This window comes from Falsochrobactrum ovis (genome assembly GCF_003259955.1).
GTDB classification, from domain to species: Bacteria; Pseudomonadota; Alphaproteobacteria; order Rhizobiales; family Rhizobiaceae; genus Brucella; species Brucella ovis_A.
On record NZ_QLMK01000017.1, the window covers coordinates 1 to 42,013 of the forward strand.

Below are 42,013 nucleotides of genomic sequence, written 5' to 3' on the forward strand. Positions count from 1 at the left end.
TCAGTCCAGGCCATCTGATCCTCCGTAGTCTTGGTAAACCACAGAGAATCATAAACCCATGAAATCGCTCAACTTAATTTTCGGTTAGACTCTCAGGCACGCACCGAGATCAAAGCATGGAAGGATGATTATAACATGTAGATCAGATTGTGCTGACGCCGGTCGCGGGCAAAGTGGAAATCGACGTTCAGGGCGATCTCGCTGGAATCCTTACGATTTCTGTACAAACGCAAAACCCCGCCTCGAGGGCGGGGTCTTCGCAAGTAAAGATGGTTGCGGGGGCCTGCAACTACCGATACCGACAATCGCTTGAAGTAGAGATATAGCAGCATTTCTTAAGGACGGCACATGATCTCTTCTGGCAGCTCATCGCGGTTCATAGAGGGTGATGACCCTATACAAAAAGGCGGGAAGCGGACAGCCACGACGAGATTCCGCATACAGGTGAACGTCAGTTAGCCCACAGATCGGTAACAAGCCTGGTTGAAATCAGGCCTCCGGCGACAACTCGCGCGCGTCGCTGCTCTTGTGAAAATTCACTCATCCGACCTTGCATAACGTTACTCTCGAGTGTAGTTATGTTATAACATATCGCCGCAAACTGCATGCTCTCGACATAACATCAAGGGGTCAATGATGAACTGTCACCGCCTTTTGCAACCCCGCTCGCTCCTTCTTGCTGCTTCCGTATCCCTTCCCGCGACAGGTTTTGCGCAGTCGGCCAACGAAACCACCACCATGCTTGATCCGATCGTGATCACCGCAACTTCTGGCGAGCGATTCCTGAAGGACGCACCGGCAAGTGTGACGGTGGTGACCGGCGAGGAACTGCGCGAACGGCCGGTCCGCGATCTCGCCAGCGCCATCGAGAGCACACCCGGGGTGCAGCTCACCGGCATCGGACTCGGACGACGCGGCATTTCCATTCGCGGCATGCAGCCGGACCATAGCCTGGTGCTGGTCGATGGCATGCGGGTTAGCAATTCGGCATCGGCCGTCGCCCATTCCGACTACGAACTGGGTTGGGTTCCGGCGGAAGCCATTGAGCGGATCGAGGTGGTGCGTGGTCCTATGTCCTCGCTCTATGGTTCGGAGGCGCTGGGCGGGGTGGTCAACATCATCACGCGCCGCGCAACCGACGAATGGCGCGGCTCGTTTTCGACTTTCGGAGCGCTCACCGAGCACGGTCTCGGCGGCAACGGCTACAATTTTTCCGGTTATGCCGGTGGTACCATCATTCCTGGCGTGCTTGGCCTGAATGTCTGGGGTGCCTTCAAGGGACGCACCGAACTGGCATCGCCTAGCAATGAGCGCGTCTCGTCCCTTGGCGACGAGAAGGCGTTCATGGGCAATGCGACATTGACCTGGACGCCGGACGAGCGCCAGCGCATCGACCTGTCCTACGGTGCCGGTTTCGAGGAGCGCTGGAGCGGCAATCAGGGCTCGGGCGCCTTCCCGACCTACTACCGCTCGGAGAACGACATCTGGCGGCAGCGCGTCTCGCTTTCGCATGAAGGTAATTGGGATTGGGGCAGCAGCCGCGTGCGCCTCTACAGTTCGATCCTGGACCGCGAGAACCGGCGGAGCGACGGTGCCCCGGCGTCGGGACCGCACAAGTTCATCGACACGGTGGGCGATGGACAGGTCAGCTTCTCACCCTTCGAGGGACACAAGTTCACGATCGGCGGCGAGGTACGGCAGGAGCGGTTGAAGGATCCGACTGTCAACGGCGCGGGAAGCGCGGAGCAGATGCACTACGCCACCTTCATCCAGGATGAGATTGCCTTCGGCGATCGCTGGGAGCTGGTGGTCGGCAGCCGGTTCGACCATCATGTGGATTTCGGATGGCATGCGAGCCCGCGAGCCTATCTGCTGCATCATTTCAACGATGCTCTGACATTCAAGGCAGGCGTCGGCACGGGCTTCAAGGCGCCGACGCTCAAGCAACTCTCGCCTGATTACCGGGCCGTAGGCGGTGGCGGCGCTTTCGACATCGTCGGCAATCCGGATCTCAAGCCCGAAACGAACCTCTCCTTCGAAGCCGGTCTCGAGTACAGCCAGGACATCTGGTCGGCTCGCGCCATGATCTTCCAGAACGATCTCGAGAACCTCATTCAGGCAAGCTGCGTGGTCAATTGCGGTGGCCGTCCTGGTACTGGGCCGCGGCCGGAATGGACCTATCGGAACATCAACAAGGCGCGCATTCGCGGTGTCGAAATCGGCGGCGGCGTCGAACTGCCGTGGAACCTGCGGCTCGATGCGAACTACACTTTCCTTGATCCAGTCGACAGAATGACGGGGGAACGGCTGCCGGACCGCTCGCGCCATGCGGCCAACGCGACACTCGCCTGGACACCGCTGGAAAATCTCACCACCTCGCTCCGCGTAAACTATGTCGGCTCGCAGGATTATGTCGAGTCGATCCGTGGCGTCGATGTGAGAGGGAAACGGCCTGCCTATACAATGGTCTCGGTCTATGGCGATTACGCCTTCAACGAACATACAACGCTTCAGTTCGGGGTCGAGAACATCACCGATGTGCGGCTTGCAGATGAGAACGGGGAGTATGCTTTCGCTGATGAGGGGCTGCACTATTTCCTCGGCTTGACGGCGAAGTTCTAGGCATGCGTGTGGTCGCCTTTTTCCTTATCGCTCTTGCGCTCCTGGCACAGCCCGCCTTTGCGCAGAGCCCCAAGCTCGATGACCGGCCACTTGTCAGAGTCCTGACGAGCAGTTTCGTGCTGCCGGAGAAGTTCCGCACGCTGGAGCCGATCGCGGCCGAGGCCGGTGTGCGGCTCGACTCCGTCCATGTCGAGACCTCCGCCTCGTCGCCCGACGAATGGCTCGCGGACGCCGATCTCGTGATCCTCGACGTGCCGCGTCCCGGCGACCGCGCCCGGGTGGGAACGGCTCTGGGCGACCGGCTTGCGTCCTCCGGGGTCGCCAGCATCACGATCGGCGGCGGCCCGCCCGCCTCGACCGCCGTCGAGTCCGCCGATGCCAGGACGCTTGCGGCCTATTATGCCGCCGGCGGGGTCCGGAATTTCCGCAACTTCTTCACGGGCGTGCGGACATGGAAGCAGGGCGGCGATCTGTCCGCCCTACCCCCGGTCGAGCGCTCGCCCGAGACCGGCTTCTGGCACCCCGACGCCCCGCACGTTTTCGAAACGATCGATGCCTATCTCGCATGGGGCGAGGACCGCTGGCGCAACGCAGCGGGCCGGGTGGGTTTCGTCACCGGCTCCGGCGCGATCGGCGATATGCAGACCACACTTCTGGAGGCGCTCGTAGAGCGTGCCGAAGCGGCCGGGCTGATACCCGTGATATTCTGGTTCGACAGCAGGGACGCGGAGGGCCTGTCGAAGATCGCGCGGCCCGCACGGCTCGACGTGCTCGTCAATCTCACCCACATGATGAACGGCGAAGCGCGCAGCGCCGAGTTCCTCGATCTCGACATTCCCGTTATCCAGACTGTCGGCTTTCGTGAGGGCGGAGTGAAGGAATGGGCGGCGGCAACGTCCGGCATTCCGGCTCGTACGACCGCCGTCTTTCTCGCGGTACCGGAAGGCTGGGGCATGATCGACCCGACGGTGCTGACGGCGGTTGAGGACGGCGCCGAGGTTCCGCTGTCCGGGCAGATCAATGCACTCGTCGGAAAGCTCACGAAGTTGGTTGCGCTTCGTCGTAAGCCCGCCTCTGACAAGCATCTTGCCATGCTATTCTGGAACTATCCGGCCGGCGAGAAGAACCTTGGTGCTTCCAACCTCAACGTGCCGGCGAGCATAGAGAACATCACGCGGGCGCTCGACGGGGCCGGATACGACGTGCCGCCCCTGTCCGAGCACGAGATGATCGACGCCGCGCAGGCAATGCTCGGCGGTCTCTACCGCTCCGTGCCGCTCGATGACCTTCTCGAGCGCAACCTCGCCGAAGCCTTCCCGGTCGCCAACTATGAGCGTTGGGTGAACGCGCTGCCGCCGGCAAAGCGCCATGCCTTCTCCCATGGCGGCGAGCCAGGCAAGCACTGGGCCGTGCGGGAGGTAGATGGCATGCCGAGCTTCATCATTCCGCGCCTGAAGCGCGGCAAGCTCATCATCATGCCGCAAATGCCGCGCGGCGAAATCCTTGGCGCCCATTATCATGACACATACGCCCCGCCCGACCATCTCTACCTGGCCGCCTATCTCTATCTGCGCGAACAAGCGGGGGCCGACGCCATCATTCATCTCGGAACGCACGGCACGCAGGAATGGCTGCCGGGCAAGGACCGAGGGCTGGCGGCCGACGACGATCCGTTCCTGGCGGTCAGCGACATTCCGGTCTTCTATCCCTATATCCAGGACAATGTGGGCGAGGCCTTGCAGGCAAGGCGGCGCGGCCGCGCCGTCACCGTCAGCCATCAGACACCGCCCTTCGCGCCCTCGGGTCTTTATGACGGGCTGCGCGACATCCACCATCTCGTCCACGAATACGTCCAGCTCGACGAGGGCCCGGTGCGCGAGAAGACCGAGAAGGAGATCGCGGATGCTGCCGTCGCCGCCAATATGAATGCCGATCTCGGTTGGAGCGAGGAAGCCGCCCGGGCCGATTTCGATGCCTTTCTCTCCGTCCTTCACGATCACCTGCACGAGCTAGCCCGGACGGCGATGCCGCTCGGCCTGCACGATTTCGGGAACTCTTCCGACCCGGACCACCGGCTTGCGACCGTGATGCAGCAGCTCGGCCAGACCTTCTACGAAGAAGTCGGCAGCGGCGGCGATGAACTGTTCGTCGACGACTTCGGCAAGCTGAAGGAGACACCACCCTTCGTCACCCTCCGGAAGTATCTGCATGAGGGAGCGGATCGATCCGCGCTCGGCAAACCGTTGCAGGAACTGCTGGAACGCGCCGATGCGCTGGACGCCAACCTTTCCGCGCCGGGCGAGATCAAGGCGCTGCTCGCCGGGCTCGAAGGCCGTTTCGTCGCGCCGGGGTCGGGCGGCGACCCGATCCGCAATCCGGACGTGAAGAGCGGAAAGAACTTGTATGCCTTCGAGGCCGACCGGATCCCGACAAAGGCCGCTTTCGAGGCTGGCGGCGAAGCCTTCGAACAGCTCCTTGCCGCGTTCCGCGAGGACAATGCCGGCGCCGTCCCGCAGAAGATCGCTTTCAGCCTGTGGTCGTCCGAAGCGATCCGCCACCTCGGCGTCACCGAGGCGCAGGTGCTGCACGCGCTGGGGCTACGGCCGGTCTGGGATGAAGGCGGACGCGTGCGTGAACTTGAGATCGTCCCGGCGAAAGACCTCGGCCGGCCGCGCATCGATGCCGTCGTGCAGGTGACGAGCGTCTATCGCGACCAGTTCGACAGCTTCATGCGGCTTCTGGCCGACGCCATCGAGCGCATCACCGCGCTGGATGAGGAGAACAATCCGATCGCCGCCAACAGCGCCCGCATCGCCGCCATACTGGAAGAAAGGGGGCTTTCGCGAAAGGAGGCTCGGGAACAGGCCAGCTTGCGCATTTTCTCGAATGAGCCTGGTAACTACGGCACGGGCCTTCCGCACATGGCGCTCGCTTCCACCACCTGGGACGACGACTCAGCACTGGCGGAACGCTTCCTGGAGAGCACGCAGTTCGCCTATGGCGCGCACACGTGGGGCACCGTTTCGCAGGCCGGCAATCTCTTCTCGGAGCAGTTGAAAGGCTCACAGGCGGCGATCATGTCACGTTCGTCCAACCTGCACGGCGTGCTATCCACCGACCATCCGTTCGAGTTCCTCGGCGGTCTGTCGCTGGCGATCCGCCATCTCGACGGTAAGGCGCCGTCCCTCTACATCTCGGACCTGCGCAACGCGGCCACGACGAAAACTACCTCACTGGCGCGCTTCCTCTCCGACGAAATGCGCGTGCGCTATCTCAATCCGCACTGGATCGAAGGCATGAAGGCGGAAGGCTATGGCGGCACGCTGGAAATGCTTAATGCCGTCAACAACCTCTTCGGCTGGCAGGCCGTCGATCCTTCGACCGTTCGGGCCGATCAGTGGCAGGCCATGTTCGACACCTATGTGGTGGATGCACACGACCTCGACATCAATGCTTTCTTCGAGGCGCACAATCCGACCGCGCAGGCCCAACTCATGGAGCGCATGGTCGAAGCGATCCGCAAGGGTTATTGGGATGCTGCGGAGGAAACCCGCCGGCAATTGGTCGAACGCTGGCAGGAGCTCGCCTCGCAGCACGAGGTGCATGTCGGCAAGGATGCTACGCAAGCCTTTGTAGAGGAGATGGCAGTGGGCTTCGGTCTAGCTGCAGCCGTCACCACAGAAGCCGATGCCCAAGCACCGATCGACGCACCCGAGGATGCAAGTACTGCTTCCACCGCCACCGCGCAATCCGTTCAGGGACAGGTGCTCGAAGAGGTGCAGTCTCCCAGCGAGCCACAGGACGACTGGCGGCCGTGGGTCGCCCTCTCCCTCATGCTCGGCCTTATCCTGCTCGGCGCCGGCATTCAGTGGCGCGCGAATGCCCGCCACAGCAACCCTTGACCATTCCATCGGATTTCCATGAACAGTCTCGAATTCAGCCTCTATGAGGCCTCCCGCCTTTTCCTTTTTCCCATCCTGCTGCTGATCGGCCTGGCGCTTACCTATGCTTTCGTCGCGCTCGGCATGTTTCTGGCCGAGGCCGTGCAGCGCTGGCGCGGCAGCCGTCGCACCGCGCTCACGGAGGGCCTTCATTCAGATGATATCGAACTTTCGATCATGAAGCGGCTGGAATGGCTGCGGATCGTCTCTCGAACCGCGCCGATGCTGGGGCTGGTCGCGACCATGATCCCGATGGGTCCAGCACTTCTGGGCCTGAGCCGCGGCGACGCGAAATCAGTCGGCGAAAACCTTGCCGTCGCCTTCTCCGCCGTGATCCTCGCGCTCGTCGCCGCCAGCATCACCTTCTTCGTGCTGACCATCCGCCGTCGCTGGCTGCTCGAGGAACTGCGCGCGGTCGAGCGTGCGAGGGAGACCGGCTGATGCGCTTCCTAGATCACGACGACGCCGACGATCCGATCCTCTCGGTGGTCAACCTGATCGACCTGTTCCTGGTCGTGATCGGCGTATTGATGATCGTCATCGTCACCAATCCGCTCAATCCGTTCTCGTCGCAAAAAGTTACCGTGGTAGAAAACCCCGGTGAGCAGGACATGCGCATCACCATCAAGGACGGCCAGGAACTGACGCGTTACGAATCAAGCGGAAAGATCGGCGAGGGCGAAGGCGTGCGTGCCGGCATCACCTACCGGCTCAACGACGGCCGCATGATCTATGTGCCAGAGGCTGCCGACGCCACTTCCAACTGAACATGGCGCGGGATGCAAGCCCGTGCTGATTCATATAAGTGGTACGGCCTCATGCCGGCTTGTCCGCATCAGGGCCTGATCACGATCCGGCCTTCGAGCTTTGCCATCTCGAAGTCGCTGATCAGCACGTCGACGCGCACGGTCCATGCGCCTGGCAGCGGTAGGGTAATGCCGTCTACCCGCCATGTGCCGTCTCCATGCTTCTCGGCCTTCCGTCGGAACGGTTCGATGCCGGCGTCCGGATTGGAGAAGACGAAGGTGACTTCCTTCGCGTCGAGGGGTCCGAACTCACCTGTCATGATCATGGCAGACACGCTGACCGGACCAGCGCGGCCGGGCGTCACGGCCAGATCCGCCATCACCTGAGCGGTATGAATATGCGTCGCCGCTGGCGCGGCTGCGGCAGCGGCCAGTGCGCGGGGCGGTGGTGTGAAGCGCCATGCTGCCGCTACGCCGAAGATCAGAAGAACGACGAGCGTTTCCGTCGCGATGGAGCGTACAAGACGACGTGTCGCGGAAGTATCGCCGGCTTCGGTCTGGGCGGTCAGGAACCAGCGATTGGCGGCGGCGAGCAGAAACAGGCCGACGAGCAGCGCCAGTTTCACAAGGAAGACCTGCCCGTAAGCGGTATCGAGCAGCGCCGCCGGCTGCTGGAGCTGAACCACGGCCAGAACGATGCCAGCCAGGATGAGCGCGGCGACGATGAGCGGAATCGCGCGCGAGAAGCGTCGTAGCGCCTCGAGTGCGCCGGGCCGAGTGTGGCGCAAGGCCAGCCCCAGTGGGGCGAGCGCGCCGATCCAAATCGCGATGGCAACGACATGCAGGAACACCGCCGGTCGCATCAGCCATTGCGGCGAGGCAGCGCTCGCATGGCCCGATAGCGCAAGGGCGATGCCGGCCAGTAGCCATGCGGCAAGAGCGGCCAATTTCGCGGCAAACCCGTTCAGGGCGAGCGCGCCGCCCGCCAACAAGAAGGCAATGAGGGCAGTGACGATAGTAGGGCCGTAACTTGTCCCGAAGCCCGTCATCCAGATGACCGGCTCTGCCAGGCGGCCGGCCTGAGCGCCGAGCGCGTCCAGTCCCTGGAAGCCGAGCGAGACGATAGCGCCCATAGCGCCGACAGCGAGAGCGATGATGATGACGCGATCTGCGGCATCGGCATCGGGCATCAGAATGCGCCGGGCGAAGACGCCGCCAATCCCGATGAAGAGGCCGACATAGAGCGCGACCTTGCTGGTCCCCAGCCAGCCCCGCACCGTCCAGTCGATTTCTTCCTCGACGACCGGCGCCTGCGCACTCGCTTCGCCGATCGAGAAGACGACAGAGCCTCCGACCGGATGACCGTCAGCCGATACGGCGCGCCAAGTCAGCACATGCGTGCCGCGGCCGAGGTTTGGCGGGGCTTCTATCTCGACGCTGTTGCCCTTGACCGCGAAGCGATCGAGTTGGACGGCCGAGCCATCCGGCTGCACCAGCTGCAACGAGAGCGGCGAGACCGGCTCGCTGAAGGTCAGCGAATAGGACTGCGGCGCTGCCTCCACCACTGCGCCGTCCGCCGGTTGGCTCGCGTTCAGCGACGCATGCGCCCATGCCGCGCCCGCGTGGATTAGTGTCGCGAGAATCGCGAGCGCCAGCAGTCTGATACAGCGATGCAGGCGAAGCGGGAATGCAGGCGTCATGTCGTTCCTCCAATGCCCGACGGCAGCGCACCGCAACGATGCGCCGCCGTCGGTCGATCAATGGCCGCCGGTCTTTTCGAGCAGCTTGAGGCCGGGCGCAGGCATTTCGAGATCGTCGACCGACTGGCCTTCGGCCGGAATCTCGATCCAGCGTTCCGCAGCCCCATCAGGGCATTCCTGTACGACCAGGAAGTGAAGTGTACTGCCGACTTCAAGGTCCGCGCCGAGCGAGCCGCGCACAACGAACTCGTCATACTCATCGTCGAGCAGCTTGCCGCCGCTCCACACGACCTCGGTGACGCCCTCGGTCATCTCCGTGCCGTGGTTGTTGTAGGGCTTCTCGTACTTCCCGATCACCTTCGCCAGCGTCCAGCCCGGCTTCGGCATCGGCTTCACGGCGTAGTAGCCTTGCGGCAGCTTCACCCGCACGACATTGGTCGACTTGCCCTCGCAGCCATGGGGCACGCGCAGCACGGCCTTGTAGGTCGAGCCGACCGGGGCCTCGTTCTTCTCCAATGTGACGTGGGCGAATGCTGTGCTGGCGGTGAGGCCGACAGCGGCGGCGGCAAGCATGAGTTTCTTCAACATGGGCTCTCTCCTTGGTGTGCCGGCATCCCCCGCCGGCAGGGTTTGACGGATCTGGCGTCGTGCTCGATCCGGATTGGGATTCACGGTCGCGGCAGGCGCGGCCGTTGTCGTTGTGCGCGCTCAAACGCGCGCGATGCCGGGCAAAATGTGGTGGATCAGGATCGCGGCATGGCCAAACAGCCAGGCGAACACGAGCGCGTCCTTCACGTCGATGCCGTCACGATACAGGTCGAGCAATGCCGCCGCAGCTTCCGGCGAGGCGGCCGAGGCCCCGATGAGGAAGACAAAGCCGGCCAACGCGCCGGCGAAGAATGTCCGGGCCAGCACGTTCAGGGGATGGCCGCCCCTCATGATACGCCCCCGGCGAGCAGCTTCTTCAGCTTGGCGAGGCGCATATCGGCGTGTTCATCGTAGCTGATGGTGCTTGTAAACTCTCCGTCCGCATCCATCAGGTAGATCGAGGCGGTGTGGTCCATCGTGTAGTCGCCGTCCCCGGTTGGCACCTTGCGCCAGTAGGCGCGATAGGATGCGGCAACAGTCCCGATCTCCTCCTCGCTTCCCGTCAGGCCGACGATCCGGGGGATCGAAGGACTGAAGATACAGGGCCAGCGCCTCGGGATCGTCGCGTGTAGGATCGATCGAGATGAACAGCACTTTGAGCTTGTCGGCATCCGGGCCGAGCGCCTTCAGCGCTTCCGACATCTCCCACAGCGTCGTCGGGCAGACCTCCGGGCAATGGGTGAAGCCGAAGAAGAGCGCGAACGGTTCTCCCTTCAGGTCCGAGTCCGAAAGTTTCGTGCCTGACTGCGTGGTGAGCGTGAACGGCCCGCCGATCTTGACGGAAGCCACGGACACAAAGTCCCTGCCGCCCGCTGCGAAGGCGTAGACGACGATGGCCACGAGGAGCGCGACGGCAGCCAGCGTCGCGGAGATGGCCAGCCTGCGCCGCCACACGCTTGCCTCAGCCGCCATGACCGTCATGCCCCGACTTGCCGCCCATCGCCTCGACGGCGAATTCGACGTCGACAGTGCCGGCCTTCTCGAAGGTTAGAGACCCCTTGAAGGTCTCGCCTTCCTTCACGTCCTGCTTCAGGTCCAGGAACATGATGTGGAAACCGCCGGGCTTCAGTTCGGCCTCGCCCCCGGCTGGAATCTCCAGACCATTTGCCAGCGGCCGCATGGTCATGACGCCCTTGTCGTCGACGGCCATCTCATGGATCTCGACCCTGCCGGCGATCTCGCCGGTTGCGGACACGAGCCGATCGGCCTGCGAACCGGCATTCTTGATAGCAAGATAGCCGGCTGCGACCTTTGCGCCGGCCGGCGTGGCGCGCGACCAGGGATGGACGACTTCGATGTCGCCGGCTTTGAACTCGTGCGCCCAAAGCGGCTGGCACAGGGCGAACAGCAGCATCAGCATGAAGCCGGCGATGCCCAGCCGTTCCTCGAACGAACGAAAGCGGGAAAGCGGATAGGTGTTGAAAGCGACGCGCGCGGCATCGCGAATGGAATTGCGCATAATTGCATGCTCCACGGTCGCCCGGCGCGGCAAGCGCGCAGGCGGAATCTGACGGGAATCGGCGTACGCGAGAGCGCGACGCCGGTCGGATCAGGTCGTCAGAGGGGGAGCGCGAGAACTGCCCGGATCATGGTCCGGGCTCTGGATGTGAAACGTCTTGTGAACGTGGAACCGGACATCGGTCGAAGACAGCGGCTTCAGCAGGCCGACGCCCTGGGCCGGCTCCGCCGCATGCAAAGGCGACGCCAGATTACAGCCGAAGGTGCAGCAGTCCGGCAGCTTCGAATGGTCGTCGCGGGGCACGTCGCCGTCATGGTCGACGCTGGTGATGCAGAGCGGATTGCCGAACGCATCCAGCATCGGTGTCACCGGCATCGCGCCGGCAGCCCACGCCGTCAGGAAGGATTGCAGGACGAGCACGGCCGCCGCGACAAACGCGACCGCCGATCCTCGTCTGTGCCTTACCTGATGCAAGAGCCACCTCCAGTACTTTTGATAACATGCTTGTGATCTTGAAGGAACATGATCGGCGTGCGGCAAAGCGTGGCGCTTCGCGAACGCACGCCGTTTCCGTAAATCGCAACGAAATGGGATGGTCTCGCGAGGGCTCATCTTGGCAATTGGATCGCAGTTCGATGCAATTCAGGGTGATGACAGCGTGACAGCAGTGATGTGCCGATGCTGCCGCCTTTATTGATCTGCGCACTGGATTGTCAGGCCTTTCCGAGAAGCGGCACAGCCGGAACGATGACGACAGGATGGCCCCTTGTAGGCTTGCCTCAGGCCGCGTGTCGTTCCCAGATTGGGAATGGGTCCGCGAGATCACGCCATCGCGAAGGCATGAAGTCGCGTTCGGGAACAAGGCAGGCGTCGAGCTCGACCCGAATTTGCAGCTCGTCCATTGGATCACAGCCGATGAAGACGATCTCCTGTCGCCGGTCACCCCAGATCGGATCGAGATAGGGCTTCATCGCCGCGCGCCATTCGGGATGGTCGGGCCATTGATGCTTCGGCACCGATGCCCACCACAGTCCGCGCTTTCCGGTACGGACAAGCGTGCCAGCCTGACTGATTTCGCCAACATAATGCGGGCGTGTGGCGAGCCAGAAGAAACCCTTCGTCCGCACGACGCCCGGCCACGACCTGTTGATGAATGCCTTAAGCTTCATCGGGTCGAACGGCCGCCGCTCGCGGTAGACGAAGGATCGAATGCCGTATTCCTCGGTCTCGGGAACATGGTCCTTGAAGCCGTTCAGTTCCTTGAACCAGAGCGGATGCTGCTCGGCCTTCTCGAAGTCGAAGCGACCAGTGTCGAGCACCTTATCGAGAGGAACCTTGCCGAAATCCGTCTCGATCAACTCGGCGTCCGGATTGAGGGCGCGCACGATCTTGCGCGCAAGATCGAGGTCGTGGGCGGGTGTATCGGAGACCTTGTTGAGCACGATTACGTCGGCGAACTCGATCTGCTCGACTAGCAGGTCGACCAGCGCACGGTCGTCCCCGTCGCCTGCGGTCTCGCCGCGATCGCGCAAGAAATCCTGCGAGGAATAGTCTCTCAAGAGGTTCGCCGCATCGACCACAGTGACCATGGTGTCGAGACGCGAGACATCGGACAGGCTCTCGCCGTTCTCGTCGCGGAAGTCGAAGGTGGTCGCGACCGGCAGCGGTTCGGCGATGCCTGTTCCCTCTATCAGCAGGTAATCGAAGCGACCTTCTTCCGACAGTTTCCGCACCTCCTTGAGGAGATCGTCGCGTAGCGTGCAGCAGATGCAGCCGTTGGTCATCTCGACCAGTTGCTCCTCGGTGCGCGACAGGTTGGCCCCGCCGTCGCGCACGAGCGCGGCATCGATGTTGACCTCGCTCATGTCGTTGACGATTACCGCAACGCGTCGGCCTTCGCGATTGTTGAGGATGTAATTGAGGAGCGTGGTCTTGCCGGCGCCGAGAAAGCCCGAAAGAACGGTGACGGGCAGGCGGTTCGAGGGCCTGGCTGTGTCAGGCATGGAGACCTCTTGATTTGATGAAAGATGGACAGAGAGCGCCCGGACGATGAAGCCGGGCGCGTGCGAAGAGAAGCGCTGCGGTCAGTGCGCGATCATCTCTTCGACGATCTCTTTGGCGCTCAGAGCCGACGGATAGTAGGTCGGCCAGTTCGTGACTTCTTTGAGCAGAGCCGCGCGATCATCGCCGAAGTACAGGTGGAAGTGATCAGCCTTCGCTGGTGCGATCTTGTGGTCGCTGAACTGGATGTAGTCTGGCGCGTCGGCATCTCCCTCAACCTTCTTGAAGATGAAGCGTACGCCGCGGTTGCCCTTCTCATAGGTCAGCGTCTCGCGGCCGTCGCTCGCATACCGGGCTTTCAACGGCCTTCCGTCCTTGAAGAACGTCACCGTGTCGCCTTCGATCGTGATCCGCTCGACGTCGGTTTTATAACCGATCTCGTAATAGGCCTTGTACTCTTCGACAGTCTGCGTGCCGCTTTCCGCCTTATGCGCCATGACTGGGTCGAGCGTCCCGTCCTGCAGATAGCCGTAGACGGACTGCCAGTCGCCTTCCCAGTCCAAGAGAGCACGATCCTTGACCTGGCTATCCTCGAAGTATCCCTGGTAGATCTGGTCATCGCCATGATCGTGGGCGTGGGCATGATCGTGAGCCTTCTCACCATCATGGCTGTGGTTGTGTGTTTCGTCGCCCCCGTGAACTTTGCCGGTTCCGCCGACGGCGACGATGTTGAACGGCTTGCCTTCCACGGCGATCTCGCCAGACTCTTGGAAAGTCTCCGCGTTAACCAGATGAAGCTTGCTATTGAGTGGGTCGGTCACGATGACGTTGTCACCAGCCACTGCGATGCGCGGGCGCGGGTCACTCCAATGTCCGTCCATCGAATAGGGATCGGTCACCTTGAGTGACGCGACTATTCTGCGCTCCAGGACGTCCACCTTGTGAAGCTGGCCATCCTCGGTGAACACATAGGCGAATTTCGCGCGGATCGGGTCGACGGTAAAGTGAACGCGACGTGTCGGAAGCTGCACCAGTTGGAAGCCGTTCTCACCTTCCGAGGGGTCGATGACCACGATTCGGTCGGCACCGTAGTTACCAATGAAATATTGCAGACCCTTGCCGCCGATGAGAGTCGAGGAACTCCCCTCGGGCAGGGACGAGGCATAGGGCAGATGCTCGATCACGGGCGCGCCATCCTCCTGCCTGATCAGAAGCAACCCGGTATCGCAGGCGAGCGCGTAGAGGCTGCCCGAGCCGGCCGAGCCGTGCAGGCCGGGGCACGCGACATCCTCACCTACCGTATTGCCGCTAAAGTCGACCACGCGGGCGCCGATCGGCCGCTTGGAGGCGTCCTCGGAGTTCGGGATCGAGACGACCACGTGGTTCTGGTAAGGCACCGCGACACCGTGATGCGGAGCGCCCACGCCGACGGTGCGAACCTCGAGCTTCTCGTCAAGGACGGCCTTCTCCGCAAAAACACGCACCTTGTCCTCACCGTCGAACCACTGCGCGATATTGCCCTGAAGCTCGACAAAATGGGCCGGCTTGTCGCCGTCAATATGAACGTGCAGCAGTTCGGCGTCATCGACGTCGATATCGCCGTGATCTCCATGGTCGTGGAAGGCTATGCCGCTCTTGATCGCATTGACCTTGCCGGCAGCGCCTTGCACCGCGAACACGGTTTCTCCGCTCGATGAGCGATGGAGCGTGGCTGGCCCTTCAATCTTGAACGTGTGGATCAGGTCGCCATTAAGCGCGTCGATCACCTTAACCACCGGATCGGCATGGTCAGATACGAACAGCCGCCATGCGGTGACGTCACCCTCATCCGCGAATGCCGCAGTTCCTCCTAACGTGGCTGCCAGAGCCAGCGCGGAAACACCAAGTGTCAATCGTCTCATCCTACTCTCCTTTGATAGTTTATTACATAACACCGTGGAGCGAAGTTCGCTTCTGTTCGTCGCCTCGTCAGCCGCCGTTGAGCGCTTTGCCGAGTGTATCGACATTGTGCCGCATCATGTCGGCATAGGTTGGCGCCGGCCCGTACTCGTCCGACAGCGCATCCGAGTAAAGCGTGCCGCCAAGCGTCAATCCGGCTTCTGAGGCGATCTGCTCGACAAGCCGCGCATCGGCGATGTTCTCGGCAAATACGGCAGCCGCGCGCTTTTCGCGGATCTGGCGGATAAGCGAAGCGACATCGGCGGCAGAGGCTTCCGATTCCGTCGACACCCCCTGCGGAGCGAGGAACGTCACGCCGTAGTCGCGCTCGAAATAGCGAAAGGCGTTGTGGGCGACGACGGCCACGCGCCGGTCTTCTGGAATCGCGTCGATCTCCTGTCTGATCTCGGCGTCGAGAGCCGCTAGCTCATTAAGATAGGCTTGCGCATTCGTCTCGTAGGTCGCGCAGCCTTTTGCGTCGGCAGCGCAGAAGGCGCGTGCGATGTTTTCGACATAGACCTTCGCGTTCGCTACCGATTGCCAGGCGTGCGGGTCGTTCGGCGCGGCGTGGAAAATGGCTTCGCCGTTGACGTAGTGGTAGTGGCCGCCATCCGGGTCATGCAGGATGTCTGCGCCATCGGTCAGGATCGCCATGGTGGCAGAGGTTCCGCTTGCGTCGATCAGCCGCTGCAGAAAGCCCTCGAACAGGAGACCGTTGACCAGGATCACGTCGGCGCGGGCAAGCGCAATGGCGTCGGCCGGCTTCGGTTCGTAGACATGGGCGTCACTATTCGGCCCCACCAGCGTCCTCAGCTCGATCCGGTCGCCGCCGACTTGCTTCGCGAAATCGCCAATGATCGAGAAGGTCGCCACGACCGAAAGCTTGTCCGCTTCGGCGTGCGCCGGCAGATCCAGAAAGGTAAATGTTATAACGATCAAGGTAGCGGCAAGTCTCGTCAGTTTCGTCATGCTCGTTCCGATGCTTCTTGAGTTTAGGCAGTCCGATGTGACGCAAGGGGGCGCCGGGTCCGCAACACACCCCGCGGGCTTGCGATCACCGACACGAAATACGCCAAGCCTGCCGACAGAATGATGGCCGGGCCAGACGGCAACGAGGCGTGGTAGGAAACCAGCAGGCCGGAGATCGACGACAGCAGCCCAAGTCCGATGGCGAGCAGGCACATGATTTCCACCCGCTGCGTCCAGAAACGAGCGGCGGCGGCAGGCAGAATCATCAATCCGACGGACAGCAGCGTGCCGAGCGCCTGGAAGCCGGCGACAAGGTTGATGACCACTAGCCCGAGAAAGACGAAATGCACTGGCGTGCCAAGCCGCGACACCGAGCGCAGGAAGAGCGGGTCGAGGCACTCCGCGACCAGCCCGCGCCAGAAGATGCCGAGCAAGGCGATCGTGAGCGCGCAGACAAGACCGATCAGCGTCAGCGCGTCGTTGTTGAGCGCGAGCACCGTTCCGAACAGGACGTGCATCAGGTCGACGCTGGAGCCGCGCAGCGATACCATCAGCACGCCTAGCGACAGCGAGATCAGATAGAAGGCAGCCATGGAGGCATCCTCTTTCTGGATCGTCAGCCGCGCCACGGCACCGGCGCCCAGCGCCACGATGACGCCGGCGATCAGGCCGCCAATGGTCATCGGCACGATCTGGAGACCGTAGAGCAGGAAGCCGGCAGCCGCGCCCGGCAGGATCGCATGCGCCATGGCGTCGCCGGTCAGGCTCATGCGGCGCAGCATCAGGAACACGCCGACCGGGCAGGCACTGACCGACAGCATGAACGCGCCGAACAGCGCCCGCTGCATGAAGGCGAACTCGACGAAGGGGGCAACGAATGTCTCGTGGAGCGAGCCCATCACGCCGCTCCTCTCGTGCCCAAAGACTCGGACGCGACGTCGCCACCGTCATGTGCATGGGGATGACCGTGCGCTTCGCCTTGGTCGTGACCGCCGTCTCCATGCGGCCCGCACCATGGCGCGTTCTCGTCCCACGCCTCATGAAACTGTCGGGCGCGCAGGAGATTTTCGGCAGAAAGCGTCTTGCGCGCCTCGCCCCATGCGACCGGCTGTCGTGCCAGAAGCAGGGCTTCCGGGAAATGCTCACGCACGAGGTCGAGATCGTGGACTACGACGAGCACCGTGCGGCTCTCTCCGTGCCAACGCTTTATCAGCGCGATCAGGTCAGTCACCGTCCTGGCGTCGATCGCGTTGAACGGTTCGTCGAGCAGGATCAGGTCGGCGTCCTGCACCAGCACCCGTGCGAACAGGGCGCGTTGCAACTGGCCGCCCGACAGCGTATCGATCGGACGCTTCTCGAAACCTTCCAGACCAACTCCCGAAAGTGCCTTGGCGACCGCTTCGCGATCCTCCGGCCGGAAGCGGCCGAGCAATCCGCGCCGCGGCCAAAGCCCGAGCGAGACCAGATCGACCACGCGAGCGGGAAAGGAGCGGTCGAGCTCCGACTGCTGCGGCAGATAGGCCAGCCGCGTCCCGGGCGCGACCTTGCAGACACCCGCCATCGGCCTCAGCACGCCGACGATGCCCTTCATCAGTGTTGACTTGCCCGAGCCGTTAGCGCCGACCACCGCCATCAGGGAGCCCTTGCGGACCACACCGTTCAGGTGATGCACGGCGGGATGGCTGTTGTAGCCCAGCGTCAGATCACTAAATGTTATGCAAGCTTTAGGCATTGGGCGGCGTGATTCCGTTGACGGCGAACGCTCGATCTTGAGTGTGAACGGATGTAATGTTATTACATCTATCATCCAAGCTGCGACATGGCAAGGGAACCGGAGCGCCAACGATGGCTCAACTGCACGATCTGACGAAGAACCAGACGCTGGTGCTGAACGCGCTTACGCGGGTGGAGGGGCCCGCCAGCGCGTATACGCTACTCGACCAATTGCGCGAGCACGGTTTTCGCGCGCCACTTCAGGTCTATCGTGCGTTGGAAAAGCTGATCGACATGGGCCTGGTCCACAGGCTGGAATGCCTCAACTCCTTCGTCGCCTGCGCCCATCCGCAAGAGCACGCGCATGGGCACAAGCACGGCATTATCGCCTTCGCGATCTGCGAGAACTGCGGCCAGGTCGACGAATTTTCGGACGCCACGGTCGAAAAACGCCTCAAGGGCTGGGCGCACGACCACGGCTTCAAGCTTTCCAAGACCACCATCGAACTGCGCGGCACCTGCGCGGACTGCGTGGCCCGGTAGCGCGGGTCGTGTCAGTGCTGACGGGATTCCTTGCTCGCACTGAACATGTAACGGTATAACAAAACAAATGTACGCAGCTCTTGAGAAGGCAATTACCTCGTCCACGTCCGCCTCATCCCGCCTAGTCGTTGCGGACGACCAACGGACGGTTCCCGTCACGCTGCTGACCGGATTTCTCGGTTCCGGCAAGACGACGCTGCTCAACCAGATGCTGGCGGACAGCCGGATGAGGCACGCCGCCGTCATCATCAACGAGTTCGGCTCGGTCTCGGTCGATCATGATCTCGTCCACAAGGGCTCCGAACGCTATTTGGTGACCACGACCGGCTGCCTCTGCTGCACCGCAACCAGCGACGTGCGGACCTCGCTGTTCGAGTTGCAGGAGATGGTGCGCCGTGGCGAGGCTCACCCGTTCGACCGTGTGATCGTCGAGACCACCGGTCTCGCCGATCCGGCGCCGATCGTGAACAGCCTCATACCCGGCGGTGCGCCCTCTCTCGGCTTTCGAGACCATACGATCGCGAAATCATTCAGGCTGTCGAGGCCGCGCTCGATCAGCACATTGAAGCATGGAAACAGGTCGCCTTCGCCGACGATGTGGTGATCGACGGCGGACGAGCCACTCGATCCAAAGGCCGTCGAGACGTTCCTGACAATTCTCACAGGACAGACACAGTCCGGATTGCTGCGCCTGAAGGGCTTGCTCGGGCTTGCCGACGATCCGGCGCGGCCAATGGTCGTCCATGCCGTCCAGCATCGTCTTTATCCCTCACGACGGCTTGATTGCTGGCCGGATGCTGACACGACCAGCAGGCTTGACCTCATCGGGACCGATCTTCCGGTACGGCCGATCCGCCAGCTCTTCGCCACACTCGCCAGCCGCAGGCACCCATGGTGGAGAAGAAAAGGAAAGCAATGAAATTGAACCTTGATCCGCTCGGCCGGAATCTGCTCGGAAGGAACCCGCGTCTCCTCGCGGCGACAGCCGCGATCAAGGCATGGGTCCGGACCGCATTTGAACTCAATGAAGAGGCCGTGGTTTCGATCAACTGTCAATAACCACAGAATCGGGCCCCTGTTTTTTCTTCCAAAAGGGACCCCCTCAATGTGATAGAGGCACGGCAGTGAGCACCCGATCAGGCGTAGCTGGTCGGGGTTGCACAGCCTGATCGGGTGCGACTGAGTTGTTTTTCGGCTTTAGCTTTGAGAGCGGCTCTTGAAGCGCCAAGACTCATTTCCAGTCTCGATGATTTCGCAGTGATGGGTGAGACGGTCAAGAAGGGCAGTCGTCATTTTGGCATCGCCAAATACGCTTGGCCATTCGCCAAAGGCGAGGTTCGTCGTGATGATAACCGATGTTCGCTCGTAGAGCTTCGAGACGAGATGGAAGAGCAACTGCCCGCCAGCTTGAGCGAAGGGGAGATAGCCGAGTTCATCGAGCACGACGAAGTCGAGCCGGGTCAGGTCAGGTGGTCGGCGATACGACCCTGGCGACCGGCGCGGCTCTCGATCTCGAGGCTGTTGACCAGATCAACGACATTGAAGAAGCGACCACGCGCACCGTTGCGGATGCGCGCACGAGCTATGGCGATGGCCAAATGAGACTTTCCCGTTCCGATTCCACCGACCATAACGACGTTGCGCTGATCGGCGATGAACGCGCCACCGGTAAGGTCGCGGATCAGGTTTTCGTTGACGGGTGTACCGGTGAAGTCGAAGTCATCGATATCTTTTGCCAACGGTAGCTTGGCGACAGTGAGCTGGTATTTTATTGATCGGGCCTGCTTCTCCGATACCTCTGCCTGCAAGAGATCGCCGACGATCCTGGGCGGTTCATGCTGCCGCTTGATGGCAACGCCCATAATTTCGTCATAGGCTGACCGCATTCCGTAGAGCTTCAGCGTCCCCATCAAGTCCAGAACCTCGGTTCGTTCCATGGCTGCTTATCCTTCTTAGAGTGTCATAGCGGGCGCAATCGGCGATCGGCTCATGAGCCCGTTTCAGCGCCTGTGGAATGGAAAGGATCGGGTCCGGCGCAGGATCGCGGCTACGGGCCAGGATGTTGAGGATCACTGCAGCTGATGAGACGCCATGATCGAGAGCTTCCTGACAAGCCGCCTCGACAGCGTTCAGCCCATCAGTCAGGACACAGGTACCATCCGTCACTCCCAACTGAGTGCGCCACCATTCTGATATTCAATGACACGGGTCTCGAAGAAGTTCTTCTCCTTCTTCAGGTCCATCGCCTCGGACATCCATGGGAACGGGTTCTCCGTTTCCGGAAACACCGGCGCAAGGCTGAGCTGCGCGCAGCGGCGGTTGGCGATGAAGTGCATGTATTGCTCGCAAAGTGACGCGTTGAGGCCGAGGAAGCCGCGCGGCATGGTATCGCGGCCATAGGCGGCCTCCAGTTCGGCGGCGTCGTTCAGCATCCCCCGCACCTCGTCCTGGAAGGTATTCGTCCACAGATGCGGATTCTCAAGCTTGATCTGGTTAATGACATCGATGCCGAAGTTCAGATGGATGGACTCGTCGCGCAGGATGTACTGGTACTGCTCGGCGATGCCGACCATCTTGTTGCGCCGCCCGAGCGAGAGGATCTGCGCGAAGCCCGTGTAGAACCACATGCCCTCGAACACGACGTAGAAGGCGACGAGATCACGCAAAAAGGCCTGATCGGCCTCAGGCGTGCCAGTGGTGAACGACGGATCGTCGAGGCTCTGCGTGTGTTCAAGCGCCCAGGCTGCCTTGTCGGTAATCGACGGCACCTCCCGGTACATATTGAACAATTCACCCTCATCAAGACCAAGGCTTTCCACAATGTACTGGAAGGTATGGGTATGCACCGCCTCCTCGAAGGCCTGCCGCAAGAGGTACTGCCGGCATTCCGGATTGGTGAGGTGGCGGTAGATCGCCAGCACGATGTTGTTGGCGACGAGACTCTCTGAAGCGGCGAAGAAGCCGAGATTGCGCTTGATCATTCGCCGCTCATCTTCGGTGAGCCCGTCTTTCGACTTCCACAGCGCGATATCTGCCTGCATCGACACTTCGCTTGGCATCCAATGGTTGTTGCAGCCGGCAAGGTACTTTTCCCATGCCCAGCGATATTTGAGCGGCAGCAGCTGGTTAACATCGGCGCGCGCATTGATCATGCGTTTGTCATCAACCGACACGCGTGCCGCGCCGCGCTCGATCTCGCCAAGGCCTGTCGCATCGGCGACAGGAACCGCAGCGGGCTCGGAAGAGACCGCGATTAAGGGATTGGTTTTCGGCTCAGACCAGTCGAGCATGATTTTCTCCTTTCTTTTTTCCCGGTTGTTCACTGGCAGGCTTCGCATTCGGGATCGTCGATGGCGCAGGCCTTTCTCCAAGCGGAGTTCGTGGCGATCGCGACCGGTCCTGTGGCAGGCACCGCAACGACCGTCGCGGAGACGGCGTTAAGCTTGCCGTCGGTAACCTTCAGCGTCGATTTCTCGACATGGGTCGCCGAACGCGAGCGCAGGTAATAGGTAGTCTTCAAGCCCTTGCGCCACGCCAGGCGGTAAAGCTCGTCGAGTTTCTTGCCGCTCGGATTGGCGATGTAGAGGTTGAGCGACTGCGCCTGGTCGATCCATTTCTGACGGCGCGAGGCAGCCTCGATCAGCCACTTGGCGTCGATCTCGAAGGCTGTGGCATAGAGCGCCTTCAGATCGTCCGGGATGCGGTCGATCTCGCCCACGGATCCATCGAAATATTTGAGGTCGGATACCATCACCTCGTCCCACAGGCCGCGCTCCTTGAGGTCGCGGACGAGCTGCGCGTTCACAACGGTGAAGTCGCCCGACATGTTCGACTTGACGAACAGGTTCTGGTAGGCGGGCTCGATGGACTGCGACACGCCGCAGATGTTGGAAATGGTCGCCGTCGGCGCGATCGCCATCGTGTTGGAATTCCGCATGCCGACCGTCTTCACCCGTTCGCGCAGAGATTCCCAGTCGAGGGTCGATGACTCGTCCATCTCGACGCCGGGCCGTGCTTCCTTCAGCAGCCGGATCGAGTCGACCGGCAGGATGCCCTTCGACCACAGCGAGCCCTCGAAACTTGAATACCGCCCGCGCTCCGCCGCAAGGTCAGCCGAGGCCGATATGGCATAATAACTGATCGCCTCCATTGACCGATCGGCAAACTCTACGGCGGCATCCGACGCGTAGGGGATCCGCAGCTTCTGCAGCGCATCCTGGAAGCCCATTAGCCCGAGACCCACCGGACGGTGCTTCAGGTTCGAGCGCCGCGCCTCGGGGATCGTGTAGAAATTGATGTCGACAACATTGTCGAGCATGCGCATGGCGGTCTTCACCGTCCGCCCAAGCCGCTCCATGTCGAGCCCGTCCCCGGCGATGTGGTTGACAAGATTGATCGAGCCGAGGTTGCAGACCGCCACCTCGTCCCGCGAGGTATTGAGGGTGATCTCGGTGCACAGGTTTGACGAATGCACCACGCCCGTGTGCTGCTGCGGCGACCGGATGTTGCACGGATCCTTGAAGGTGATCCATGGATGCCCGGTCTCGAACAGCATGGTCAGCATCTTCCGCCAGAGCTCGACCGCCCGAACCTTGCGGAACACCTTGATCTCGCCCCGCCCCGCTTTGGCCTCATAGGCCTCATAGGCGTTGCGGAAGGCGGGGCCGTAAAGTTCGTGCAGATCCGGCACCTCGTCGGGCGAGAACAGCGTCCATTCAGCGTCCGCCTCGACACGTTCCACGAACAGATCCGGCACCCAGTTGGCCGTGTTCATGTCGTGGGTGCGACGGCGGTCGTCACCGGTGTTCTTGCGCAGGTCCAGGAACTCTTCGATGTCGATGTGCCACGTCTCCAGATAGGCGCAAACTGCGCCCTTGCGCTTGCCACCCTGGTTGACGGCGATGGCGGTATCGTTGGCTACCTTCAGAAATGGGACAACGCCCTGGCTTTCGCCGTTGGTGCCCTTGATATGCGCGCCGAGGCCGCGCACCGGCGTCCAGTCGTTGCCCAATCCGCCGGAGTATTTGGCGAGCAGCGCATTGTCCCTGATTCCCTTGAAGATGGCGTCAAGGTCGTCGCCGATCGTCGTGAGAAAGCAGGACGAAAGCTGCGGCCGCGTCGTGCCTGAATTGAATAGCGTCGGGGTGGATGCCATGAAATCGAAGGAGGACAACAACTCATAGAATTCGATGGCGCGCGCCTCTCTGTCGATCTCGCGGAGCGCCAGACCCATCGCCACGCGCATGAAGAAGGCCTGCGGCAGTTCGAAGCGCTTTCCCTTCGTGTGGAGGAAATAGCGATCGTAGAGGGTCTGGAGACCGAGATACTGGAAGTTCAGGTCGCGCTCGGGCTTCAGCGCCGCGCCGAGCCGGGCCAGATCGAAGCGGCCGAGTTCCGGGTCGATCAGTTCGGCCTCAATACCGGCTTTGACAAAATCCGGAAAATAGCTCGCATAGCGCGTCGCCATCTCTGCCTGGATCGCCTGCTCCGGACGGCCGGAAACGAAGGTCAGCGCCTCGCGCCGCAGCCGATCAAGCAGCAGGCGGGCCGAAACGAATGCGTAATTCGGCTCCTGTTCGACCAGCGTGCGGGCGGCGAGAATTGGCGCAAGCGACAGTTCGTCGAGCGTGATGCCGTTGTAGAGATTGCGGCGCGCCTCGGCGAGAATGGGCTCCGACGAAACCCCCTCAAGGCCAGCGCAGGCTTCCTCGACGATTGCGGCCAGACGACCTTCATCCAGCGCGATGAGCTTGCCATCCTCGGCCCTGACGTGCAGCGCTGGCGCTGTGTCTTCCGCTGTGCCCCGCCTCTCAGCCAGGCGTTCACGCGCACGCTCCTCGCGATAAAGCACATAGGCGCGGGCAACCTTGTGATGTTCGCCGCGCATCAGCGCCAGTTCGACCTGATCCTGGATGTCTTCGATGTGGAAAGTCCGCCCGCCATCGGCTCGCCTCGTCAGGCCGGCGACGATCTGCTCGGTAAGCTCCTCTACGATGTCGTGGACGCGGCGCGAGGCGGCGGCGCTGTTTCCCTCAACGGCGAGGAATGCCTTGGTGAGCGCGACGGCGATCTTCGAGGCGTCGAACGGTGTGACGGTGCCATTGCGACGGATCAACTGATAGACTGGTTCGGTAGCCGGCCGCGATGGTCGCTGCGCGGTCGGCGGCTCATCTGGTTCGATCCGCAACGCGGCTTTGGCGATTAAGGACATCGGCTTGAGACCCCTTGTGTTTTGGGGGCAAAGGCCGAGTGGGCGCGTGCGTAGTCCGGCCGGGGGGGCCGGCAAGACGGCAGCGACCACCGGGACACCCCGCCCGAGGACGTTTCATGCTGTCGCGGCAGGTCTCCTGGCTCGCGGGTCACGGCCTTCATCCTGCCTTCCCGAAGCCGAGGGCTTCAGTGGCGCAATATGGACGAAGGCTCGCCGCCTACAGTTGCGGGGGCAGCTCCGGCTTTGCCTTTATTTGGCGCACCGGATTCCCTCTTAACTCTCGATCATCTGATTCGAGAGACCGTGACCACTATATTTAGTATTCTACGCACTGCCGATGTCAATGGGTGGTGCCTGCATGACCCGTTAATTCCAGAAGCAGTTACCCCATGGCTGCATAAGGAGCAAAAACACTGCGGTTCTGATCGGCATTCAGGGGCTGGCCGATCGGTGGAAATGCACGCTGTGGGCAGGCAGGGCGTTCGCAGATTTCGCAACCTGCACCGATCGGCGTTGCCGCCGCCGGATTGCCGAGATCAAGGCCATCCGCGTAGACAAGCCGCGACGCATGGCGGATGTCGCAGCCAAGCGCAACTGCGAAAGTTTTTCGAGGTGCGCGATACCCGCCTTGTCCGCTCGAGACACATCGGGCGATCCACAGATAGGTTCGCCCGTCCGGCATGCTGGCCACTTGCGTCAGGATGTGATCCGGCCGGGCGAAGGCTTCATAGACGTTCCACAAAGGGCAGGTGCCGCCGAAGCGTGAGAAGTGGAAGTCCGTGGCTGACTGGCGCTTGGAGATGTTGCCGGCACGATCCATGCGGATGAAGAAGAAAGGAACACCGGGCGCGCCCGTTCGCGCGTCGTATGCCGGGGGTGCCGTTGCTTGCCAATATGACCGAGTTCGGCAGAACGCCCTTCTTCACGGCGTCTGAATTCGAAGCCATGGGCTACCGCATGGTGATCTGGCCGGTCTCGTCCCTGCGCGTCGCCAACAAGGCACAGGAGAGACTCTATGCCACGCTTGCCCGCGACGGCAGCGTGAAGGCCTTGCTCGACGACATGCAGAGCCGCGCGGAACTCTACGAACTCATTGGACTGGCTGACTACGAGCGACTCGACGCTTCCATCGTCGGCACCGTGCTTCCGCCCGCTGCCTGACTGCCAAGTTATAGAAGGATATAAAGATGTCCTTATATCTCGCTTGACATCGGATAGGTAGTCGTCATTATTGTACCGTCGTGGTTCTCTGCGCCTGTCTTTAGCCAGAGCTAAGAGGGAATCCGGTGCGCCCATAGGCTATACCGGAGCTGCCCCCGCAACTGTAGGCGGCGAGCCTTCATCCCAATTGCGCCACTGAAGCCCTCGGCTTCGGGAAGGCAGGATGAAGGCCGTGACCCGCGAGCCAGGAGACCTGCCGCGACAGCATGAAACGTCCTCGGGCGGGGTGTCCCGGTGGTCGCTGTCGTCTTGCCGGCATTCTCGCCGGAGTACGCACGCGCGTCCGCACGGCCTTTGCCCCCAACATCATGGGGTTGAGCTGATGTCTCTACTTTCACTTCCTGTCAGCACTCTCGGCGTGCCGCGGATAGGTCCGCGCCGTGAGCTCAAATTCGCACTCGAATCCTATTGGTCCGGTAAGTCCGATGCCACTGCGCTCTTGGACGCCGCTGCCGGTTTGCGCGCCGCGCACTGGGCTCGCCAGAAGGCGCTCGGTGTGACCAACATCCCGTCGAACGACTTTTCGCTCTACGACCATGTGCTCGATACGAGCGTCATGGTTGGCGCCATTCCCGAGATTTACGGCTGGACGGGCGGCCCCGTGCCGCTCGACACCTATTTTGCGATGGCGCGCGGCAGCCAGGGCAATGACCATGAAGGGGCGTGCTCCCACGGCGGTCACGGCGAGCCTCGCGGCGTTCCGGCACTCGAAATGACCAAGTGGTTCGACACCAACTACCACTACATGGTGCCGGAGTTCACGAAAGGGCAGCAATTCACGCTGGCTTCGAACAAGCCGGTGGAGGAGTATCGCGAGGCCAAGGCGCTCGGCTACGAGACACGTCCCGTCCTGCTCGGTCCCGTCACCTATCTGAAGCTCGGCAAGAGCAAAGATCCGACGCTCGACCCTCTATCGCTCATCGGCAACCTGCTTCCAGTCTATGTTGAGGTGCTTCGACGTTTGGCGGCGAACGGCGCCGATTGGGTACAGATCGACGAACCTTGTCTCGTACTTGATCTCGATGAGGCGACGCACAACGCACTCCGCGAAGCTTATAGCTTCTTCGCGCACGCGCTGCCGAAACTGAAGATCATGCTGACGACCTATTTCGGGGGGCTCGGCGACAATCTCGACGTGGCGCTTGGCTTGCCGGTCGCTGGCCTCCACCTTGATCTTGTCCGCTCGCCGGAGCAGCTCGACACTGTGCTCGCGAGGGCGCCTCAAGGGCTCGTGCTGTCGCTCGGTGTTATCGACGGGCGCAACGTCTGGCGTGCCAACCTGCCCGCCATTCTCGACCGCCTGGAGCCGGTCGTGGCCCGACGTGGTTCCGACCATGTCGAGATCGCGCCATCCTGCTCGCTGCTGCACGTTCCGATCGACCTCGAACTGGAAACAGGCCTCGATCCCGACCTGAAGGAGTGGTTCGCCTTCTCAGTCCAGAAGATGGGTGAGCTCGCCGTCCTGGGGAAGGCGCTGGTCGAGGGCCGAGAGGTTGTAATGCAGCAACTCACCGACTCTGCCGTTGCGGCCGGTCGGCGCGAGGCGTCGGAGAAGGTGCATAACGCGGCCGTCGCTGCTCTTATCGCCTCGATCACCCCGGCAATGGCGAAACGAGCGACCCGCTTCACCGATCGCGCCCGCCTGCAGCGTGCAGCGTTGAACTTGCCTTCGTTCCCGACGACGACAATCGGTTCCTTCCCGCAGACCGAAGACGTTCGCAAAGCCCGCGCGGCACATGCAAAGGGCGCAATCACTGACGCTGATTACGAGGCCTTTCTGCGCACAGAGATCGAGGCGGCCGTGCGCTGGCAAGAGGAGATCGGCCTCGATGTGCTGGTTCATGGCGAATTCGAGCGCAACGACATGGTGCAGTATTTTGGCGAGCAACTCACTGGCTTCGCCTTCACAAAACACGGTTGGGTACAGAGCTACGGCTCGCGCTATGTCCGGCCGCCGATCCTGTTCGGCGACGTGTCGCGGCCGAAGCCGATGACGGTCGAATGGTGGCGCTATGCACAGTCCCTCACGAAAAAGCCGATGAAGGGCATGCTCACCGGACCGGTCACGATTCTCAACTGGTCATTCGTGCGCGATGATATTCCGCGTAGCGTCGCCTGCCGGCAGATTGCCCTTGCGATCCGAGACGAGGTGCAGGACCTCGAGGCGGCCGGGGCACGGATGATCCAGATCGACGAAGCTGCGTTGCGCGAGGGCCTGCCACTCAGAAAGGCCGACTGGAAGGGCTATCTCGACTGGGCGGTGGAAAGCTTCCGTCTCACCTCTTCTGGCGTGTCGGACCTGACTCAGATCCACACCCACATGTGTTATTCGGAATTTAACGATATCATCGATGCCATCGCTGCGATGGATGCCGACGTCATCTCGATCGAGACTTCTCGCTCCAAAATGGAGTTGCTCGATGCATTCCGGACTTTCAAATATCCGAATGAGATCGGACCCGGCGTTTACGACATCCACTCTCCGCGTGTGCCGAAAACGGTGGAGATGACACAACTGCTCAGTCTTGCGCGGGAGCGCATCGCCGAGGAACAGCTCTGGGTCAATCCGGATTGCGGCCTGAAGACCCGCAAATGGGAAGAAGTGCGCCCTGCGCTTGTCAACATGGTTGCTGCGGCGAGGCAACTCCGCCTGGCAGCGGCCTGACCCTGTTCAGGAATGGCCGTGTTGCTGAGGCTGCGATGTGCGATACTTCCCAACGGCAGCGTGGTCCTTTGCTGCCAGGAAAGCACTGGTTCGAGGGTGGCGCGATGAGGCGCCACCCTTGCAACCACCGGCTCAAAGCTAATGCTCCTCATGGAGCACTACATGAACTTATGGGTACGTGCATCCTGCTCATTGCGCTTATCCAAGCTGTCACGGTCGGAGAGCACCTGAACTTCCGGCATGCGGCCGCCGCCCTTGGCATTAGCCAGTCGTCGGTCAGCGAACGGGTTCGTGCGCTGGAAGAAGCCCTCGAGGTTCGGCTCTTTGAGCGGGGACATCGAGGAGTTCGACCGACTGAAGCCGGACGCTATTTTCTTGCGCAAACCACCGACGCGATCGATCCGCTCGACTGCGCGGTGAAGACAGCCGGAATAATTGGTGGCGGCGAGGTTGGCCGCATCAGGATCGGCATACCAAGAATGATCGCAGCAGGGTTCCTTACCGAGCTTCAGGATCGCTACCGCCAACGATGGCCAGGCATCGACATCGAACTGTTCGATGGTCGTGCCCGCGATGCCATCCTCAAGATTCGCGAGGCAGAATTGGATGTCGCCTTCGTCGCTGGGATGACCGATATCCCTGATTGTCACGCCAAGCATCTCTGGACAGAATCACTGGTTATCGCGGCACCGGAAAGCGATCCGCGGGCTAACTGCAGTGCCTTGTCCTGGCGCAACTTCGCAGATGATCTGTAAGGACAGGTTCGGCCCGGAACTATTGAGCGGGTCAAACTGCATAGATATGAGGACAGGAAACGATGACGGGATCGCACCGAATCAACATCAGCCCGAAAATATACATAATGGGGGCGTCCTGTTCGGGCGTCTCGACACTCGGTGCGGTATTGTCAGAGTGGACTGGCACACCGCATATAGATGTCGACGATTTCTACTGGATGCCGACCGATCCGCCGTTCAGTATCAAGCGCCCACCCGGGGAGCGCGTGCGGCTGATCGCCGAACGGCAAAAAGCGTCTGACGGATGGATTTTGACCGGCTCCTTTATGGGATGGGGAGACGGCCTGATCCATGACATCGACCTGATCGTCTTCCTTTACACTCCTGCAGCCATCAGGTTGCAACGGCTCGACCAGCGCGAGGCGGCGCGCCACGGGAATCGCATCCTGCCTGGCGGCGATATGCATGAAGCGCATTTGGCCTTCCGGGAATGGGCATCGGGCTATGATGATCCGCAGTTCTCCGGACGGAGCCTTGCCCAGCATGAACGCTGGCTCGGTCAGCAATCGGTTCCGGTTCTCAGGCTAAAAGGCGAGAGGCCGACGGATGAGCTGGCGGCTGCGGTAGTCCGCGAGATCCAGCTCATTGCCCAGAGGGCTGGACGTTAGCCGGGTTCAATTGCGGTTCTGACGCCGGGGCTTTGGATTCTTCGCCGGGGACATCCCGAGACAATTCCCTAAGGAACCTGTCGCCCGCCGCCAGCCGTCGGCCGAGCGTCTGCATGAAGCCCTCGAACCGCTCGGTACCCTTGGCACGCGCTGACTGTCGCGCGCTTTCCGGCAAAGGCGGTGTAACCGTCATCCAGTAATGGATAAAGAGCGCCAGGGTCTCGCCGAGGATGGCGACATCGATATCGAGCGCGTCGATCTGGCGGCTGATCCTGTCCAGGCGGCGGGACATGGCCGCTTCCAGATGCTCGGCGGTATCACCAGAGAGAAAAGAGGCAACAGCAGCCTCAATGACGGCGGATTGCGACACCCTGCGGCGCAGAGACAGCGCCTTGACCCGCCCGAGCAGTTCCGGGTCGAAATAGACATTCATGCGAGTGCGTTTCGCCATGGCGCTGCCTCAAAGTTCAATTCCGTCATCTGGGTTCATGGCAACCTGCCGCGCCACCATCCGCATGCGCTGGCGCAGGGCGCGGGCTTTTGCCGGATCAATATCCGGCTCGTCGTCCAGCAGCTCGAATGCCTGTGCGGGTGCTGCCTGCGGAGGAAGTATTTCCTCATGGTCCGGCAATTCCGGCTCGCGGCGGATGCCGGCATTGGCGGGGTCGCCGCCTGAGCTATCCGCGAGTTTCGCGGCGGACTGGAGCACCGGCGCGACGACGCGGCTCGTCCAGTCGTCGGTTGACGCAGCTGGCGCCGCCGCCTTGTCGGTGGTCAGATCAGGCGGCGGCAAGATGCGCTCCATGAAGCGCGCATCCTCGAAATAACGCGCCTTCTTCGCGCGGATCGGCGGCGTGCCCGCGACCATGACTATTTCGTCTGTCGGCGGTAGCTGCATGATTTCGCCGGGCGTGAGCAGCGGCCGCGCCGTCTCCTGCCGTGACACCATCAAGTGCCCTAACCACGGGGCTAGGCGGTGCCCTGCGTAGTTGGTGGAGTCGCGCAGCTCGGTCGCGGTGCCGAGCGCATCGCTCACCCTTTTGGCGGTCCTTTCGTCGTTGGTGGCGAAGGCGACGCGGACATGGCAGTTGTCGAGGATCGCGTTGTTCGGCCCATAGGCGCGCTCGATCTGGTTGAGGCTCTGCGCGATCAGGAAGGATTTGAGGCCGTAACCGGCCATGAACGCCAAGGCGGACTCGAAAAAATCCAGCCTGCCGAGGGCTGGAAACTCGTCCAGCATTAACAGCAGCCGATGGTGCTTGGCCGAGGTGTTCAAATCCTCGGTCAAGCGCCTGCCGATCTGGTTTAGGATCAGGCGGATGAGCGGCTTGGTGCGATTGATGTCAGATGGCGGGACGACAAGGTAGAGGCTGACCGGTTCCCTGCTCCCGACCAGATCGGCAATACGCCAGTCGCATCGTGCGGTGACGCGCGCCACCACGGGATCGCGGTAGAGGCCGAGAAACGACATGGCGGTGGATAGCACGCCGCTGCGCTCGTTCTCGGACTTGTTCAACAGCTCGCGGGCCGACGACGCGATGACAGGATGAACGCCTGCTTCGCCGAGATGCGGCGTGTCCATCATCGCGCGAAGCGTCGCCTCGACGGGGCGGCGGGGATCGGACAGGAAGTTGGCGACACCCGCCAGGGTCTTGTCCTTCTCCGCATAAAGGACATGCAGGATCGCGCCGACCAGCAGGCTATGGCTGGTCTTTTCCCAGTGATTGCGCTTGTCGAGCGAGCCTTCGGGATCGACCAGTATATCCGCGATGTTCTGCACGTCGCGGACTTCCCATTCCCCTTGCCGGACCTCCAGCAGCGGGTTGTAGGCCGACGATCTGGCGTTGGTCGGATCGAACAGCAGCACGCGGCCATGCTTCGCGCGGAAGCCCGCCGTCAGCGTCCAGTTCTCACCCTTTATATCATGGACGATGCAGCTTCCCGACCAGGTCAGCAGCGTCGGCACGACCAGTCCGACCCCCTTGCCGCTGCGGGTCGGGGCGAAGCAAAGGACGTGCTCCGGGCCGTCATGGCGCAGATAATCGCGTTCGTGCTTGCCAAGCACCACGCCATCTGGGCCAAGCAGTCCGGCGGCGCGGATTTCCCTGTCCTCCGCCCATCGTGCCGAACCGTAGGTGGCGACGTTGCGCGCTTCCCGCGCCCGGATGATCGACATGAGGATGGCGGCGGCGATGGCGAGGAAGCCGCCGGATGCCGCGATGATCGCGCCCTCGACGAAGATCGCGGGCGCATATGCATCGAAGGAAAACCACCACCAGAAGAAGGCCGGCGGATAATAGACCGGCCAGCCCGCCAGCTCGAACCACGGCTTACCAAGCTGCGGCTGGAAGCCAAGGCGGAACACGACCCATTGCGTCGCCGCCCAGGTCATCGCCAGAACGATAGTGAAGACGACGGCAATTTGACCCCAAAGGATTCGGCCTCCGCGCAATACAGGCTCCAACCAGCAAGAGAAATGGAGCCAATCAAAGAATTGCCTTCCCTGCGGAAGGCAACCGCCAACAATTCTACGGGTGGCTGCCGGATGCTATGGGCGGCAAAAAGGACGGGTTGCGGTGTCGTCACTGAAAGCAACAGGCTGCAGCGTAGCGAATCGGTGGTCTGTGTGAGACCGCCCCAATCTCCCGGCCAGACCGAGCAGTTTCCGAAGCGCCGGATTGCGGTTGTGCGGAGACCAGACCGCAGAGAAGGCGATCGTCCCGGGCTCGTCCAGAATGGAACGGAAGACAACACCTGGCGGTGCAGCTGCCTCATTCTCTCTGGCCAGGAGAGAAATGCCAAACCCGTGAGCAATCATCGACAGCAAGGCGTCGCGCCCTACATTGAACTGGCGAATGGTCGGAATTTGCCATTCGCCAGCAAAGCGTATTACGATCAGATCGTGCACCTGCGGGCCGGTCCCTCCCTCGCGGACGATGAAGGTTTCGCCTGACAGGTCGTTCCATTTGACGTGCGTCTTCGCAGCCAGGGGATGGATGTCCGAGAAGGCCGCCATAAGCGCATCACGCCAGATCACACGGGAATGGAGGCCAGGACTCCTACATTCCCCGGCCATGAAGGCCAGGTCGAGCCCTGCTTCGGGCACCATGACCTGCGTGTCGCGTGCAGTTCCCGACAGATCGCTTTGATCGTTTTGCCCTGCACATGAGCAAGACGTCGTATCTTCGAAATAGTCTCCACAATAAGCATCCAATAGAAAACCTCCGATTGAAATCGAAGGTCATGTTACCCTTTAAATAAGGGGTCCCGTTTGGATGCCGATAACCCCTCAAATGGGGTCCTTATTCCATGCTTAATGACATTCAACCTCCGCGACAAAGCGGCGGCCAGCCTCAGTCAACCGGACGCCACGTGTGTTGCGCTCGAACAGGAGAACACCAAGGTCTTCCTCCAAGGCTTTGATCCGGGCGCTGACGCTGGACTGGGTGACGCCCAGTGCCAAGGCCGCTTGTCGAAAACTCAGATATTCGGCGACAGCAAGCGCTTGGCACAGAGAAGCAAGAGAAATTCTGGCACTAAGGAGATATTTTGCACCAGACTTCCCGGATTTCAGGATGGTATTGCGTTTCATCGAGGCGGACGTTTCAAAGACATAAGCGGTGGCGAACCAAGGGCGGTTCACATCGCTGACGCTTGGCCGGCTTTGGTTAGGAGCAAGGCCATATTGAAGATGGAACGTTGAGTACCATCACGAAGGTCGTGGTGATAATGGCAGCCAATGCGATCCAGAATTCGAAGCACGCTCAAAATGGGAAAAATGTCGGTCATACTGACACCGGTCCTCATAAGCGGCGGAGAAAGATGACATTGTCGACAACCATTGCAGTCTGCTGGTCCGGCCCATTAGCGAGACGTTCTTCCGCAGCGACATGAAGGCGCTCCCAAGCTTCTAGTTGGAGATTGCAGGCGGTTAGCGTCTCTTCGGCCGTTGGGTATTGCGTATCCGGTGCAGCCCACGACCACGGAGCGCGCGACGCATGCTCGACAAGGAGGAGATGGCCACCGGAAACAACGGCGGCGGCTGCACGTCGAAAAACTTCCGCGCGTGGAAGCTCAACGGGAGAATGAAAGAAGCTGGCGGTAACTAGATCAAACTTTCCGCGTGGCAATGTCCGGGAAAGGTCGTGTTGCTCGAATATAATAAGTTCTTCGACACCGGCGCGTCGCGCGTTTTCAGCCGCGTAGCTAAGCGCCGTCGCGGAAATGTCCGTTGCTGTGACTGTCCAACCATTACATGCCAGCCAGATGGCATCGTCGCCCTTGCCGCATCCCAGCTCGAGGGCGTGGCCGGGCGGAAGCTTCTCCGTAAACCGCTTAAGCATCATGCCGGGCTCGCCGCTGGTTGTTGGCTTAGCGGCGCGATAGATGTCTTCCCAAACTTGTTCAGCAGTCTTGTTCATATCGATCTCCTTCACTCTCATCGCCGCACCAGCCCGGCTTTGTCGAAAATGATAGACTGATGGGCGCTGCCAGCAGCGACGACACCTGCAGCCGCTGCGAGTGTGGCTTGCGGCATCGGACTCGCAGCGTCTCCAGCGGCGAAAACACCGGATACGGAGGTTTGGCGGAGTTCATCAGTCCAGATAAACGGCCCTGTCGGCCCCTTCTCAAAGGCGCATCCGAGCCTCTTCGCTAAATCACTGGCCGGGAGCGTTTGCGGGAGCGTGAAGAGTGCTACAAGTTCGATAGTCCTGCCATCGGCGAGGCGAACCCCGTCAAGCACTGGTGCGTTTCCGACAAGTTCGACGATCGGCGTATACTCGACCTTTACGCCACGCTCAGACAGTGCCTCCAGTTGCTCAACAGACGGATCAAACAATCCTTGGGTAAAAAGGGTCGTTGAACCCCAATCCTGCACAAGCATAGCTTGATGAAAGGCCATTTGATCGCGAGCAAGCACCCCCAAAGGCTGTTGGTTTAGCTCGTAGCCATGACAGTACGGGCAGTGAAGGACAGTGACTCCCCAGCGTTCCTCAATGCCAGGCAGGTCAGGAAGTATGTCGCGAACCCCGGTTGCGAGGATTAAACGCTTTGCGTTGTCTTCCCTCCCATCGGCAAACAACACGCGAAAACCGGCATCAGTGATCGCTGCATCTACGACCTCTCCTTCGCGGACTTTTACCGTTGCGTAGGCCGCCAATTGGCGGCGTGCAGTGGAGATGATGACTGACGGCGCCACGCCATCCTGACCAAGAAAGCCATGCGAGGTGAGTGCAAAGCGATTGCGTGGAGAGCCTGCATCCACCAGCAACGTGCGCCGCCTCGCACGCCCGAGCTGTAGCGCTGCTGCCTGACCCGCGAAGCTACCGCCGATAACGATGACATCAAACGCCATGAGGTGCCTCCTTATGTATCCTTTAAAGTTACAAAAAACGCGACAGTTCGTCAACTCAGGAAAGCAGTGTGATACACCTAAGGAACCATAGCGAATCGATGCATGGCGACAGATGAAAGTCCATGAGCTATGGTCAAGAGGCGAATTTTTAAGGGGGATAAATTACCGTTGCGAACAGACAGCCGATTATCGAGGATGCTCCATGTTCTCTTGCACATGGCACGGTACGATGGCTCATTGACCTCTGAGCAGATCGCCAACATGCTCGGCACTAACCCTGTTCTGGTCCGAAGGACGATGGCCGGCTTGCGGCGCGCAGGATATGTGCGTTCGGAAAAAGGGCATGGCGGCGGATGGTCGCTTGCGCGAGACCTGAATGAAATCACGCTGCTTGACATACACAATGCCATCGGCGGCCCAAAGATATTCGCTATAGGAAACATGAGCGACAATCCGCACTGTGCAGTTGAAAGGGTCGTCAACGCCACAATTGATGATGCCCTTCAGAGCGCGGAAGCCCTGCTGCTTAAGCGTCTCAGCTCCGTTCGGCTATCCGACCTTGCAAATGAATTTGAGCGTATTTGCTCGGCGAGCGGATGGGATGACGACCATTGGCCAACCGATCTCGATCCGGCAGAAAGTTCTGAGGGGTTGACTTAACAACTGTATTTGCCAAACTCGGTGGGCGGAACCTTTCTCACCCACTGCACACGGGCCATTTAAGCCGCTCCGGTTTGCCGGAGGTTCCAACTTCAAAATGGGATGGAGCCATGACGAGCAAAGCGGCGAAGATGTTTTCCCCGAGATACGCCAAGCGTGCAGTGCGGATGGTGTTGGATCACGACGCTGATCGTTCTAACGGCTGTGCTGCTTGCTAGCCGATCTTCGTCAAGATCGGCTGTTCGGCGCACACGCTGCCGGATTGAGTGAAGAAGCCAAGGCCGATGCCGCCAAGCGGGCCGGTTTATCGACGGATGTGGCAGCGAAGTTGAAGGCCCTTGCGCGGAGGAACCAGGAGCTTCGGCAGTCCAACAGTGGCGGGACTAGCGGATCGGACCGCCCCGCGTCATCTCCTGATATCAAAGCGCTAGATACCTACTGAGTAACATAGACTGCATCGCGGATATTCTTCGCGAACTTGCCGTAAATGCCTTCCCAGGCCGTGTTGGTCATCGATACGATGATCAACTCATTCTCTGGATCTATGAACCAAGTGTGGCCATAGGCACCGCTCCAAGCGAAGGTACCGGAGGGCTGCGGTGTCTTCTCCTTATCAGCATTCAAAAGAACTGCACCACCAATGCCGAAACCCCAAGCGGCCTCACCTTCCTGCAAGCCCGCGTAGATATCCATCATGAGGTCCACCATGGGCAGGGGGGGCGTCTGGGGCGTCATCATCGTTTCGATAGCCATCCCGTCTAGAAAACCGTCTTCGGAAGAGAGAGCCAGCAACAGCCGCATCATGTCACCGGCTGTGCCGGACATGCCGGCACCAGCGGACGGCCAGGCATCGGGATCAGTGTTGCGCGAGGGCTCAAATCGAGCCGACATTCCCAATAGAGGAACACGTTCGTCGTCCTCTATCCGAACTGGACCTTGCTCTCCATCTCGATAAGTGGCGGCCAGCCTGTTCAAATCCCAAGCCGGGACATGGAATGTGGTATCCGACATCTGCAGAGGTCCCGTCACAAGATCCCGAACTGCGACCTCAAGCGGAAGAAGAGTTGCACGTTCGATCACGCGTCCCATCACGTCGATGCCAAGTCCGTAATTCCAGTCTTCGCCGGGCGCAAAGCGCAGCTCAACTGAAGCCAGACGGTCGAGGTTCTCCTGTAGAGTGATTCCCCTACCGAATCCACCATCCTGGACCCCAACCTGATTATAGGGGCCTGTACCACCTTCATCCGCCGCATAGCCAATTCCGGAAGTGTGGCTCAGTAGCTGGCGAAGGGTAATCGTTGGGGTTTTACCTTCGTATTCCGGTCGAAAGCCCGGAATCCAGTCCGTGACCGGCCGATCCAGATCGAGCAGGCCCATTTCGACCAAGCGCATGGCTGCTGCGGTGACGACGAGTTTGGACAGCGATGACAGGCGAAATATTGTTTTCTCATTCATTGCGCGGTTAGCCTCGATATCGGCCAAACCATCAGCGCGACGGTAGACGACCTCGCCATCCTTAGCAACGAGAACCACCGCTCCGGCAATACGATCTTCCGCAATCGCTGTCTGGATCGCGCTGTCCAAATGCGCAATCGCCGCAGCACTGAGCGGTTCAGCGGCCGTTGGGGTGATCGCCAAGGCCGACGTTACAAAGACAATGGACGTCAAAACGAGGGATTTCACGATTCTAGCTCCTTTCCCAAACGGTGCCCTGGGCTTCTCCCTACGCTACCGTTGCCAGAGCTGGCGTGCTAGATCGTAATTGGTTATGTTTTCGATCTATTCGTCTAAGTAGCCTGCCTTGGGGGACAAGCGATCGATGGACGTCTTGAGCAGCCTCGTCAGCTTCCTCCGTTTGCGCGGGGATCTTTACGGGCGACTTGTACTTGCCGCACCATTCAACCTCCGATTTCCATCGGAAGTCGGGCACTACCTCCTCGTCCTTTCCGGGCGGGTTCGACTTGCGATGTCAGGGACGGAGCACGTATTAGTACCCAGTGATTTCGTCTTCATACCGAGTTCGGACTCTTTCTCGCTGCTCAGTGATACACCCGACCGCGTGCCTGTTCGCGACTTTACTGAGGATGAGGGGCGAGCTTATCAACAAAGGGGAATCATCCGCACCGAGGGTGACGAGAAACAAGGATGCGAACTGCTGTCGGGGTGTTTCCACTTTGCTCCGCACGAGATTGATCTGCTGATCGACCAGATGAGCGCTCCACTCATTCACAATATCAATGCCAACAACTCCGCCCCGTGGTTGAGCAGCGTGTTCGATGTCATCAATAGCGAGATGTCCACAGCCCGACCTGGATCGTTCTCGATCGTTGACCGGATGCTTGAGACGATGCTGATCGAGGCTTTGCGACACCGATTGCAAGCGTCTTCCGTAGGTTCAGCCAGTTGGCTTAGAGCATTGCAGGACCAGCGAATAGGGCGCGTGCTGCACAAGATCCACTTCTCGCCGCAGGAGAACTGGACAGTTGCACGGCTTGCCAAAGTAGCGGGAATGTCCCGCTCTAGCTTCACAACCCTGTTTCACACACTCACGGGGCGCACCCCGATGGAACACCTCACTCGTTGGCGGATCCAACGTGCAGCCCATTTGTTGACAGACGGACAAAGCCGGTCCGTGAGAGAGACCCTTGAACAGGTCGGATATCGCTCGGAAGCTGCCTTCCGCAGGCAATTCGCCGCAGTTTTTGGCCAGTCGCCTAAGGCTTATCAAGCCGGGAAAAGACGTCAAAGACCAGCTTCTAAGCTCGACAAAACTCCGAGGGATTAGTTGCAGAGATGGGACATTACTCTCAGTTTTCGCGTTGAACTATCTAAACTTGGAGCTGTTCCATGCTCTTGGGGTCGACGAAATACATGGTAGCCAAGCTGCGATTTCAGCGATCAGCTCGAGGACTCGTCGCATTGAAACGCCGAGATCATATGCTTTCGGCAGAAGCTCCACGTTTCTTTCGGTCGCCAATGCAACCCCATTCCCGCATCCCTGGACAAGATGACCTTCTCCATCCGCGTCTGGTCAGATGATCGTCTCATCCGCTATGTGCTGGTGAAGCTCGCCGCGCCAATTGACTGTGATTTCTTCGAACGGGAAGGCCTGCTTCTTTCCCTCGCATCACGGGCGGCTTGAAACATCGCCTCGCTTGGTCGCGGGGCTGATATCTGCAGCACGCTTTCAAGCTTTCGGACAAAGCTGTAATGTCCGCGGGATCAAGCATCCCTAATATTTGCACTTCACCGGCGATACGTTCCTCCAGCATAGTCGGTGACATGAGCGATGGGTCGGGGTCAATACTACTGTTATGGAACAATTTATTGCCCACCCAACGGATGTCCCGCTATGCGCGCGGGCCCAGCGCTGCTTGTCGGATTGGTGAAGGAGCGGCGAGTCTTTGGCAGAAAAATCTTCGCTTGCCCACAACACTCACCGCGTGAAAAGTTGTTTAGAGCGGTCTACGTATCCGATGGCATGGTAATCTTCACCGTTCTTAAGGCTGGAACGGTAGAACACACGCGACCACTTTCAGTTTTTGAGTGGGTGTAATACCGTCAATGCCTGTATCCGGCCGTTCACGATTTGCACTCCTGCAGTCCAGCAGGGATCGCATGATCCGATCAGCGTGCCAATTCATCGGGTGAACACCGCATCAGCAAAATCCGCAATCGCCGTCGCTGTCGCCACTGGCTCTTCTTCGGAAACCCAATGACCAGCATTCGGAATGACTTTAGTCTGGATGTTAGTCACCCCTAGTGCAGCAAGTGATGCTTCCATGACGGGAAGTGCTGACGCCGTCGAAAACTCAGCTCCCAAAATTAGTATTGGCACCTGAAGCTTCGATTTCTGTTCTGCAAAGAACGCTGCGTCCGTGTCAAAAGCGCGATAAAATTCGAAACCTGCACGTAAACTGTCCGCTGATCTATATGCTTCAGCGTAGGTTTCCACATCATCATCCGAGATCGCATCCGAATTTCCAGATACTTTGTCGATGAAATAGCGGAAATACTCCGCTTGACGACCTGCAACGAGAGTTTCTGCGAGTCCATCCTGCGCATGGAAGTCGAAGTGCCATGCATGCCGGCTCGTCGCAACATCATCCCACGGAGCAAGTCCCGGAATGGGAACATCAAGAATAACAATCCCGCTCGCTTCGTTTGGATAAAGCCGACCATAAGCGTAGGCTACCATGCCGCCGATATCGTGGCCAACAATCAGAGGAGATTCTAACCCAAGCTGGTCTACAAATCCCTTGATATCATTCGCCAGGGAGGCTTTATCCCAGCGCTGTTTCGGCGCGTTGGAGCCACCGATGCCGCTCAAATCCGGGGCATAGACAATATAGTTCTTTTCAAGATAGGGTATTATGGAGCGAAACTTATCCGCGCTTTGCGGCCAGCCGTGAAGCAACACGATGGGAGGACCGTCAGTGCCAGCAGATAAATATCGGAATGTCTGCTCACCAACCTTTAGCGTTTGGTCGCTGATCGAAGGTGATTGTGCCCAAGCCTGGAAGGCGAGAGCTATTGCGAAAAACGCGGACAGAACGACTTTTGTCACCTCATTTCGTGGTATCATCTAAATCTCCTACGAGTGAACGGGACCATTAGCGCTCGATTGAGACCGGATCTCGTGAACATTAGGCACGTTCAGCGATTCATGTAACTTCATATGTTACATCAAGTGCCCCTTGTCAACCTGGTATGCATGGGGCTGCATTTCCTATAGCAGCAGGAGGGACCCCTTGACAGTGAGGTGGTCCCGGTTTCGGAGACAGGGGCATAAGGTGGATTTTCCGATGAGAAGGACGATCCAGCATGAAGACACGCAGACGGTTTACGGCCGAGTTCAAGGCCAAGGTTGCGCTTGAGGCAATCCGCGGCGAGCGGACGATTTCGGAGCCGTTCCACGAAACACCAGCTTCACCCGAACCAGATCACGCAGTGGAAACGGCAAGCCGTCGAGAACCTGGCCAAGGCGCTCGACGACAAGGCTTCAGATGCGCAGGTCGGCCGGGAAGCCGAGGTGACGAAGCTGCACGCCAAGATCGGTCAGCTCGTCGTCGAGCGGGATTTTTTGGCCAAGGCCTTCGATCGCTGAGCCTGGATCGGAGGAGAATGATGATTGACCCCGATCACGAACGGCTCTCGATCCGCCGCCAGTGCGAACTGGTCTCGATCTCGCGGGCGTCCTTCTATCGACAGCCCGCCGGCGAGAGCCCGGAGAACCTCGAACTGATGCGCATCATCGACGAGGCCTTCATGGAGATGCCCTGGTATGGCTCGCGCCAGATGGCACGGCACCTGCGCCGTCAAGGCTGGTGCGTGGGCCGCAAGCGGGTCCGGCGGCTGATGCGCAAGATCGGCCTGTCACCGATCTACCAGGCTCCGAAGACCAGCGAGCCGCATCCCCAGCACCGCATCTATCCATACCTGCTGCGGCATCTGGCGATCGAGCGGCCCAATCAGGTCTGGTGTGCCGACGTGACCTACATCCCAATGCGACGCGGCTTCCTTTACCTCGTCGCCATCATGGACTGGTTCAGCCGCAAGGTGCTGTCCTGGCGGCTGTCGAACACGATGGAGGCCGACTTCTGCGTCGCTGCTCTGGAAGAGGCGATTGCCCGGCACGGCAGGCCCGACATCTTCAACACCGACCAGGGGAGCCAGTTCACCAGCTTCGCCTTCACCACGACGTTGAAGGACGCCGGTATCCGTATCTCCATGGACGGGCGCGGCCGCTGGATGGACAATGTCTTCATCGAGCGACTATGGCGCAGCCTCAAATACGAGTGCGTCTTCCTCAATGCCTTCGAGACCGGCAGCGAAGCCCGGGCCGGTATCGGTTCCTGGATCGACTATTACAACCGGCGACGTCCGCACTCGACCTTCGGCGGCAGGACGCCCGACGAGGTCTATGATAAGCAAGAAATGACGGAGCAACTGGCGGCGTAGAAACCAACCCGATCCACCTTAGCCAAGCCGCCAAACTGTCTCACCAGGCGGGTCCACCTCTGTTTCAGGAGGCATCTTCAGCGCCCTCTTAGGCTCAGGACTCATTGCTCATAGCCAGAAGATAACGGTTGCGGCGAGAGCGATGGCAGAGAAGAAGGTCATAGGGCACCTGTCGTAGCGCGTAGCGACACGTCGCCAGTCTTTTAGACGCCCGAACATGATCTCGATCCGGTTGCGCCGTTTGTAGCGGCGCT

35 protein-coding genes, 9 pseudogenes and 2 riboswitches are annotated in these 42,013 nt (G+C 60.5%); of the genes and pseudogenes, 16 read left to right on the top strand and 28 right to left on the bottom strand.

Annotation, left to right across the window (positions count from 1 at the left end; translation table 11 throughout):
* The first annotated feature begins 636 nt into the window (after positions 1-636).
* From C7374_RS13805 to C7374_RS13820, 4 genes are read left to right on the top strand one after another with little or no spacing between them, the layout of a single operon-like run.
* Positions 637-2,622, top strand: coding sequence for a TonB-dependent receptor domain-containing protein (locus tag C7374_RS13805; protein WP_210205139.1), 1,986 nt, complete (start codon positions 637-639; stop codon positions 2,620-2,622).
* A 2-nt stretch (positions 2,623-2,624) separates the two neighbouring features.
* Positions 2,625-6,524: a cobaltochelatase subunit CobN gene (cobN, locus tag C7374_RS13810; protein WP_111576215.1), complete on the top strand. Its 3,900-nt coding sequence runs from the start codon at positions 2,625-2,627 to the stop codon at positions 6,522-6,524.
* Positions 6,525-6,542: 18 nt separating this feature from the next.
* Positions 6,543-7,004 (top strand): MotA/TolQ/ExbB proton channel family protein, encoded by a 462-nt coding sequence (locus tag C7374_RS13815; protein WP_111576216.1) that lies wholly within the window; start codon positions 6,543-6,545, stop codon positions 7,002-7,004.
* Positions 7,004-7,330, top strand: a complete 327-nt coding sequence (locus tag C7374_RS13820) for a DUF2149 domain-containing protein (RefSeq protein WP_111576217.1) — start codon at positions 7,004-7,006, stop codon at positions 7,328-7,330. Before C7374_RS13815 ends, C7374_RS13820 begins: the two co-directional genes overlap by 1 nt.
* Positions 7,331-7,398: 68 nt before the next feature.
* Here the strand turns inward: C7374_RS13820 and C7374_RS13825 are convergent, their stop codons facing one another.
* The 13 genes and pseudogenes from C7374_RS13825 to aztA all read right to left on the bottom strand — a co-directional run bounded on the left by C7374_RS13825 (position 7,399) and on the right by aztA (position 17,756).
* Positions 7,399-9,009, bottom strand: coding sequence for a copper resistance CopC/CopD family protein (locus C7374_RS13825; RefSeq protein ID WP_111576218.1), 1,611 nt, complete (start codon positions 9,007-9,009; stop codon positions 7,399-7,401).
* A gap of 57 nt (positions 9,010-9,066) precedes the next feature.
* On the bottom strand, positions 9,067-9,597 hold the full coding sequence (locus C7374_RS13830; RefSeq protein ID WP_111576219.1) for a YcnI family copper-binding membrane protein: 531 nt from the start codon (positions 9,595-9,597) through the stop codon (positions 9,067-9,069).
* 120 nt (positions 9,598-9,717) lie between these two features.
* A complete protein-coding gene (locus tag C7374_RS13835; protein WP_111576220.1) occupies positions 9,718-9,948 on the bottom strand; it encodes a hypothetical protein in 231 nt (76 codons plus the stop codon).
* On the bottom strand, positions 9,945-10,268 hold the full coding sequence (locus tag C7374_RS16535; RefSeq protein ID WP_342634730.1) for an SCO family protein: 324 nt from the start codon (positions 10,266-10,268) through the stop codon (positions 9,945-9,947). The genes C7374_RS13835 and C7374_RS16535 overlap by 4 nt, the downstream gene beginning before the upstream one ends.
* A pseudogene (locus C7374_RS16540) lies at positions 10,231-10,578 on the bottom strand (SCO family protein); the annotation flags it as partial. The gene C7374_RS16535 and the pseudogene C7374_RS16540, both read right to left, overlap by 38 nt.
* Positions 10,559-11,116, bottom strand: a complete 558-nt coding sequence (locus C7374_RS13845; RefSeq protein ID WP_111576221.1) for a copper chaperone PCu(A)C — start codon at positions 11,114-11,116, stop codon at positions 10,559-10,561. The gene C7374_RS13845 and the pseudogene C7374_RS16540, both read right to left, overlap by 20 nt.
* Before the next feature lie 90 nt (positions 11,117-11,206).
* Complete coding sequence (locus C7374_RS16280) at positions 11,207-11,590, bottom strand: hypothetical protein (RefSeq protein ID WP_210205140.1); 384 nt, start codon at positions 11,588-11,590, stop codon at positions 11,207-11,209.
* Between the two features lie 305 nt (positions 11,591-11,895).
* Positions 11,896-13,119: a zinc metallochaperone GTPase ZigA gene (gene zigA, locus C7374_RS13855; RefSeq protein WP_111576222.1), complete on the bottom strand. Its 1,224-nt coding sequence runs from the start codon at positions 13,117-13,119 to the stop codon at positions 11,896-11,898.
* A gap of 81 nt (positions 13,120-13,200) precedes the next feature.
* Positions 13,201-13,866 (bottom strand): metal-binding protein ZinT, encoded by a 666-nt coding sequence (locus C7374_RS16400; protein ID WP_374850650.1) that lies wholly within the window; start codon positions 13,864-13,866, stop codon positions 13,201-13,203.
* Positions 13,840-15,123, bottom strand: a pseudogene (aztD, locus tag C7374_RS16405) (zinc metallochaperone AztD); the annotation flags it as partial. The gene C7374_RS16400 and the pseudogene aztD, both read right to left, overlap by 27 nt.
* Positions 15,086-16,024 (bottom strand): zinc ABC transporter substrate-binding protein AztC, encoded by a 939-nt coding sequence (gene aztC, locus C7374_RS13865; protein ID WP_111576223.1) that lies wholly within the window; start codon positions 16,022-16,024, stop codon positions 15,086-15,088. The gene aztC and the pseudogene aztD, both read right to left, overlap by 38 nt.
* A gap of 23 nt (positions 16,025-16,047) precedes the next feature.
* Complete coding sequence (gene aztB / locus C7374_RS13870; RefSeq protein ID WP_111576224.1) at positions 16,048-16,923, bottom strand: zinc ABC transporter permease AztB; 876 nt, start codon at positions 16,921-16,923, stop codon at positions 16,048-16,050.
* Positions 16,923-17,756 carry a zinc ABC transporter ATP-binding protein AztA gene (aztA, locus tag C7374_RS13875; protein ID WP_111576241.1) on the bottom strand — a complete coding sequence of 278 codons (834 nt, stop codon included), beginning with the start codon at positions 17,754-17,756 and terminating at the stop codon, positions 16,923-16,925. The genes aztB and aztA overlap by 1 nt, the downstream gene beginning before the upstream one ends.
* Positions 17,757-17,869: 113 nt before the next feature.
* On the opposite strand from aztA, the gene C7374_RS13880 reads away from it, so the two are divergent.
* The 4 genes and pseudogenes from C7374_RS13880 to C7374_RS16285 all read left to right on the top strand — a co-directional run bounded on the left by C7374_RS13880 (position 17,870) and on the right by C7374_RS16285 (position 19,339).
* Entirely contained in the window at positions 17,870-18,280 is a 411-nt protein-coding gene (locus C7374_RS13880) for a Fur family transcriptional regulator (protein WP_111576225.1), read from the top strand.
* A gap of 67 nt (positions 18,281-18,347) precedes the next feature.
* Positions 18,348-18,884, top strand: coding sequence for a CobW family GTP-binding protein (locus tag C7374_RS16545; protein ID WP_342634729.1), 537 nt, complete (start codon positions 18,348-18,350; stop codon positions 18,882-18,884).
* A gap of 15 nt (positions 18,885-18,899) precedes the next feature.
* Positions 18,900-19,199, top strand: a pseudogene (locus C7374_RS16550) (GTP-binding protein); the annotation flags it as partial.
* Positions 19,172-19,339, top strand: coding sequence for a hypothetical protein (locus C7374_RS16285; RefSeq protein ID WP_210205142.1), 168 nt, complete (start codon positions 19,172-19,174; stop codon positions 19,337-19,339). The pseudogene C7374_RS16550 and the gene C7374_RS16285, both read left to right, overlap by 28 nt.
* A gap of 138 nt (positions 19,340-19,477) precedes the next feature.
* Here C7374_RS16285 and istB read toward each other — a convergent pair.
* The 5 genes and pseudogenes from istB to C7374_RS13910 form a co-directional block, all read right to left on the bottom strand.
* Positions 19,478-20,217, bottom strand: a pseudogene (gene istB, locus C7374_RS13890) (IS21-like element helper ATPase IstB).
* Positions 20,150-20,434: pseudogene (locus C7374_RS16410) on the bottom strand (IS21 family transposase); the annotation flags it as partial. The pseudogenes C7374_RS16410 and istB, both read right to left, overlap by 68 nt.
* Positions 20,435-20,442: 8 nt before the next feature.
* Entirely contained in the window at positions 20,443-21,570 is a 1,128-nt protein-coding gene (locus tag C7374_RS13900) for a ribonucleotide-diphosphate reductase subunit beta (RefSeq protein WP_111576242.1), read from the bottom strand.
* A 29-nt stretch (positions 21,571-21,599) separates the two neighbouring features.
* Positions 21,600-24,491, bottom strand: coding sequence for a ribonucleoside-diphosphate reductase subunit alpha (locus C7374_RS13905; protein WP_111576226.1), 2,892 nt, complete (start codon positions 24,489-24,491; stop codon positions 21,600-21,602).
* Positions 24,492-24,600: 109 nt separating this feature from the next.
* Positions 24,601-24,812, bottom strand: a riboswitch (cobalamin riboswitch).
* A 61-nt stretch (positions 24,813-24,873) separates the two neighbouring features.
* Positions 24,874-25,350 (bottom strand): annotated as a pseudogene (locus C7374_RS13910) (DUF2083 domain-containing protein); the annotation flags it as partial.
* On the opposite strand from C7374_RS13910, the pseudogene C7374_RS13915 reads away from it, so the two are divergent.
* The 4 genes and pseudogenes from C7374_RS13915 to C7374_RS13930 all read left to right on the top strand — a co-directional run.
* Positions 25,341-25,652: pseudogene (locus tag C7374_RS13915) on the top strand (methylisocitrate lyase); the annotation flags it as partial. The pseudogenes C7374_RS13910 and C7374_RS13915 sit on opposite strands and share 10 nt — an antisense overlap.
* Positions 25,653-25,716: 64 nt before the next feature.
* Positions 25,717-25,927: riboswitch (cobalamin riboswitch) on the top strand.
* A gap of 107 nt (positions 25,928-26,034) precedes the next feature.
* Positions 26,035-28,377 carry a 5-methyltetrahydropteroyltriglutamate--homocysteine S-methyltransferase gene (gene metE / locus C7374_RS13920; protein WP_111576228.1) on the top strand — a complete coding sequence of 781 codons (2,343 nt, stop codon included), beginning with the start codon at positions 26,035-26,037 and terminating at the stop codon, positions 28,375-28,377.
* Between the two features lie 170 nt (positions 28,378-28,547).
* Positions 28,548-29,132 (top strand): LysR family transcriptional regulator, encoded by a 585-nt coding sequence (locus C7374_RS13925; RefSeq protein ID WP_158527854.1) that lies wholly within the window; start codon positions 28,548-28,550, stop codon positions 29,130-29,132.
* Positions 29,133-29,194: 62 nt separating this feature from the next.
* Entirely contained in the window at positions 29,195-29,782 is a 588-nt protein-coding gene (locus C7374_RS13930; RefSeq protein WP_111576230.1) for an ATP-binding protein, read from the top strand.
* Here the strand turns inward: C7374_RS13930 and C7374_RS13935 are convergent.
* The 7 genes from C7374_RS13935 to C7374_RS13955 form a co-directional block, all read right to left on the bottom strand.
* Positions 29,757-30,233, bottom strand: a complete 477-nt coding sequence (locus tag C7374_RS13935) for a ribbon-helix-helix domain-containing protein (RefSeq protein WP_111576231.1) — start codon at positions 30,231-30,233, stop codon at positions 29,757-29,759. The two genes, C7374_RS13930 and C7374_RS13935, sit on opposite strands and share 26 nt — an antisense overlap.
* A gap of 9 nt (positions 30,234-30,242) precedes the next feature.
* On the bottom strand, positions 30,243-32,234 hold the full coding sequence (locus C7374_RS13940) for a conjugal transfer protein TraG (protein WP_111576243.1): 1,992 nt from the start codon (positions 32,232-32,234) through the stop codon (positions 30,243-30,245).
* Between the two features lie 96 nt (positions 32,235-32,330).
* A complete protein-coding gene (locus tag C7374_RS16205; RefSeq protein ID WP_210205141.1) occupies positions 32,331-32,996 on the bottom strand; it encodes a LysR family substrate-binding domain-containing protein in 666 nt (221 codons plus the stop codon).
* Positions 32,997-33,095: 99 nt separating this feature from the next.
* Entirely contained in the window at positions 33,096-33,425 is a 330-nt protein-coding gene (locus tag C7374_RS16210; RefSeq protein WP_245412678.1) for a LysR family transcriptional regulator, read from the bottom strand.
* Positions 33,422-33,571, bottom strand: coding sequence for a hypothetical protein (locus C7374_RS16075; RefSeq protein WP_158527855.1), 150 nt, complete (start codon positions 33,569-33,571; stop codon positions 33,422-33,424). The genes C7374_RS16210 and C7374_RS16075 overlap by 4 nt, the downstream gene beginning before the upstream one ends.
* Positions 33,572-33,585: 14 nt before the next feature.
* A complete protein-coding gene (locus C7374_RS13950) occupies positions 33,586-34,203 on the bottom strand; it encodes an SAM-dependent methyltransferase (protein ID WP_111576232.1) in 618 nt (205 codons plus the stop codon).
* 17 nt (positions 34,204-34,220) lie between these two features.
* Complete coding sequence (locus C7374_RS13955; RefSeq protein ID WP_111576233.1) at positions 34,221-35,138, bottom strand: NAD(P)/FAD-dependent oxidoreductase; 918 nt, start codon at positions 35,136-35,138, stop codon at positions 34,221-34,223.
* A gap of 168 nt (positions 35,139-35,306) precedes the next feature.
* Between C7374_RS13955 and C7374_RS13960 the strand changes: the two genes are divergently transcribed.
* Positions 35,307-35,798, top strand: a complete 492-nt coding sequence (locus C7374_RS13960) for an Rrf2 family transcriptional regulator (RefSeq protein ID WP_111576244.1) — start codon at positions 35,307-35,309, stop codon at positions 35,796-35,798.
* 435 nt (positions 35,799-36,233) lie between these two features.
* On the opposite strand, the gene C7374_RS13970 is transcribed toward C7374_RS13960, so the two are convergent.
* Positions 36,234-37,481: a serine hydrolase domain-containing protein gene (locus C7374_RS13970; RefSeq protein WP_158527856.1), complete on the bottom strand. Its 1,248-nt coding sequence runs from the start codon at positions 37,479-37,481 to the stop codon at positions 36,234-36,236.
* 136 nt (positions 37,482-37,617) lie between these two features.
* Between C7374_RS13970 and C7374_RS13975 the strand changes: the two genes are divergently transcribed.
* The gene (locus C7374_RS13975; protein ID WP_111576236.1) at positions 37,618-38,583 is read left to right on the top strand and encodes an AraC family transcriptional regulator; all 966 of its coding nucleotides are present in this window, start codon (positions 37,618-37,620) and stop codon (positions 38,581-38,583) included.
* 191 nt (positions 38,584-38,774) lie between these two features.
* A pseudogene (locus C7374_RS16420) lies at positions 38,775-39,070 on the top strand (transposase); the annotation flags it as partial.
* Between the two features lie 368 nt (positions 39,071-39,438).
* Here the strand turns inward: C7374_RS16420 and C7374_RS13985 are convergent.
* The gene (locus C7374_RS13985) at positions 39,439-40,383 is read right to left on the bottom strand and encodes an alpha/beta fold hydrolase (RefSeq protein ID WP_111576238.1); all 945 of its coding nucleotides are present in this window, start codon (positions 40,381-40,383) and stop codon (positions 39,439-39,441) included.
* A 239-nt stretch (positions 40,384-40,622) separates the two neighbouring features.
* Between C7374_RS13985 and C7374_RS13990 the strand changes: the two are divergent.
* Positions 40,623-41,759: pseudogene (locus C7374_RS13990) on the top strand (IS3 family transposase).
* A gap of 108 nt (positions 41,760-41,867) precedes the next feature.
* Here the strand turns inward: C7374_RS13990 and C7374_RS13995 are convergent.
* A partial coding sequence (locus tag C7374_RS13995) for a transposase (RefSeq protein WP_146612710.1) occupies positions 41,868-42,013 on the bottom strand: 146 nt, incomplete at its 5' end.

Excerpts from the sequence above, each read along its gene's own strand:
- C7374_RS13935 (WP_111576231.1), bottom strand. The coding sequence starts at position 30,233 with ATGGCGAAACGCACTCGCATGAATGTCTATTTCGACCCGGAACTGCTC.
- C7374_RS13925 (WP_158527854.1), top strand. The coding sequence starts at position 28,548 with ATGGGTACGTGCATCCTGCTCATTGCGCTTATCCAAGCTGTCACGGTC.
- C7374_RS13845 (WP_111576221.1), bottom strand. The coding sequence starts at position 11,116 with ATGCGCAATTCCATTCGCGATGCCGCGCGCGTCGCTTTCAACACCTAT.
- aztA (WP_111576241.1), bottom strand. The coding sequence starts at position 17,756 with ATGCCTAAAGCTTGCATAACATTTAGTGATCTGACGCTGGGCTACAAC.
- C7374_RS13815 (WP_111576216.1), top strand. The coding sequence starts at position 6,543 with ATGAACAGTCTCGAATTCAGCCTCTATGAGGCCTCCCGCCTTTTCCTT.
- C7374_RS13900 (WP_111576242.1), bottom strand. The coding sequence starts at position 21,570 with ATGCTCGACTGGTCTGAGCCGAAAACCAATCCCTTAATCGCGGTCTCT.
- C7374_RS13930 (WP_111576230.1), top strand. The coding sequence starts at position 29,195 with ATGACGGGATCGCACCGAATCAACATCAGCCCGAAAATATACATAATG.
- C7374_RS13905 (WP_111576226.1), bottom strand. The coding sequence starts at position 24,491 with ATGTCCTTAATCGCCAAAGCCGCGTTGCGGATCGAACCAGATGAGCCG.
- C7374_RS13835 (WP_111576220.1), bottom strand. The coding sequence starts at position 9,948 with ATGAGGGGCGGCCATCCCCTGAACGTGCTGGCCCGGACATTCTTCGCC.
- C7374_RS13985 (WP_111576238.1), bottom strand. The coding sequence starts at position 40,383 with ATGATACCACGAAATGAGGTGACAAAAGTCGTTCTGTCCGCGTTTTTC.
- C7374_RS13950 (WP_111576232.1), bottom strand. The coding sequence starts at position 34,203 with ATGAACAAGACTGCTGAACAAGTTTGGGAAGACATCTATCGCGCCGCT.
- C7374_RS16535 (WP_342634730.1), bottom strand. The coding sequence starts at position 10,268 with ATGCCGACAAGCTCAAAGTGCTGTTCATCTCGATCGATCCTACACGCG.
- C7374_RS13955 (WP_111576233.1), bottom strand. The coding sequence starts at position 35,138 with ATGGCGTTTGATGTCATCGTTATCGGCGGTAGCTTCGCGGGTCAGGCA.
- C7374_RS13820 (WP_111576217.1), top strand. The coding sequence starts at position 7,004 with ATGCGCTTCCTAGATCACGACGACGCCGACGATCCGATCCTCTCGGTG.
- C7374_RS13880 (WP_111576225.1), top strand. The coding sequence starts at position 17,870 with ATGGCTCAACTGCACGATCTGACGAAGAACCAGACGCTGGTGCTGAAC.
- C7374_RS13825 (WP_111576218.1), bottom strand. The coding sequence starts at position 9,009 with ATGACGCCTGCATTCCCGCTTCGCCTGCATCGCTGTATCAGACTGCTG.
- C7374_RS16285 (WP_210205142.1), top strand. The coding sequence starts at position 19,172 with ATGGTGGAGAAGAAAAGGAAAGCAATGAAATTGAACCTTGATCCGCTC.
- zigA (WP_111576222.1), bottom strand. The coding sequence starts at position 13,119 with ATGCCTGACACAGCCAGGCCCTCGAACCGCCTGCCCGTCACCGTTCTT.
- metE (WP_111576228.1), top strand. The coding sequence starts at position 26,035 with ATGTCTCTACTTTCACTTCCTGTCAGCACTCTCGGCGTGCCGCGGATA.
- C7374_RS16075 (WP_158527855.1), bottom strand. The coding sequence starts at position 33,571 with ATGACCGACATTTTTCCCATTTTGAGCGTGCTTCGAATTCTGGATCGC.
- C7374_RS16545 (WP_342634729.1), top strand. The coding sequence starts at position 18,348 with ATGTACGCAGCTCTTGAGAAGGCAATTACCTCGTCCACGTCCGCCTCA.
- aztC (WP_111576223.1), bottom strand. The coding sequence starts at position 16,024 with ATGACGAAACTGACGAGACTTGCCGCTACCTTGATCGTTATAACATTT.
- C7374_RS13975 (WP_111576236.1), top strand. The coding sequence starts at position 37,618 with ATGGACGTCTTGAGCAGCCTCGTCAGCTTCCTCCGTTTGCGCGGGGAT.
- cobN (WP_111576215.1), top strand. The coding sequence starts at position 2,625 with ATGCGTGTGGTCGCCTTTTTCCTTATCGCTCTTGCGCTCCTGGCACAG.
- C7374_RS13830 (WP_111576219.1), bottom strand. The coding sequence starts at position 9,597 with ATGTTGAAGAAACTCATGCTTGCCGCCGCCGCTGTCGGCCTCACCGCC.
- C7374_RS13805 (WP_210205139.1), top strand. The coding sequence starts at position 637 with ATGAACTGTCACCGCCTTTTGCAACCCCGCTCGCTCCTTCTTGCTGCT.
- aztB (WP_111576224.1), bottom strand. The coding sequence starts at position 16,923 with ATGGGCTCGCTCCACGAGACATTCGTTGCCCCCTTCGTCGAGTTCGCC.